Source organism: Streptomyces sp. NPDC060000 (assembly GCF_042737375.1).
Taxonomy (GTDB): Bacteria; Actinomycetota; Actinomycetes; order Streptomycetales; family Streptomycetaceae; genus Streptomyces.
This window is the reverse complement of sequence record NZ_JBHWUU010000024.1, coordinates 1-57,375: the sequence shown is the minus strand read 5'-3', so window position 1 is coordinate 57,375 and position 57,375 is coordinate 1. Positions and strand designations below refer to the sequence as shown.

Here is a 57,375-nt window from a genome sequence, read left to right as displayed (position 1 = left end):
GTCGGGGTCTTCTCGCCGTACAGCCAGTCCTTGAAGAACTGGTCCAGGTCGCGCCCGGAGAGCTCCTGGGCGAGGCGCTCGAAGTCGGCCGTGGTCGCCGTGGCGTCCCGGTGGTTGTGGACCCACGCCCGCTCCAGGTGCTCGAACGCGGCCCGGCCGATCTCCTGGCGCAGGGCGTAGAGGACGAGCGCAGCGCCGTCATAGACGTTGGGCCGGAAGATGCTGATCTTCTGGCCGGGTTTGGGGGCCTTGGGCAACGCCGGCGGGCCTCCCGTGGCGCGCCAGCGGTCCGAGGCGCCGTACGCCGCCTTCATGCGCGCCTCCAGGGTGTGCCCGTCGCCGGCCTTCTCCTCGGCGTACAGCGCCTCGTACCAGGTGGCATGTCCCTCGTTGAGCCACAGGTCGGACCAGGTGCGGGGGCTGACGCTGTCACCGAACCACTGGTGGGACAGCTCGTGCACCATGATCGACTCGACATACCACTTGGGGTAGGCGGGTTCGGTGAACAGATCCCGCTCGAAGAGGGAGAGTGTCTGCGTCTCCAGTTCGAACCCGGTGGAGGCCTCGGCCATCAGCAGGCCGTACGTCTCGAAGGGGTACGGGCCGACCTTGTCCTCCATCCAGGCGATCTGGTCGGGGGTCTTCTTCAGCCACGGTTCGAGGACTTCCCGGTCCTTGGTGGGCACGACGTCCCGTACGGGCAGGGCGTGCGGTCCCTCGCGGTGCACGACCGTGGACCGGCCGATGGACACCTGAGCGAGCTCGGTGGCCATGGGGTGCTGGGAGCGGTAGGTCCACGTGGTCGACCTGCCGGCCCGTTCGACCCCGGTCGGCAGCCCGCCCGCGACGGCCGTGTAGTCGTTGGGTGCGGTGATCCGGATGGTGAACATCGCCTTGTCGGACGGGTGGTCGTTACACGGGAAGACCAGGTGCGCGGCGTCCGCCTGGTTGGCCATGGCCAGGCCGTCGGCGGTCTTCACCCAGCCACCGTCCCGGCCGTCGGCGCTCACGGGATCGCTGGTGTGCCGCACGGTGATACGCACCCAGTCGCCCGCGGGCAGTGACTTCTCCGGGGTGATCACCAGGTCGTCGTCGGCGCTGGCGAAGGCGGCCGTCACGCCGTCGACCTCGACCGACTCGACCTTGCCGTGGGCGAAGTCGAGGTTGATCCGGTCCAGGGCGGTGGTGGTCCAGGCGTCGATGGTGGTGACCGCCTGGAGGGGCTTGGTGTTGGTGCCGGGATAGGTGAGGGCCAGGTCGTACGAGGCGACGTCGTAACCGGGGTTGCCCAGGTACGGGAAGAGGCGGTCGCCGACGCCGAGCGGGGCCGCCGGAGCGCTCGCGGCGACGAGGCAGACGGAGACGGCCGAGGCGAGGATCGCGGATTTCAGCCGGGTGCGAGGGGTGAGCAGCATGGACCACCGCTACCAGCGCGCACCTCTGCCGCGTCGGCGACGCGCGCCCGGCCCACCCGAACGGGTCACGCACGCGCGTGTGCGTGACGCCGGGGAGTACAGCGGCGCGACTCACGCGCGTGTGGGCAGCGGCTACGCCGGGTCCGCGGAGGCCGGAGCGTGATGCTGCGCGCGGCCCACGTCGTAGACCCCCGGCACGTTCCGCATGGCGCGCATGAGGGTGGGCAGGTGGCCGGCATCCGGGAGTTGAACGGTGTACGTGTGGCGTACCCGCTGCTGGGTCGGTGGCTCGACGGTCGCGGAGACGATCTCGGCGCCCTCCAGCGCCATGGCCTCGGTGAGGTCGGCCAGCAGATGGGGGCGGCCGAACGATTCGGCTACCAGGGTGACCCGGCATCCGGTGGTGTCGCCCCAGCGCACGTCGACCTCCTCGCGCCCGGCGTTCGCCATGCGCGCCACGGCGGCGCACTCGGCGCGGTGCACGGTCACCACTCCCCCGCGGACCGCGAAGCCGGTGATCTCGTCGAGGGGCACGGGCGTGCAGCACCCGGCGAGCCGGACGCTCGCGTCGGGCCGGCCGACGACGGTGATCGCGGCGCCGGGCCGCGAGGTGGGCGTGCCTCTCGCTGGCGCGTCGGCCGCGGACCGTGCGGTCGCCTCCGCGGCCTTGGCGACGCCGGCGTCCTCGGCCGCCCCGGGGCCCTCCTGCTCGGCCGGGGCCGGGTGCGTCGCCAGCCATCGCTGGATGGCGATGCGGGCGGCGGGCGTGTGGGCGTGCTCCAACCACTCCCTGGAGGGCTCGGAGGCCGGGTCCTGGCCCATGAGGAGCTGGACGGTGTCGCCGTCCCGCAGGACGGTGCTGAGGGTCGCCAGACGGCCGTTCACCCGGGCGCCGATGCAGGCGTGGGCGTCCTCGCCGTACTGCGCGTACGCGGCGTCGACGCAGGTGGCTCCCTCGGGCAGGCCGAGCGTGCCGCCGTCGGGGCGGAAGACGGTGATCTCGCGGTCCTGGGCGAGGTCCTCGCGCAGGGTGGACCAGAAGGTGTCGGGGTCGGGCGCGGCTTCCTGCCAGTCCAGGAGTCGGGAGAGCCAGCCGGGCCGGGTGGGGTCGACGCGCTCCTCGTCGGCCGGGGCCCCGCCTCGCGCCTGTTCCTCCGCGGGACCCGTGTAGGGATTGCCGAGGGCGATGACGCCGGCTTCGGCGACCTTGTGCATCTGGTGCGTGCGGATGAGGACTTCGGCGACCTGGCCGTCCTCGCGGGCGACGGCGGTGTGCAGCGACTGGTACAGGTTGAACTTGGGGACGGCGATGAAGTCCTTGAACTCCGACACGACCGGCGTCATGCAGGTGTGCAGTTCGCCCAGGACGGCGTAACAGTCCGCGTCCTCGTTCACCAGCACCAGCAGGCGGCCGAAGTCGGCGCCCCGCATGCGGCCCCGTTTGCGGGACGCGCGGTGCACGGAGACGAAGTGCCGTGGCCGGATGAGCACTTCGGCCTGGATGTCGGCGTCGCGCAGGACCGTGCGCATCGCCTCGGCGAACTCCTCGAGGGGATCGTCCGCGCGGGCGGCGTTGTCGACGATCAGTTCGCGGGTGTGCTTGTACTCCTCGGGGTGGAGGATCGCGAAGACGAGGTCTTCCAGCTCGGTCTTCAGTGCCTGGACACCGAGGCGTTCGGCGAGCGGGATGAGGACGTCGCGGGTGACCTTGGCGATGCGTTCCTGTTTCTCGGGGCGCATCACCCCGAGGGTGCGCATGTTGTGCAGCCGGTCGGCCAGTTTGATCGACATCACGCGGACGTCGTTGCCGGTGGCGACGAGCATCTTGCGGAAGGTCTCGGGCTCGGCGGCCGCGCCGTAGTCGACCTTCTCCAGCTTCGTGACGCCGTCGACGAGATAGCGCACCTCGGCGCCGAACTGCTCGCCGACCTGATCGAGCGTCACATCGGTGTCCTCGACGGTGTCGTGCAGCAGGGAGGCCGTCAAGGCGGTGGTCTCCGCGCCGAGTTCGGCGAGGATCAGGGTCACGGCGAGCGGGTGGGTGATGTAGGGCTCGCCGCTCTTGCGCATCTGACCGCGGTGCGAGGACTCGGCGAGCACATAGGCCCGGTGCAGCGGTTCCAGGTCGGCGTCGGGGTGGTGGGCGCGATGGGCCTCGACCACATGGCCGATCGCGTCGGGCAGCCGGCCGCGGGAGGCCGGGCCGAGCAGCGCGGCCCGGCCCAGGCGGCGCAGGTCGATCCGGGGGCGACTGCGCCTGCGGGGCGCTGAAGGCACTACCGGGCCTGGGGTCGCGGGGTTCGTGGCCTCCGCACTCATGGGCACCTCCGGCTGCGTGGACCGGCGGACGGGGTGTCCCAAGGCGGACACGGCTCAGGGGACTGGCGAACGGTTCCCCGTCCGGGCCGGTGCTTGATGCTACCGAGCCCATCACGCGCGACCGACCGCCTCTCGCCGAGCGTGAAACGGATCACCCATTCGAGCGACGAATCGGGGGTTTACGGTTTTGAGACGTCTGAACAGAGGTCGATCGTGATTCCGGACCCACGACGGGGCCCCGAGGCCCACTCCGTCGCGGTAGCGGGCCGCTCCCGCCTCCGATGCCAAGCCCCGGCGGAATCAGCGTGCGGCTGTTTCCAGCCACTCGGAATCGATCTCGCCTGTGGCGACGATCACTGCGGGCCCGGTCATCTCGATCTCGCCGTCGGGCCGCTCGGTGATCACCAGGCGTCCGCCGGGCACGTCGACGACGTAGGTCGCCGGCAGTCCGGTGGCCGCCGGATCGGCGCCGTCCCGGCGTGCGGCAGCCACGGCGACGGCACACGCGCCCGTGCCGCAGGAGCGCGTCTCACCGGACCCGCGCTCGTGCACGCGCAGGGCGACGTGCCGCGGGCCGCGGTCGACGACGAACTCGACGTTGACCCCGTCCGGGTAGGCCGAGGCGGGACTGACCGGCGGCGGCGTGAGCAGGTTGCCCGCGTGCGCGAGGTCCGCCACGAAGGCGACGGCGTGCGGGTTGCCCATGTTCACGTTCCGCGCGGGCCAGCTGCGCTCACCGACGCTCACCGTGACGTCCCCTGCGGGCAGGCGGGCGCTGCCCATGCCGACGGTGACGTCGCCCTCCTTGGCGAGGTGTACGCGCTTCAGCCCCCCTCGTGTGGCGACTGCGAGGTCGCCCTCGGTGACGAGGCCGGCGTGCTGGAGATAGCGCGCGAACACCCGGACTCCGTTGCCGCACATCTCCGCGACGGAGCCGTCCCCGTTGCGGTAGTCCATGAACCACTCCGCCTCGGCCGCCATGTCCTTCGCCTCGGGGTGCGCGGCGGACCGCACGACATGCAGCAGACCGTCACCGCCGATGCCCGCGCGACGGTCGCACAGGGCGGCGACGGCGGCCGGGGGAAGGTCGATGGCGTTCTCGGGGTCCGGGACGATCACGAAGTCGTTCTCGGTGCCGTGCCCCTTGAGGAAGGCGATCCGCGTGCTCATTCCTCGATCGTACGGGGTGGGTACGACACCTCGTCCCGGAGCCGGCGGCGCCGGCGAGCACGCGTGTGTGCCGCTCAGCGCAACCGGGCGACCCGGCCCACGGCCAGGGCCACCACCGCGGCGACCATCACGACGTACGCGAGGACGACCCGCCAGTCGGGACGGCGCCCGGAGCCGCGCTGGGGCAGGCCGGGCCACGTGTAACCGACGCGGCGCGCGGCCATCATGCCCCAGCCGGCCGCGCAGGAGCAGATCAGCAGCCCGAGCATGGCGATCATTGCGCCGCTGTCACCGAAGTCGAAGGCGAGCGGGAAGGCGAACATCAGGGAGCCGACCGCCGCCAGGGCCACGATGGGCGCGAGCTGCCAGATCCGCAGCCGACGCTGCGGGCGCAGCTCGACCTCGACCTCGGGCCCGCCGACGAACATCTCCTCGGGCTCGGGGCCGTCATCGCTCACGCCGTCCCGGGTGTCGTCGTCGTCCGGCCCGTCGGGGCTCAGACGGCCCTCCTCGGGCTCCGGTTCACCACGCACGGTGGTGAGGTGCTCGGGGCCTTCTGCGGTGTCGCGAGGGCCGGCCTCCATCGCCACGCGCCCTCCCAACTCGGACTCCACTTGGTCGATCGAAGCTCGATGATGGCACGGCGTCGGATGCCCGGATGACGGGCTGGGCGTCCCGATGCCATGACGTGATCAGGCTGTGACCGGTCGTTCCACCAACGCCAGCGCGAGTTCCGGAAGTTCTGTGAGATCGGCCGCAGCCCCACTCAACCAGTGCACCCGCGGATCGCGCCTGAACCACGAATCCTGACGGCGCGCGAAGCGCTTGGTGGCACGGACCGTCTCGGCACGCGCCTCGTCCTGCGTGCACTCGCCGGCCAGGGCCGCGAGGAGCTGCTGGTAGCCGAGCGCGCGTGCCGCCGTGCGCCCCTCACGCAGGCCCTGCGCCTCCAGCGCGCGGACCTCGTCCACGAGCCCGGCGTCCCACATCCGGTCGACGCGGCGGGCGATGCGCTCGTCGAGTTCGGGGCGCGCCACGTCGACCCCGATCTGGACGGTGTCGTAGACCGAGTCATGTCCGGGCAGGTTGGCGGTGAAGGGCTTGCCGGTGATCTCGATCACCTCGAGGGCCCGGACGATACGGCGGCCGTTGCCGGGCAGGATCGCCTGCGCCGCCTCGGGGTCGGCGGCGGCCAGCCGGGCATGCAGCGCACCCGAGCCGCGCAGCGTGAGTTCCTCCTCCAGCCGGGCACGGACCTCGGGGTCGGTGCCGGGAAACTCCAGGTTGTCGACGGCGCCACGGACGTACAGCCCGGAGCCACCGACGAGAACCGGCCAACGGCCCTCGGCTAGGAGGGCGTCGATCCTCTCGCGGGCCAGCCTCTGGTACTCGGCGACGGAGGCGGTCTCCGTGACGTCCCAGACGTCGAGGAGGTGGTGCGGGACGCCACCGCGCTCGTCGGGCGTCAGCTTGGCGGTGCCGATGTCCATCCCTCGGTAGAGCTGCATGGAGTCGGCGTTGACGACCTCGCCGCCGAGCCGCTGGGCCAGGAAGACGCCCAGATCGGACTTTCCGGCCGCGGTCGGTCCGACGACGGCGATGACGTGGGGGGCGGGGGGTGCGCTGCTCACGGCACCAGTCTCGCAAACCCCGGCCCCCGCCCTCGAACGAGTTACGTGACGACGCCGGTCCGACGTCGTTGCCCGTTGGAAGATTCCCGTCACCCTTCGCGGGGACGGCGACCCGGTGACGCGAACGGACGCACCGGCCGACGCGGGATTTCGCCCGCACGAGTACCGTATGGAGTGGATATGGGCGTTTTGGCGCGACTTTTCCGGAGGTCGAAGGCAACAGAGGAGACGGCGGAGGCGACGGAGGCGACGGGCGTCGACGAGGCACCGGTCGGCCCGGCGGCGGACGACGCCGAGGCGGAGCGGCCCGGCGAACCCACGTCGGCGCAGCGGCCGGGCGAAGCCCGGGACGCCGACGAGCCGGAGGCGGGGAACACGACGGAACCGGAACCGGTCGCCGTCGCCGCCACCGACGGGGTCGAGATTCCCCGGCAGCAGTCCGCCGAGGAGGCGGCCGACAGCGAAGCGGGCGAGGGCGCCCGCGCGTAGACACCCGCGAGGAAGGTGACCCATGGGTCTCTTGGACAGTTTGAAGGCCAGACTCGCCCCCGCCAAGGGCAAGGTCTCGGGCCTCGCGCAACAGCACGGGGACAAGGTGCAGCACGGTCTCGACAAGGCCGCGCAGGTCGTCGACGAGAAGACCAAGGGCAAGTACAGCGACACGATCCACTCGGGCACCGGTAAGGCCAAAGGCGCCATGGACCGGCTCGCGCACAAGGACGAACGCGCCGGGGGCGGCGACACCTTCACCCCGCCGAACACTCCCCCGCCCGCCTCCTGAGCAGTTCCTCGCGCCGGCCCGTCGATCGGCGGACGGCCGCGCAGCGGAAACGCTCGCGGCCGTCCGCCGTTTCACCGGCGGGGGCCGCTCCCGGGAGGCGGTACGAAGCCGCCCTTCAACCGCTACGACCAGGTCGCCACCACGTATCCCACCCCGTAGGGCGCGTCCTCGTACAGCAGCGTGCCGGTCAGCCCGGCGTCCTCGGCGGCGCCCGCGAGCACCTGCCAGGGCGCCCGGCCCGACGCCTTGAGTTCGTGGGCCAACCCGGCGTCCAGCGCCTTGAGGGCGGCGATGTCCGCCGTGCCGAGTGCCCGGGCGGCCTCCGCGTCGAACGGTGTCGCGCGCTCGTCCAGATAGCCCGGCGCCTTCAGCGTCCGGCAGGCGCTGGCGTCGCCCATCACCAGCAGGGCGACCCGCTCCGCCGCCGTGCCGATGCCCCGGCCGACCTCGACGCATCGCTCCGCCTCGAGCGGTTCCCCCACGCCGAGTCCCTCGACCGGGGCGGCCGACCACCCGGTCCGCTCCAGCAGCCAGGCGGCGACGGCGAGGGACGGCGGCAGTTCGCGTGCGGACGGCGTGTCCGCGCCGCCGCGGCCCAGCCGTACGGCGAGATCCACTCCGAAGCCGTGGAACGAACCGCGTCCGCCCTCCGGGTGCGGGCCGCGCCCGGACTGCTCGGCCGGCCCGACGACCACGAGCCGGTCCGGCCGGGCGGCCGCCAGCACGGCCAGCGCGTCCGAGCAGGCGGCACGCGCGCCGTCCAGTTCGGGAGCGGCGCCCGCGGCGACCTCGGGCACCAGGAGGGGCGGACAGGGGCATACTGCGGCGGCGACAAGCATGATCGGCAGGGTAGCCCCGTACGGGATCCCCCGGGCCGCCGACCGGGGTGTCGCGCCGGGCGTCAGTCGCAGCCGCAGCCGCTGCCGGTGGCCACCGGCAGCGGCGCGGGCGCGCCGATCCCGGGCAGACCGAGCAGGACGCCGGCCGGCTTCGCCGCCTTCTCCGCGGTGCGCTTCTCCCAGGCGTCCCCCGCGCGCGTGCGGCGCACTTCGAGTGCGGGGCCCTCGGCCAGGAGGTGGTGCGGGGCCGCGTACGTCACCTCGACGGTCACGACGTCACCGGGGCGCACCTCCTGCTCCGGCTTGGTGAAGTGGACCAGGCGGTTGTCGGCGGCGCGGCCGGAGAGACGGTGGGTGGCGCCGTCCTTGCGGCCCTCGCCCTCGGCCACCATCAGCTCCAGGGTGCGGCCGACCTGCTTCTTGTTCTCCTCCCAGGAGATCTCCTCCTGAAGCGCGACGAGACGCTCGTAGCGCGCCTGCACGACCTCCTTGGGGATCTGGTTCTCCATGGTCGCGGCCGGCGTGCCGGGGCGCTTGGAGTACTGGAACGTGAACGCCTGCGCGAAGCGGGCCTCGCGGACCGCGTGCAGGGTCTGCTCGAAGTCCTCCTCCGTCTCGCCCGGGAAGCCCACGATGATGTCGGTGGTGATCGCCGCGTGCGGGATCGCGGCACGGACCTTCTCGATGATCCCGAGGTAACGCTCCTGCCGGTAGGAGCGGCGCATCGCCTTAAGCACGGTGTCCGAGCCGGACTGGAGGGGCATGTGCAGCTGCGGCATCACGTTGGGCGTCTCGGCCATGGCGGCGATGACGTCGTCGGTGAAGTCACGCGGGTGCGGGGAGGTGAAACGGACGCGCTCCAGGCCCTCGATCGCGCCACACGCGCGGAGCAGCTTGCTGAAGGCCTCGCGGTCACCGATGTCGGAGCCGTAGGCGTTGACGTTCTGGCCGAGCAGGGTGATCTCGGAGACGCCCTCACCGACCAGTGCCTCGATCTCGGCGAGGATGTCGCCGGTACGGCGGTCCTTCTCCTTGCCGCGCAGGGCCGGGACGATGCAGAAGGTGCAGGTGTTGTTGCAGCCGACGGAGATCGACACCCACGCCGCGTAGGCGCTCTCGCGCCGCGTAGGCAGGGTGGAGGGGAAGGCCTCGAGCGACTCGGCGATCTCGACCTGGGCCTCCTCCTGCACGCGCGCGCGTTCCAGCAGGACCGGGAGCTTGCCGATGTTGTGCGTGCCGAAGACCACGTCCACCCAGGGAGCCTTCTTCACGATGGTGTCGCGGTCCTTCTGCGCGAGGCAGCCGCCGACCGCGATCTGCATCCCGGGCCGGCTCGCCTTCCGCGGCGCGAGCCGGCCGAGGTTGCCGTAGAGCCGGTTGTCGGCGTTCTCGCGCACCGCGCAGGTGTTGAAGACGACGACGTCGGCGTCGCCGTCCGACCCCTCGGGGGCGCGCACGTACCCGGCCTCCTCGAGCAGCCCGGACAACCGCTCGGAGTCATGAACGTTCATCTGGCACCCATAGGTGCGGATCTCGTAGCTCTTGGGTACCTGAACGTCCACTGCGAGGCTCCGGTCGCTGCTGCTGGTCATGGCTCAAGGGTAGGCGCTCCCAGCAGAACGCCCGTCTGCCCCGGGGACGGCCGCGCGATCGCGCTCCCCGCCGGGACCGGGCGTCAGACGTCGATGAGGCCGGCGCGGATCGCGTAGCGGGTGAGTTCCAGGCGGTCGCGGGGCTGCACACGACCCGGCGAGCATCCCGCCGGTCCAGCTGCCCTCGCGCGCCGGCTGTCGTCACCGCCGCGACGAAGATCGCCAGCGGCTACCGGGCGGCCCGGCGGGCCGGGATCTCGCTCAAGGGACGCTGGCGCGCGGGCGGTGCGCTCGCGGCGCGCGGAGAGTTCTCGATCGCCACCGCCGGACTGTCGGGCGCGTCCGCGTCCCGGCGGAGGCCCGGACGACACGCCCAAGCCCTCGCACCCCGGCCGGGACGAAGCTGGGTGTCGGCGTTGTTCGGCGCGAGGCAGCCGGGCCGTCGGCGGCCGGTGCCGTTCTCCCGGTGGCCCACGTCACACCGTGGGGTGTCCGGATCCTGGAGTGCCGACGGGACAGTCATGGCATGCTCATGGCTCGTTACCGGCCAGTAGGAAACAGCTGTCAGGCCGGTCCCCCCTTCTCTCACCCCCACCTCCAGGACTGACCTTGCGCAGACGCACGAGGCACCTCAATGCCCTCATGCCAGCCTTAGCCGCATCCGCCCTCCTCTTCGCCGCAGGCTGCTCCTCACCTTCCTCGCAGGCCGCCTCCTCCCCATCGGCGGCCGGCCCACAGGCCGACGCGGAAGCCGCCGCCTCGGTCGCCGACCGCTCGCTGGCGGTGGCCGCCGCACCCACGGGCAGCACCGCGACCGCGGCGGCCCACCCCGGCGGCTCCGACGGGCAGGCCCATCGCACGAAGCTCAGTGTCAGCTCGTACGACAGCAGGACCCGACGGGCCGTCATCGCCTCCGGCATCCCGTCCAACGGCTCCCACGGCTCCGATGACTCCAACGACGGCGCAGGCGGGACGAGTTCCCCCTCGGCACCCTCCTCCACGCCGACCACGCCCTCCGCGTCTGCGCCGAATTCGGGCTCATCCTCGCCTTCCTCCTCGCGCCCGCCGAGCGCGTCGCAGGCACCGCACCGCACCTCCGTCGGCGACGTCATCGCCAGCGCGCCGGCGCCCGGTGCGCCGGACGGGCTCCTCGCCGAGGTCACGAAAGTGATCGGCGAGACAGCCGAGGGAACCGAGGTGCAGACCGCACCGGCCCAGCTCAACGCCCTCCTCGGGGACGACACCGCGAAGGGCAGCGTGCCGGTCGACCCGGCCGCGTTCGACGTCGACAAGCTGCTGCCCGATGTCGACGTCTCCTGGTCGAAGACGGCCGACGTGCACATCGGTCCGGCGGGAGCGACGGTTCCGCTCGGCAGCCTGCGGCTCGACGTGCGGGCCGATCTGCCGACCGTGGGGAACACCTCCGCGTCGGCGGGCGCCTCCGTCTCCGGTTTTGTACAGGTCGCCCCGCAGGTGGACTTCCGCTACGGCGGCGAGGGCGCGGGCGCCGCGCCCGCCTCGGCGTATCTGGGCGTGTCCGGCGACTGGACCTCCGGCTGGTCGCTCAAGGGCCGCGCGGGCGGCTCCGTCACGCCGGTGCGCATCCCCTTCGCCACCCTGCACGCCGATCCGGTCCTCCAGGTCGGCCCTGTGCCCGTCGTGGTCAACCTGGACCTGACCTGCTACATCCAGATCAGCGGTGACGGAAGGATCACCGTCGACGTGGAGCAGAACCTGAAGGGCGAATTCAAGGCGGGCGGCACCTTCGGCCTGGGCCAGGGCTGGACCCCCGTCAGCTCCTCGGACATGCAGAGCACCCCGGTGCGCACCTCGGTGACCACCGCGGGGAGCGTGAAGGCGGCCCTCGGCGCCCAGGCCACGGTCGGCCTCTACGGCAGTGTGGGCGTCGTCGCCGATCTGGCGCCCTACGTCCGGGGTGAGGGAACCGGCACGGTCACCGGTACCGACTCGGTGTTCGACGCCGACGGTTCCTGGGCCGTGTACGGCGGTGTCGACCTGAGCGGCACCCTGCGGCTCCAGCTGACGATCTTCGGCACGCCCGTGTTCCAGCGGGACATTCCGCTGGGCGCGGTGCACCGCGAGTGGAAGCTGGCGGGCGGCGGCGCCTAGTAACCGGCCGCCCGGCCTTCAGGCCGCGCCGTCAGGGGCCCATCCCTGGCGGCGCAGCACCGCGGACACGTCCGGCGCCTCGTAGTGCTCACCCTTGAGTACCTTGCCGTCTGCACGGCGGGCGACCTGGCCGCCGGGACCCAGCTTGGTCATGTTCGACCGGTGGATCTCGGCGAGTACCGCGTCGAGGTCGATCCCGTGCACCAGGGCCGTGCCGTACGCGACGTAGACCACATCGGCCAGCTCGTGCGCGAGCCGGTCCAGCGGGCCGTTCACCGACACCTCGGCGACCTCCGCCGCCTCCTCGGCGAGGAGCTCACCGCGGTGCGCGGCGAGGCGGGGCGACACCTCCGTAGGCGCGCTGCGGGCGTCGAGCCCGAAGGCGCGGTGGAACTCACGGACCAGGCCGGCGGGCGAAGAACTCATGCACCGAACTGTAACGACGGCCACCGACACTCCCTCCGGAACCGCCTCTGTGGGCCCCGCCCTGGCCGGCACCGCGTACCGGCTGGCAGGATCGCGCCCATGTCCTCGTTGTTCTCCCGTATCGGCAGGCGCCGTGCCCTCCAGGGCACAGCCGCTGGTGTCGTCGTCCTCGGCCTGCTGCTGTGGTGGCTGCTGCCGCTGGGTGAGGACCCGCCGAGCGGGTCGATCACCTTCAGCACGGGCACGACGAGCGGCGTCTACTACGAGTACGGCAGCCGCCTGCGCACGGAACTCGCCAAGGACATGCCCGACCTGGACGTCAAGCTGTCGACCAGCAACGGCTCGCAGGAGAACGTCGCGCGCGTGGCGACCGGCACGGCCGACTTCACCATCGCCGCGGCCGACGCGGTGGAGACGTACGAGAAGCAGCATCCCGGCTCGGCCGCCCGGCTGCGCGGGGTGGCCCGCCTGTACGACGACTACGTCCAGCTCGTGGTGCCGCGTGGCTCGGACGTCCGGTCCGTCGCGGACCTGCGGGGCCGGACCGTGGCGACCGGGCTGCCCCGCTCGGGTGTGCGGCTGATCGCCGAGCGGGTGCTCAAGGCGGCGGGTCTGGACCCGGCGAAGGACATCACGGCGGTGGCGCGCGGCATCGACACCGGCCCCGCGCAGCTGAAGCAGGGCAAGATCGACGCGTTCTTCTGGTCCGGCGGGGTGCCGACGGCCGGGCTGGAGAAACTGGCCGACACCTACACCTTCCGGTTCGTGCCGATCGGCCCCGAGCTCGTCGCCAAGATGCACGACCAGGACGACTCCACCGGGTTCTACCGGGCCACGAACATGCCCGAGTCGGCCTACCCCACCATCCAGAACGGCTCGACCGTGGCGACCATCGCGGTCTCCAACCTGCTGATGACCCGTACGGACATTGCCCCCCGGCTCACCGAGTGGCTGACCCGGACCGTGCTCAAGAGCCGGGACCTCATCGGCGCGCACGTGCACTCCGCACAACTGGTCGACCTGCGCACGGCCATCTACACCGACCCGCTGAAACTGCACGACGGTGCCCGGCGCTACTACCGCTCCGTCAAGCCGTAGGACCCTTGTCCCGCCGAGTGCCTGACTCGTCGGCTCCCTGGCTCGCCGGCCAGGAGATCGGCGACCTCGGGACCGTCACCGTCGCCCTCAGTCCCCCGGGCTCGTGATGATCGTACGAGAGCGAGCCACCGCCCGCAGCGAGCAGGGCCCGGGAGATGGACAGGCCCAGGCCCGAGCCCTTGATGTTCTGGTGGCGGCCGCTGCGCCAGAAGCGGTCGCCCACGCGCGTGAGTTCCTCGTCGGTCAGCCCCGGCCCGTTGTCGGTGACGACGACGGTCGAGGTCTCGCCGTCGGCCGCGACCGTGACCGTGACGCTCTCCCCCTCCGGGGTGAACTTCACCGCGTTGTCGATCACGGCGTCCAGCGCGCTGGACAGCGTCACCGGGTCGGCCCACGCGGTGGTGGGCGGGCAGTCCCCCACCAGCAGGACGCCCTTTGCCCCGGCGGTGGGCGCCCAGGCGGCGACGCGCTCGGCGGCCAGCGCGCCGATGTCGGTGACCCGCAGGTCGGCCTCGGCGTGCTCGGCCAGAGCCAGGTCGAGCAGGTCGTCCAGGACCTGGGCCAGGCGCTTGCCCTCGTTCTGGACGGAAGCGATCTCCTCGTTGCCCTCCGGGAGTTCGTAGGCGAGCAGTTCGATGCGCAGGAGCAGTGCGGCGAGCGGATTGCGCAGTTGGTGCGAGGCGTCGGCGACGAAGGCGCGCTGCTGCTCCAGCACGTCCTCGACGTTGTCCGCCATCTCGTTGAACGCTCCGGCCAGCCGCCGGAGTTCCGGCGGCCCGCCGCCCACCGCGACCCGGGACTTCAGGCGGCCGCTCGCGATCTCGTGCGTGGTGGCGTCCAGGACGCGCACCGGCCGCAGCACCCAGCCGGTCAGTCGCAGGGCGGCGCCGATGGCCAGCAGCATCGCGGCGACCTCACCGGCGCCGACGACCAGCCAGCCGTGCAGGATCCGCGACCGCATCGGCCCGGTGGGCGAGTCGGTGACGACGACCGCGACGACGTCACCGTCCCGGATGACCGGCGATGCCACGACCAGCCGGTTGCGCTGCCACGGCCACACCTGCTGCGGGTCGTGGCTGCGACGGCTGAGCTTCGCTTCCTCGAAGGCCTCCCGCACCTCCCCCGTTTCGGGGAGGTACCAGTCCCTCGGAGCATGAGCCATGGGGGTGTCGGTGCCATAGAAGACACCGGCGCGAATGCCGTAGACGTCGTAGTAGCTGTCGAGCTCCCGGCTGAGCGTCTTGCGTCGCTCGTTCGTGGACGCCGACGCGGAGTCGCCCGTGTCCGAGGAGGCGGTGACGAACTGGGCGAGCGCCGCGAACCGCGCGGTGTCGTCGATGCGGTCGACGACCACGTTCTGCTGCTGGGCGCCCGCCACACTGACGGCCAGCGGCACCCCGAGGGCCAGCAGCACGGCCGCCATCAGGACGATGAGCAGCGGCAGGAGACGGGTACGCAAATCGCGGTCCCCGCTACGCGGCCGGGGCGACGAGCCGGTAACCCACGCCGCGTACGGTCTCGATCAGCGCGGGCATGCGCAGCTTGGCGCGCAGCGAGGCCACGTGCACCTCCAGGGTCCGGCCGGTCCCCTCCCAGCTGGTGCGCCACACCTCGCTGATGATCTGTTCCCGGCGGAAGACCACACCGGGGCGCTGGGCCAGCAGCGCCAGGAGGTCGAACTCCTTGCGGGTGAGTTGGACGACCGAACCGTCCACCGTGACCCGCCGGGTGGGCAGTTCGATGTGCACGGAGCCCAGGCTCAGCGCGTTCTCCCCGTCCGCGGCCGGGTCCTCGTGGACGGTGCGGCGGCTGACGGCGTGGATGCGGGCGAGCAGCTCCCCCGTGTCGTACGGCTTCACCACGTAGTCGTCGGCCCCCAGGTTGAGGCCGTGGATGCGGGAGCGCACGTCGGAACGGGCCGTCACCATGATCACCGGTGTCGCGGTGCGCTTGCGGATCTTGCCGCAGACCTCGTACCCGTCCTGGTCGGGAAGGCCCAGGTCGAGCAGCACGACGCCGAAGCCGGGGCCCTCCGGAACGAGCGCCTGGAGCGCCTCCTCGCCGCTGCGCGCGTGCGTGACGTCGAAACCGTGCCGCTTCAGCACCGCGGACAGGGCGGCGGCTACATGGTTGTCGTCCTCGACGAGCAGCAGTCTCATGCCGGCCTCCTCCGGTTCATCGTGCATACGGTCTGACTCACTACAACGGGCGTTCGGTTCTGCGTCGGCGAGAACGCGGCACACGCGTGTGTGCATCATGGCAGTCACGCTGATGGACGAGGACGCCGTCAAGCGGGTTCCGGTTGCTCCCGGCTTCCGTTATCCGCCCAATACGCCCGCAGGTCGCAAGTGCTACGACACGTGTCCGATTGCTATCGGATCGTGATGCTCAGATTCCCCTCAGATGTAATGACGCTGGTCGCGGCTGGTCACTACTGTCCTCCGAAACCGAGGAGGACGGAGCCCGAGAGCGATGACCGAAGTATCGGTGACCAAGGAAGACGCGGTCGCGAGCGGTGAACTGGTCGCCCTGAAGAGCGTCAACAAGCACTTTGGCGCATTGCACGTTCTCCAGGACATCGACCTCACGATCGACCGCGGCGAGGTCGTCGTGGTCATCGGACCCTCCGGGTCCGGTAAGTCGACGCTGTGCCGCACCATCAACCGCCTGGAGACGATCGACGAGGGCACGATCACGATCGACGGAAAGCCGCTGCCCCAGGAGGGCAAGGCGCTGGCCCGGCTGCGCGCCGACGTCGGCATGGTCTTCCAGTCGTTCAACCTGTTCGCCCACAAGACCGTGCTCGAGAACGTGGTGCTCGGCCAGGTCAAGGTCCGCAAGGCCGACAAGAAGAAGGCCGAGGAGAAGGCCCGCGCCCTCCTGGACCGGGTCGGGGTGGGAACCCAGGCCGACAAGTACCCCGCACAGCTCTCGGGCGGTCAGCAGCAGCGCGTGGCCATCGCGCGGGCGCTGGCGATGGACCCGAAGGTCATGCTCTTCGACGAGCCGACCTCGGCTCTGGACCCCGAGATGATCAACGAGGTCCTCGAAGTCATGCAGCAGCTGGCCCGGGACGGCATGACCATGATCGTCGTCACCCATGAGATGGGTTTCGCACGATCGGCTGCAAACCGCGTGGTGTTCATGGCGGACGGGCGAATCGTCGAAGAGGCTGCGCCCGACCAGTTCTTCAGCAATCCGCGCAGCGACCGTGCCAAGGACTTCCTGTCGAAGATCCTGCACCACTGACCTGCTTATCGGCCTGCAGCACTGACCTGCAGCACTGACGGAACCCGCACCGCACGCACTACTTCATCACTCTTCTAAGGAAGTTCCTCATGAAGCTTCGCAAGGTCACCGCCGCCTCCGCCGCAGTCCTCGTCCTCGCCCTGACCGCCACCGCCTGCGGTGGCGACGACAACAAGGACAGCACCGGCAGCAGCAGCGCCAGCGGCGGCAGCGGCGGAAAGATCAAGGTCGGCATCAAGTTCGACCAGCCCGGCCTCGGTCTGAAGAAGCCCGACGGGTCCTTCGCCGGCTTCGACGTGGACGTCGCCAAGTACGTCGCCAAGCAGCTCGGCTACGAGCCGGACCAGATCGAGTTCGTCGAGACCAAGAGCGCCGACCGCGAGAACGCCCTCTCGCGCGGAGACGTCAAGTTCATCACGGCCACTTATTCGATCAACGACGAGCGCAAGAAGAAGGTCGACTTCGCCGGCCCGTACCTGCTGGCCCACCAGGACCTGCTGATCAAGTCGGACTCGGACATCTCCAAGGGCACGGACCTCAACGGCAAGAAGCTGTGTTCCGTGGTCGGCTCGACCTCGGCGCAGAACGTCAAGAAGACGATCGCCCCGGACGCGCAGCTCAAGCAGGTGAGCTCCTACTCGGAGTGCATCGCCGGCCTCCAGAGCGGCGCCGTGGACGCGGTGACCACCGACGACTCGATCCTCGCCGGCTTCGCCTCCCAGGACCAGTACAAGGGCAAGTTCAAGCTCGCCGGCCTGAAGCTCAGCAACGAGAACTACGGCGTCGGCGTCAAGAAGGGCGACACCGCGACCGTCGACAAGATCAACAAGGCGCTGGAGCAGATGGTCAGCGACGGCTCGTGGGACAAGGCGGTCAAGGACAACTTCGGCCCGGCGAACTACAAGAACGAGCAGGCCCCGAAGATCGGCGTCATCGTCCCGAACGCCTCGTAACCACGGCTCAGCCACAGCGGGTTACTTGCGGTGCGCCGCCGTCCGTCGCGATCACGGCGGCGGCGCGCCCCGCCCTCCTCATACGCCACCCACCCGGAAGCGCGGGAGATCGTGTTCGACTTTCTTGATGGTTACGACGTCCTAGGGGCGTTCTGGATGACGGTGAAACTCACCGCCCTCTCCGCCGTGGGCTCCCTGATCTGGGGCACCCTGCTGGCCGGGATGCGAGTGAGCCCGGTTCCGCTGATGCGCGGGTTCGGCACCGTCTACGTCAACGTCGTCCGGAACATCCCCCTGACGGTCATCATCCTCTTCAGCTCGCTCGGTCTCGCCGACATCTTCGGTATGACCATGGGGAGCGACGACTTCGACGTCCAGGGCTTCCGGCTGGCCGTGCTCAGCCTGGTTGCCTACACCGCGGCCTTCGTGTGCGAGGCGATCCGCTCAGGTATCAACACGGTGCCCATGGGACAGGCGGAGGCGGCCCGGGCCATCGGGCTGAGTTTCACCCAGACCCTGACGCTCATCGTGCTGCCGCAGGCCTTCCGTTCGGTCATCGGGCCGCTGGCCAACGTCCTGATCGCACTGACCAAGAACACCACCGTGGCGGCCGCCATCGGCGTCGCCGAGGCCGCCTACCTGATGAAGACGATGATCGAGAACGAGGCGCAGACGCTGCTCATCGGCGCGGTCTTCGCGTTCGGGTTCGTGGTACTGACCCTGCCGACCGGCCTCATCCTGGGCTGGCTCAGCAAGCGACTGGCGGTGAAGCGATGAGCTCGGTCCTGTACGACACTCCCGGCCCCCGCGCGAAGCGGCGAAACGTTCTCTTCTCGGTGGTCTTCTTCGTCCTGCTCGCCCTGTTCGTGTGGTGGGTGTGGCAGAAGATGGACGAGAAGGACCAGCTGACGTCCGCCCTGTGGAAGCCGTTCACCGAGTCCGAGGCCTGGACGACGTACCTGCTCCCCGGCCTCGCCAACACGCTGAAGGCCGCGGCGCTCGCCATGGTGATCGCCCTCCCGCTCGGCGCGCTCTTCGGGATCTCACGGCTGTCCGACCACCGCTGGGTGCGGGGTGCGGCCGGCACCGTGGTCGAGTTCTTCCGCGCCATCCCGGTGCTCCTGCTGATGCTGTTCGCCAACGAGTTCTACGCCCGCTCGACGGACGTCACGAGCGAGGACCGGCCGCTCTACGCGGTCGTCACCGGCCTGGTGCTCTACAACGCGGCCGTGCTCGCCGAGGTCGTCCGGGCCGGCATCCTCTCCCTGCCCAAGGGACAGACGGAGGCCGCGTACGCCATCGGCCTGCGCAAGGGCCAGACGATGAGCAGCATCCTGCTTCCGCAGGCGGTCACGGCGATGCTCCCGGCGATCGTCAGCCAGCTCGTGGTCATCGTCAAGGACACCGCGCTCGGCGGTGTGATGATCGGCTTCACCGAGCTGCTCAACTCGCGCGGCACGCTCGCGGCCAACTACGCCAATGTGATCCCGAGCTTCATCGTCGTCGCGATCATGTTCATCGTGCTGAACTTCATCCTGACCAGCTTCGCCAGCTGGCTGGAGCGCCGACTGCGGCGCAGCAAGCGCAGCACGGGCGCGGTGCTCGGCGTGGACAAGGTCGACGATCTGAACGCGGCCGAGGTCGGCGGCGGCTTCGGGAGCGGCGCGTCGGCCTGACGCCCACTCAAGTGAGGTGACCTGTACGGAGGCAGTGGCCAGCGCGCCGCTGCCTCCGTCGCTTGACGCAATCAGCGTCAGTGGGTTGCATACGTTCTGTGATCGTGCACCCTGCTCCTACCTCTTGTTCACTTACGTCCCTGAGGACACCGTCGCGGGCAGGGGGCGGCACGCCATGGACCCGGTGATCATCGTCGGAGCCGGGCCCGTGGGGCTCACTCTCGCCCTTGCGCTGGCGCGCCAGCAGGTGCCGTGCGTGGTTCTCGACGAGGGCCCTGGCAAGGACGAACCACGGCTCGCGCGCACCGTCGTCCTGCGTGCGGACACCACCGCGCTCATCGAGCGGCTCACCGGGGCGTCCCTCGACGAGGCCGGGGTCCACTGGGCCGGATGGCGGTCGATGCGGCGCAAGCAGGTGACGCGCGAGGTCAGATTCGACGACGCGACAGACCCCGCTCCGCTGCACGTCGCCCAGCATGTGCTGACGGGGATCCTGCGCGCCGCCCTCGCGGGACAACGGCTGGTGAAGATCGCCGTGGACAGCCGCCTGGACACCATCGAGCAGGAACCCTCCGGCGTCACCGCCCACACGCGCGGCCCCCGGGGCACCTGGTGGCGCGGCAGCCACCTGGTCGGCTGCGACGGCCCCCGCTCCACGGTCCGCAAGCTCCTCGACATCCGCTTCCCCGGCCGTACGGCGGTGGAACGACACGCCGTGGCCGCACTGCGCACGGAACTTCCGTGGGCCGACGAGGCGTTGCTCCATCGGACGCCGCCGTGGCGGGCATCGGGTCCCTCCGCCGGGGAGGTCACCGGACGCCCACTGCCGGACGGTGTCTGGCGCCTCGACTGGCTGCTGCCCGGCAAGGACCTCGTCACGCCCGAACTGCTCGTGGGGCGCATCCGCGAGACCCTGGCGGGCTGGAGCGGCGGCTCCACGCCTCCGTACGAACTGCTCGACACCGGCGTCCACACCGTGCACCACCGGCTGGCCCGCCGCTGGCGCGTGGGGCGGGTCTTCGTCGCCGGGGACGCCGCCCACCTGCTCGGCGCGTTCGGCACCCAGGGTCTCGACGAGGGTCTGCGGGATGCCGACAACCTGGCCTGGAAGCTGGCCCTGGCCTGGCACCACGGGTCGCACGAAGGGCTGCTCGACAGCTACCAGGCGGAGCGGCGCGCGGCCGTGGCCGCCCGGCTGCGCGCCGCCGACCAGGCGCTGCCGGTGCTGCGCGGCGGCGCCGGCATAAGGGCGTACGTCCCCGGCACGGCTCGCGGCCACGACGTGCTGCTCACCGACGGCCACCTGGGCCGCGGCCCGCTGGGCGCGCCGGGCGCCTACGACGGTTCACCGCTCACGCCCCGGCACCTGGAGGCGGAGGTGCCGGTGGACACACCGCCCGGCGCGCCGGTCGAGGACGTGCGCGTGACGGCGGAGGACGGCTCGTTCGTACGGCTGCGGGACCGGCTGGGGCGCGGCGCCCTGCTCGTCCTGCTGATCGCGCCGGGCACGGGCGTGTGGGAGCGCAGGCACTGGGTGAGCGCCGGGATCATGCCCCGGCTCGCCGCCGCCGTGACGGCCCTGCCGAGCCCGGCCGAACTGCTGGTGGCCGAGAGCTACCCGGGCGCGGCCGCCCACACCGTTCTGCTGATCCGGCCCGACGGCCATCTGGTCACCGCACTCAACGGAGTACGCGCGGCCGACCTGTACGCGGCGGCCGAGGCGACGGTGGGCGGGCCGGCGGAGGCACGGGAGTCGTCCGGAGCGGAGGCCACGGCGGGCTCCGCGGCCAAGTGACGGTGCGGCACCCCACCCGGCCTCCGCCCGCACGACAACCTCAGGGCAACCTCACGGCGGCCGGAGGACAACCGGCTGATCAGCCGGTCGCCAGTCGGTCGACAGTCGGACGGCGACCGGACGGCGACGGGCCGGTCACCGGCCCGTGGACGGACAACCGCACTGGCTGTGACTGTGCGGTCCACATGGTGACAGTGAGTTGACCGGGGTGCACCGGCATGGTGTACTCCGGATCGTGACCGACACCGATGTGCGCCTGTGGCGGAGGGTCCATATGGACCTCGTCCGCTATGCGGGCTGCGTGTGTCGCCCGTCCTGCTGAATTCGCACCCCCCCTTTTTCCCACCGGCGCGCGCCGCCGACGCCACATCTGCCTCGTGCGCGGCCGCGCTCTCCCCGCGAATGTTCTCAGGACGGTTTCCGTGTCTGTCTCCCCCTCCGCGCCCACCGCCGTCGCCGCGCCCACGCAGGCGGAGCTCCTCGACTTCGTCCGGCGTACGGCCGCCGACGCCGAGCTGATCGCTTCTCTCCCCCTCGACCCGGAGGGCCGCACCTGGGTGCGCCTGGAGGGCCCCGGCGGCAGCGAGGCCTGGCTGATCGGCTGGCCCCCCGGCACCGGGACCGGCTGGCACGACCACGCCGACTCGGTCGGCGCCTTCCTGACCGCGCAGGGCGAGCTGAAGGAGTACTCGCTCGCCGCGCGGCTGCCCACCGACGGCTGGAAGACCCTCGAGCTGACGGACGGCGTGGACCGGGAGCGCACGCTGCAGGCCGGCCGGGGTCGCTCCTTCGGACGCCACCACGTCCACGAGGTCCTCAACGAGTCCACCGAGGAGCACGCCGTGTCCGTGCACGCCTACTACCCCCCGCTGCCGCGCATCCGGCGCTACAGCCGCACGGGACACGTCCTGCGGCTGGAGCAGGTCGAGCGTCCGGCGGACTGGCAGTGAGCGGTCCGAGCGCCCCTCACGAGGGCCTGCCGAACGGTGATCGGCCGACGGGCGTGGACGACCTGCTCGAGCGGGTGCGTACGGGGTACACGCGCGTGGAGCCACGAGAGGCGTACGAGGCCGCACGCGCGGGTGAGGCGCTGCTGGTCGACATCCGGTACGCGGCCCTGCGGGAGCGGGACGGTCTGATCCCCGGTGCCCTGGTCGTCGAGCGCAATGAGCTGGAGTGGCGCCTCGACCCCCAGGGCAGTCACCGCCTCCCCGAAGCCACGAGCCATGACGTGCGGGTGGTCGTGATCTGCAACGAGGGCTATGCGTCGAGCCTGGCCGCCGCGTCCCTGCACCAGCTGGGGCTGCACCGGAGCACCGACCTCGTCGGCGGTTTCCAGGCCTGGAAGGCGGCGGGGCTCCCGGTGACGTCGTAGCCGGACTGTCTGCCCGCCCGGCTCAGCCCACTGGCGATCCAGTTCCTTGGTGATCCAGTCCGTCAGCGGTCCGGTCCCTCGGCGGTCCAGGCCCCCGGCGGGAGGTACAGCGGGGCTGTGTCCGCGTTGGCCCTGGTGACCAGGGGCCGCCCGACCGGCCATACCGATGCTGAACGCGGTCAGGACCGACAGGGCGACAGCACTGCCGAGGGCGACGGTGAGCCGAGCGCGACGGTGAAAAGCAGGACCGGCAAGGCATCGGTACGCGGTGCACAGCCGCCTGTGCACAGATGCTTGTGCACTGCGGTGATCCGGCGTCCTCAGCGGGGGGTTGTCCCCACCCGAGATGGATGCGAGGAGGGCGGAGAAACCTCGTTCAGAACTCCTGGTCCTCCAGGAACTCCGTGTTCTCGCCCTCCTCCTCCAGCGCCTGCCGGACCACTCGCAGGGCCATGCCCTCGGGGTAGCCCTTGCGCGCGAGCATGCCGGCGAGGCGGCGCAGCCGTTTGTCGCGGTCGAGGCCGCGGGTCGCGCGCAGCTTGCGGGCGACGAGTTCTCGCGCCGTCTCCTCTTCCTGCTCGGAGTCGAGCTGGGAGACGGCCTCGCCGATCAGCGCCGGGTCGACCCCCTTGGTCCGCAGTTCCTGGGCGAGCGCGCGCCGGGCGAGTCCCCGGCCGTGGTGGCGGGACTCCACCCAGGCGTCCGCGAAGGCACCGTCGTTGATCAGCCCGACCTCCTCGAACCGCGAGAGCACCTCCTCCGCCACGTCGTCCGGGATCTCTCTCTTACGCAGGGCGTCGGCGAGTTGCTTCCGGGTCCGCGGGGTCCCGGTGAGCAGGCGCAGGCAGATCGCCCGTGCCCGCTCAGCCGGGTCCCCTGAAGGCTCCCCCTGCTCGGCCCTGGACGAGGAAGGGGTGCCTCCGTCCTCGGCGGACGGTTCTCCGAAGCCGCGCCGACGGCGCCCACGCCCGCCACGTGAACCTCCTTCGGTGCCGCGCCGAGCACGGCCGCCACGGGGCCGGCCGTCGCCGTCCGTCCCCTCACTCCGGTACGAGCCGCTCTCCGCCCGGTCGTCACCGACCTGGGCGGGGCCGCCGTCGGCCCCGCCCCCCGCCTCTCGGGGGGTCTCGGGGGAGACGTACTCGGCCCAGTCCGTTCGTCGCGTCACGGTCAGCTCTTGGCAGCCGCGGCCTTGGTCTTGGCGGTCTTGGCTGCGGGAGCCGGAACCGCCTTGGTGGCGTCGTCCGCGGGCGTGCCGGCGGCCACCGCGGCGACCGTGCTCGGCTCGGCGGCGGGCTCCTCCGGACGCACGCCGACGCCCAGCTTCTCCTTGATCTTCCTCTCGATCTCGTTGGCGAGGTCGGGGTTGTCCTTCAGGAAGTTACGGGCGTTCTCCTTGCCCTGTCCCAGCTGGTCGCCCTCGTACGTGTACCAGGCACCGGCCTTGCGGACGAAGCCGTTCTCCACGCCCATGTCGATCAGACCGCCCTCGCGGCTGATGCCCTGCCCGTAGAGGATGTCGAACTCGGCCTGCTTGAAGGGCGGCGCGACCTTGTTCTTGACGACCTTGACGCGGGTGCGGTTGCCGACTGCGTCCGTGCCGTCCTTCAGGGTCTCGATGCGACGGATGTCGAGTCGCACCGAGGCGTAGAACTTCAGCGCCCGGCCACCGGTCGTGGTCTCCGGAGAGCCGAACATCACACCGATCTTCTCGCGGAGCTGGTTGATGAAGATCGCGGTGGTCTTGGACTGGTTGAGCGCGCTGGTGATCTTCCGCAGCGCCTGGCTCATCAGCCGGGCCTGAAGACCGACGTGGCTGTCGCCCATCTCGCCCTCGATCTCCGCGCGCGGGACGAGCGCGGCGACGGAGTCGATGACGATGAGGTCGAGGGCTCCGGAGCGGACCAGCATGTCCACGATCTCGAGGGCCTGCTCGCCGTTGTCGGGCTGCGAGAGGATCAGGTTGTCGATGTCGACGCCGAGCTTCTTCGCGTACTCGGGGTCGAGGGCGTGCTCCGCGTCCACGAAGGCGACCTGGCCGCCGGCCTTCTGCGCGTTCGCCACGGCGTGCAGCGTCAGCGTGGTCTTACCGGAGGACTCCGGGCCGTACACCTCCACCACGCGGCCACGCGGCAGACCGCCGACCCCGAGGGCGACGTCGAGTGCGGTCGACCCGGTGGGGATGACCTCGATGGGCTCGTTCGGCCGCTCGCCGAGACGCATCACGGCGCCCTTGCCGAACTGCCGTTCAATCTGTGCGAGTGCGGCATCCAATGCCTTCTCGCGGTCGGTTCCTGCCATGGGTTCCACCCGGTTTGCTTGAGTCGATCGCTTCACGTCAAAGACGCTAACGCCTGCCACTGACAATGCGCCCCGACGCCGGTCCGGCCTGTGGATAACTAGGGCGCTTCTCCGTCCAAACCGGGACGGAACGCCCGACCAGAGTCTTACCGGTGCCTCCATAAGAATAGATGTTCGATTTTCGTGTCAAGCGCACCACGCGGCACTTCCGAGGCTACGTTCACGTGCCGGCAACGCCCCGGATGCAACCCTCGGGCGGGCCCTCCCGCCCGTGCTCCCGACTGCTCCCGCGGGCGTACGGCGGGTGTCTCCGGCGGGACGACGACGGCCTGCGGCGCAGCCGGGACGCTCGGCTCATGAACGAGCAGACGACCGGACCGGCCCGCGGCGAAGCGGTGCCGAGGCATCCGACACCGCTCCGGCAACCCCTGCGCATCCTCGACAGCCAGTACCGCCCGCCCCGTCTTTTCCGTCTTCCCCGCCTGCCCCGTCCATACCGCCTCTACGAGGCGACGGCGCTCCTGCTGATCCTCTCCGGTCTCGTCCACCTGGCGGTGTTCGCCGTCGGCGGCGGTCCGTGGAACGGGCCCGTCTCCTGGCGCAAGCCGGTGACCTTCGGGCTCTCCTTCGGGGTGACGCTCCTCGCGGTCGTCCAGGTCACTTCGTATGCGCGGGTCCGACCACGGCTGCGCACCGCGCTGCTCGGGGTGTTCGCCGCCGACTGCGTCGTGGAGGTCGGGGGCATCACCCTTCAGGCGTGGCGGGGAGTGCCCTCGCACCTGAACATGGAGACCTCCTTCGACACGGCCGTGTCCATGACACTCACGGTCGGCGGCGTGGTCCTCATGGTGCTGCTCACCGTGTTCGCCATGGCGTCCTTCCGGCACCCGCCGACGGGCCCGGCCGGGATGGCCCTCGCGGTCCGCTCCGGTTTCGCGATCCTGCTCGTCGGGCTCGCCTCGGGTGCGGCGATGATCGCGCGCGGTGTCGTGCTCACCCGCACCGGGCACCAGGACGCGGCCTACCACTCCACTGCCTCGCTCAAGCCCCTGCACGGGGTGAGCCTGCACGCCGTCCTGGTACTGCCTGCCCTGGCCTGGCTGCTGTCCCGCACCCGCTGGAGCGAGACCGTGCGGTGGCGGATCGTGGCCGCGGCCGTGGGTTGTTACGCGGCCTCGGTCGCCACCACCGCGGTATGGGCGGTCCTCAGGTACTGACTCCCGCTCGCCGTCAGTCGGACCCCTCCCGCGACCCGCTCCGCCGGTCCCGAACCCGCCCCCACAGACGCCTCGCGCTCGCGAGCGGTCCCGGCCCGTCGCCCCGCCCCCGGTGTCCGTGGACACGGGGGTCGTCCGTGACGTCGTAACGCTTCACGTAGGCGCCCAGGAACGCCTGCAGCGTCGCGACCGCCGGGATGGAGATCAGTGCGCCGACGGCGCCGAGCAGGGCAGTGCCCGCGATGACGGAGCCGAAGGCGACGGCGGGGTGGATGTCGACGGTCTTCGAGGTCAGCTTGGGCTGAATCATGTAGTTCTCGAACTGCTGGTAGACCACGACGAAGATGAGCACCCACAGTGCGTACAGGGGCGAGACCGTGAAGGCGATCAGCATGGGCAGGGCGCCCGCGAGATAGGTACCGATGGTGGGGATGAACTGGGAGACCACCCCCACCCAGACGGCGAGCACGGGCGCGTACGGGATGCCGAGAGCCTGGAGCAGTACGTAGTGGGCGACGCCGGAGATCAACGCCATCAGTCCGCGCGAGTAAAGGTAGCCGCCGGTCTTGTCGACGGCGATCTCCCACGCCCGCAGTACCTCGGTCTGCCTGGCGGGCGGCAGGACGGAGCACAGCGCGCGGCGCAGGCGCGGTCCGTCGGCGGCGAAGTAGAACGAGAACAGGGCGATGGTGAGCAGTTGGAAGAGGCCGCCGAGGACCTGCGTGGAGACGTCCAGAACTCCCGCGGCGCTGTTCTGGGCGTACTTCTTCAGCCAGGCGGAGTGGAGCAGGCCCTCCTGGATGTCCACACGCCTGAGGTTGGTGTGGAAGGTCGTGTTGACCCAGTTGATCACGGAGTCGAGGTACTCCGGGAAGCCCTCGATCATCTTGATGATCTGACCCGCGAGCATCGAGCCGAGCAGCGTGAAGAAGCCGGCGACCACGATCAGCAGGCCGAAGAAGACCAGGAAGGTGGCGAGCCCCCTGCGCATCCCACGGGCGGCCATCCGGCTGACCGCCGGCTCTGCGGCGAGGGCCAGGAAGAACGCGATCAGGATGTTGATCAGCAGGTTGATGAGCTGGTGGAAGGCCCAGGTGCCCAGTTGGAACGCACCGATGAGAGCGAGCGCGAGCACCATGGCGCGCGGAAGCCAGCGCGGCATCCGTGCGCCCTGCTCGGCGCCGCCGTCGGCCGGAGGCGGCCCGGTGGGCGGCTTCGCGCCGGGCGGGGGTGTGTGCCGGACGGCCTGCCCGGTCTCGTCAGTGGGTTCCACGAGCCAAGTCTCGCCTACGGCACCGACAGCCGGACAACCGCCTGCGATCTTCGTGACGGATCAGCGCATCTCCTGGGGAACGTTCATCACCGCGCACACCACGCGCCACACGTCCTTGGCCTCCCAGCCGTCCGCCAGCGCCTCGTGCACCGTGCGTCCGCCGAGTTCCGCCATCACGTGATCGCGCGCGAATGTCTCGGCATGCCCCGTGCCGAAGTGCTCGTCCATTCGCTGCCAGAAGACCGTCAACCGCATGACACCAGTATCCCGCGCGCGGGGGTGCCCCTCGCCGGGACCGCCTGCCGAGACCGCTTTCCGCCCTACGGTCTGACGCATGGCCGAAACCGGAGCATCCCCACTCCCCCCGACGCCCCCGGCGCACTCCCCGCTCTTCCGCGCCGAGCACTTCGTCTGGCTCACCGCGCGCGTGCTGGAGCAGCGCATCTTCGCGCACGACTTCCTGCACGGCGCCGCCGACCCCGTCGAGACCGCCCTCGACGCCTACCTCAACGAGGACGGTGGATACGGCCATGCGCTGGAACCCGATCTGCGCGGGCCCGTGAGCCAGCCCCTGCACACCGTGCGCGCACTGCGTGTCCTGGACTCGATCGGGCGGCTCGGCGGGCGGCGCGTGGAGCGGGTGTGCCGCTACCTGACCTCGGTCTCCACCGGCGACGGCGCGCTGCCCGCGATCCATCCCAGCCAGCGCGGGTACCCGGCGGCCCCCTTCATCCCGATCGTGGACGACCCGCCCAGCGAACTGCTGTCCACCGGGCCGGTGGTGGGCCTTCTGCACCGCAACGACGTGTGGCACGCCTGGCTGTTCAGGGCCACGGACTTCTGCTGGCAGGCGGTGGACTCCCTCGAGCGGTCCCATCCGTACGAGATCGAGGCGGCCGTGGACTTCCTGGACTCCGCCGCCGACCGCCCGCGAGCGGAGGCGGCCGCCGACCGGCTGGGCCGCCTGGTGCGCGCGCACCGGCTCGCCGCGCTGGATCCGGACGACCTGGACGCGTACTCGGTCGCACCCGGCTACGCCCCCGGTGAGCACCACTTCCCGTACGACTTCGCGCGTACACCGCACTCCCTCGCGCGGGCATGGTTCACCGACGACGAGATGGCCAGTTCCCTGGATCACCTCGCCGACGATCAGCAACAGGACGGCGGCTGGCCCGTCCGATGGCGTCGCTGGGCGCCCGGCACCGCCCTGGAGGCACGCCCCATGGTGACGATCGAGGCCCTGCGCACCCTCAGGGCCTACGGCCGCGCCATCGGCTGATCGGCCACCGGCGCCGCAACCCGCGCCCGCCCTCCTGCACCGTCACCCACCCATGGCCCGCACCCCCGCCGTGACCATCACGGCGGCGGCGACGACCAGCAGGAAGGGCGCGCGCATCAGGAGGGCGACGAGGGCCGCGGCGAGTCCCGCGGCCCTCGCGTCCAGCACGAGCGCCCGGCCGTCCGCGAAGGTCTGCTGAGCGGTGAGGGCGGCGAGCAGGGCGACGGGGAGCAGGGCCGCGAACCGCCTGACCAGTGGCCGCTCGAGAAGACCGGCGGGTACGAGCAGTCCCGCGAGCTTGACGAGATAGCAGCCGGCAGCGGTCGCGCCGATCGCGATCCAGGTGTTCAACGCTGCTCCTCCTCCATGTCGACCCGACCGGCGCGTCCGGTCTGCCCGGCCCGGCGCCGGCCCTCGAGGTACAGGACGACCGGCGCGGCGAGCGCGGCGGTCAGCACGGGCACCCCGGCGGGCAGCACGGGCAGCAGACCGAGCCCCAGGAGCACCGCGAGCCCGGCGACGGCCCGCTCGGCGGTGGTCCTCAGCATGGGCGCGAGCAGCGCCAGGAAGACGGCGGGCCCGGCCGCGTCGAGCCCCCACGCGTCCGTGTCCCCGATCGCCTCGGCACCCAGGGCGCCCACCAGCGTGGTGAGGTTCCACAACACGTACAGAGTCAGCCCGGTGACGGCGAAGCCGATGCGCGCGGCGCGCCGCCCGGGCTGGGCGAGCGAGACCGCCGCCGTCTCGTCGATCACCCACTGGGCGGCGAACGGGCGCACCGCGCGCGGGAGCGCCAGCGACTGTGACAGACGCAGACCGTAGAAGGCGTTGCGCACGCCGAGGAAGAAGGCGCCCGCGGCGGCCGTCAGCGGATTACCACCCGCCGCCAGCGCCCCGACCAGCGCGAACTGGGACGCGCCGGTGAAGACGAGGAGACTGAGCGCGCAGGTCTGCCACACCGAGAGTCCACCGCCCGCCGAGGTCACCCCGAAGGCGAACCCGGAGAGCCCTACGGCGATCCCGACCCCGAGGGCGTCCCGTACGACGGCGGCGTCCGGCCGTCCCCCGCCGCCGGGCCGGATGTCTGTGAGAGCTTTCTGTTCTGCCACGCCCACGACGGTAGGAGCAGCCCCCCGGGCGAGTCTTGTACGTTCTTGCGCTCCCGCTGGTACGCGCCCGGAGGGACCCCGACGATCCTGGCGAAGTGGCGGTTGAGGTGTGGCTGGTCGGTGAACCCCACCGCGACGGCCGCCTCCGCGGGGGCAATCCCCGCGTCCAGCAGGCGCCGTGCCCGCCGCACCCGGGCATCCGTCAGCCAGGCGTGGGGCGGCAGCCCGTACACATCCCGGAAGGCCCGCAGCAGGGCGAACGAACTCGTCCCCAGATCCCCGGCCAGTTGTTCCAGCGTCGGCGGATCGGCCAGCCGTTCCTCCAGCACAGCACGCGCGCGTGCCGCGACCCGTTGCCCGGCCGACCGCACCTCCCGCTGCGGCAGCGGTCCACCGTTGAGCCGCAGCAGCCGCGTCACGGCCACCCGCAGCAGCGTGTCGGCGGCCAGCGCGTTGCCCTCCTCGGCGGCTCGGAGCACCTGATGCACCAGTGCGACGGCGTACGGATCGTCCAGCACGGGATCGGCGAACCCCGGGGTACCGCGAAGGGTCGTCGTCTCGGCCGCGATCCCGGCCACGACGTCGGGCGACGGATACACGGCTCCGTAGCGCCACCCCTGCGGCACCCCGGCCCGCCCGGTGTGCGGGGTGTCCGGGTTGATCAGCGCGAGCGTTCCCGCGCCCGCGTACTGATCGGCCCCCCGATGGTGGAAGACCTCCACGCCCTCGGCGATGCCGGCGATCACGAAATGTTCGTGGGTGTGCCGTACGAAGGTCTTGCGGACATACCGGGCTCGCAGCAGATCGACGCCGGGCAGCTCGGCATACCGCCAGTGCCGCGCCAGTTCGCCCGAGACCGAATTCACCACCTCTCCATTCTCCGCGACGCGCCGCCGCGCCCCGCCCCAGGCCCGCTTCCCACGCCGTTACCGTCGCCCCCCAACCCCCCACGCCACCGCACGACCGACGCCGACGGTGCCGACAGCACCGAGCGGGGGGGTGCCACATCACCGCAGGTCAGAGCAATTGTCAGTGGCCGGGTGCAGGATGGACGCATGGTCAGCTCCGCACACCGAGCCCTCGACGGCTTCTCCCCCGCGACCCGCGGCTGGTTCACGGGGGCCTTCTCCGCGCCCACCGCGGCCCAGGCGGGCGCGTGGCAGGCCATCGGGGAGGGCTCGGACGTGCTGGTGGTGGCCCCGACCGGATCAGGGAAGACGCTGGCCGCCTTCCTCGCCGCCCTGGACCAGCTCGCCTCGACACCCCCACCCGCCGACCCGAAGAAGCGCTGCCGAGTCCTCTACGTCTCGCCCCTCAAGGCCCTCGCGGTCGACGTGGAGCGCAACCTGCGCAGCCCCCTGACCGGCATCCGCCAGGAGTCCGTGCGTCTCGGCCGGCCCGAGCCGGAGGTCAAGGTCGGCATCCGCTCCGGCGACACCCCGCCCGCCGAGCGCCGCGCGCTGTCCACGCGCCCCCCGGACATCCTGATCACGACGCCCGAGTCCCTGTTCCTGATGCTGACGTCAGCCACGCGCGACGCGCTGACGGGCATCGAGACGGTGATCCTGGACGAGGTGCACGCGGTGGCGGGCACCAAGCGCGGCGCGCACCTGGCGCTCTCCCTGGAGCGGCTGGACGAGCTACTGCCGAAACCGGCCCGCCGTATCGGCCTCTCGGCCACGGTCCGCCCGGTCGACGAGGTGGCGCGTTACCTCTCCCCCCACCGCAAGGTGGAGATCGTCCAGCCGAAGTCCGGCAAGGAGTTCGACCTCTCGGTCGTCGTCCCCGTCGAGGATCTGGGCGAGCTGGGCGGCTCCCCGGTCGCCGAGGGCTCCGCGGGTGCGGAGCGTCCGTCGATCTGGCCGCATGTCGAGGAGCGGATCGCCGACCTCGTCCAGGCCCACCGCTCCACCATCGTGTTCGCCAACTCCCGCCGACTCGCCGAACGCCTGTGCAACCGGCTCAACGAGATCGCCTACGAGCGGGCCACCGGCGAGACTCTGGACGAGCACCACTCACCCGCTGAGCTCATGGGCGGCTCGGGCGCGGCCCAGGGCGCCCCGCACGTCATCGCGCGCGCCCACCACGGCTCGGTCTCGAAGGAACAGCGCGCGCTCGTGGAGGAGGACCTCAAGGCCGGCCGGCTACCCGCCGTCGTGGCGACCTCAAGCCTCGAGCTCGGCATCGACATGGGCGCGGTCGATCTCGTCATCCAGGTCGAGTCCCCGCCCTCGGTGGCCTCGGGCCTCCAGCGCGTCGGCCGCGCGGGGCACCAGGTGGGCGCTGTGTCCACCGGCGTGGTCTTCCCGAAGTACCGCGGTGACCTCGTCCAGGCCGCGGTGGTCACCGAGCGGATGCGCACGGGCTCGATCGAGTCCCTGAAGGTCCCCGCCAACCCCTTGGACGTCCTGGCGCAGCAGCTCGTCGCCATGACCGCGCTCGACACCTGGCAGGTCGACGACCTGCTGACCACGGTCCGCCGTGCCGCCCCGTTCGCGTCACTCCCGGAGTCGGCGTTCACCGCGGTACTGGACATGCTGGCCGGCCGCTACCCGTCCGACGCGTTCGCCGAGCTGCGCCCGCGCGTGGTGTGGGACCGCGTCGCCGGCACGGTCACCGGCCGTCCCGGCGCCCAGCGCCTGGCCGTCACCTCCGGGGGCACGATCCCCGACCGGGGCCTGTTCGGCGTCTTCCTGGCGGGTGCCGACCCCAAGAAGGGCGGCGGCCGCGTCGGCGAGCTCGACGAGGAGATGGTCTACGAGTCCCGCGTGGGCGACGTCTTCACGCTCGGCACCAGCTCCTGGCGCATCGAGGACATCACACGCGACCGCGTCCTGGTCTCCCCCGCTCCGGGCGTCCCGGGCCGCCTGCCCTTCTGGAAGGGGGACCAGCTGGGCCGTCCGCTGGAACTCGGGCGGGCGGTGGGGGCGTTCCTGCGCGAGGTCGGCTCCCTGCCCAAGGACGACGCCCGGCTCCGGCTGCTCACCGCGGGACTGGACGCCTGGGCGGCCGACAACGTGCTCTCCTACCTGGACGAACAGCGCCAGGCCTGCGGACACATCCCCGACGACCGGACGATCGTCGTGGAGCGTTTCCGGGACGAGCTGGGCGACTGGCGGGTCGTCGTGCACTCTCCCTTCGGAGCCCAGGTCCACGCCCCCTGGGCCCTCGCCCTGGGCGCGAAACTCTCCGAGCGCTACGGCATGGACGCCCAGGTCATGCACGCCGACGACGGCATCGTCCTGCGTCTGCCGGACGCCGATCTCATGAGCCTGGACCTGCTCGACCGTGAGCCGGCGAAGGCCGGCACGGAATACGACGCCGAACAGGCGCCGGTCGGCGCGGCGGACGTCGTCTTCGACAAGGGCGAGGTCGACCAGATCGTCACCGATCAGGTCGGCGGCTCGGCCCTGTTCGCGGCCCGCTTCCGCGAGTGCGCCGCCCGCGCGCTGCTGCTGCCGCGCCGCAGCCCCGGCAAGCGCACCCCGCTGTGGCAGCAGCGCCAGCGCGCCGCCCAACTGCTCCAGGTGGCGAGTGAGTTCGGCTCGTTCCCGATCGTCCTGGAAGCGGTCCGCGAGTGCCTCCAGGACGTTTTCGACGTTCCCGGTCTCGTGGAGCTGATGGGCGACCTGGAGGCCCGCAAGGTGCGCTTGGTCGAGGTGACGACCCCGGAGCCGTCCCCCTTCGCACGCTCCCTCCTCTTCGGCTACGTCGCCCAGTTCCTCTACGAGGGCGACTCCCCGCTCGCCGAGCGCCGCGCCGCCGCCCTCTCGCTCGACTCCCGCCTGCTGGCCGAGCTGCTCGGCCAGGCGGAACTGCGCGAACTGCTCGACGCCGAGGTCCTCACGGAACTGGAACAGGAACTCCAGTGGCTCACCGAGGACCGCCGGGTGAAGGACCCCGAAGGTGTGGCCGACCTCCTGCGCCTCCTCGGTCCGCTCAGCGACACCGAGCTGGCCGAACGCGGCGCCGAACCGCAGTGGGCGCGGGAGCTGGGCGCCGCACGCCGTGCCATCCGGGTCCGCATCGCCGGCGCCGAGCACTGGTCGGCGGTCGAGGACGCGGGCCGCCTGCGCGACGCGCTGGGCACCGCGCTGCCGGTAGGAGTACCGGAAGCCTTCACGGAGCCGGTCAAGGATCCGCTCGGCGACCTCCTCGCGCGCTACGCCCGCACCCACGGGCCGTTCACCTCCGCCGGCGCGGCCGCCCGCTTCGGCCTCGGCGTGGCGGTGACGGAGGGCGCCCTCCAGCGGCTCGCGGCCGGCGGGCGCGTCGTCCAGGGCGAGTTCCACCCGGCAGGCATCGGCCAGGAGTGGTGCGACGCGACGGTTCTTCGCAGGCTGCGCCGCCGCTCCCTGGCCGCCCTGCGGCACGAACTGGAACCGGTGCCGCCGCCCGCGCTCGCCCAGTTCCTGCCCCAGTGGCAGCACATCGGCAAGGCGCACTCCCTGCGCGGCACCGACGGACTGGTGCGCGCCCTCGAGCAGCTCCAGGGCGCGTCGGTGCCCGCCTCGGCACTGGAGAGGCTCGTCCTGCCGTCCCGCGTACGGGACTACGCCCCAGCCATGCTCGACGAACTCACCGCGGCCGGAGATGTGGTCTGGGCCGGAGCGGGCGCCCTCCCCGGCAAGGACGGCTGGATCTCCCTGTACCTCGCGGACGCGGCGCCGCTGCTCCTGCCGCCGCCCCACCCGCTGGAGCTGACGACACTTCACCAGTCGGTCCTGGACGCCCTGTCCGGGGGCTACGGCCTGTTCTTCCGCCAGATCGCCGATCAGGTCCGCGCCACCACGCACCCCGACGCCACGGACCCGCAACTCGCCGACACCGTCTGGGATCTGGCCTGGTCCGGCCGGCTCACCAACGACACGCTCGCCCCCCTGCGCGCCCTGCTGGGCTCGGGCCGCACGGCCGGCTCCACGGCCCATCGTGCCAAGCGCACGGTCCCGCGCGGCCGCTACGGCTCGCTCACAGCCGCGGCCCGGCCCGCCTCCCGCAGCGGCCCACCGACCGTCGCCGGACGCTGGTCCCTCCTGCCCGCCCACGAACCCGATCCGACGGTCCGCGCCCACGCCCTGGCCCGCACCCTGCTCGACCGGCACGGCGTGGTGACCCGGGGCGCGGTCGCCGCCGAGGGCGTCGAAGGCGGCTTCTCGGCGACGTACCGCATTCTGTCCGTCTTCGAGGAGAGCGGTCAGGCCCGTCGCGGATATGTCGTCGAAGGTCTCGGTGCGGCCCAGTTCGCCATGGACGGTGCCGTGGACCGGCTGCGCGCCGTGGCCAACGCCCGCGACCGCGGTGAGTCGCTGCCGGGCCCGCGGCAGGCGGCGGGCCCCACGGACGACTACGGCTTCTCCGACGGCTTCCCGGCCGACGACGCATGGGACGCACCGGGCCTCGACGCCCGCTCGCCCTCCCCGTTCGGCGCCCCGGCGACCCCCGCCTCGGGGGACACGTACGTGTCCCCCCTGGACTTCGCCTCCCCGGGCGCCGGCGGCCCCCGAGGGGGCAGCGGATTCCCGAACGTCTCGGGCGTCACGAAGGGCGCAGGCTTCCCGAACGGCTCGGGCTCCCCCGGCCACCGCACCACCCGAAGCGCCCCGAACCGCGACCGCTACGGGACCCCGTCCCCCACCTCCCGCGCCGTCGTCCTCGCCGCCGCCGATCCGGCGAACGCGTACGGCGCCGCGCTGGGCTGGCCCGAACCACCGACCGGCGCCGGGCACAAACCGGGCCGCAAGGCCGGTTCCCTGGTGGTGCTCGTGGACGGCGAACTCACGCTCTACATGGAACGCGGCGGCAAGACTCTGCTGGCCTGGCCCTCCACCCCCAACGGCGAGGACGCCCCCACCGACGATCCGCGCCTGCACACCGCCGCGGAGGCTCTCGCGGAGGCCGCGCGCGCGGGCTCCCTCGGCACCGTCACCGTGGAGCGCGTCAACGGCGTCTCGGCTCTCACCTCCCCCATCGGCACCCTCCTGGAAGGAGCGGGCTTCATCGCGACCCCACGCGGCCTGCGACTGCGCGCATGACCGCCACACCCCGCCCGGAGCGACTCGCATGTCACCCTTGACCCATGCCCGAAGGTGACACGGTCTGGCAGGCCGCGAGGCGTCTGCACGACGCCCTCGCCGGCAAGGTGCTGACCCGTTCGGATCTCCGGGTGCCCAAATACGCCACCGCAGACCTCACCGGCCGCACCGTCCTGGACGTCGCTTCGCGCGGCAAACACCTCCTCACCCGCGTCGAAGGCGGCCTGACGCTCCACTCCCACCTGCGCATGGACGGCTCCTGGAAGGTGTTCGCGAACGACCAGCGCTGGACCGGCGGCCCGGCACACCAGATCCGGGTGATCCTCGGCACCCATGACCGCACCGCCGTCGGTTACCGCCTCCCCGTCCTCGAGCTGTTGCGCACCGCCGACGAACAACAAGCCGTCGGCCACCTCGGTCCCGACCTGCTGGGACCCGACTGGAACCCCGAGCAGGCACTCGCCAATCTCCTCACGGACCCCACCCGCTCACTCGGCGAGGCCCTTCTCGACCAGCGCAACCTCGCCGGCATCGGCAATGTCTACAAGTGCGAGCTCTGCTTCCTTCTGGGCGCCACCCCGTGGCTCCCCGTCGGCGCGCTCCCCGCCGACCGCGCCGCCAAGCTGCCCGCCCTCGCGAAGAAGCTGCTGGAGGCCAACCGCGACCGCCCGGTCCGCAGCACGACGGGCCGCCGCGGCCAGGACCTCTTCGTCTACGGCCGCGCGCCCCGCCCCTGTCTGCGCTGCGGAACTCGGGTCCGGCTGGCCGACCAGGGCGACGGCTCGCGCGAGCGCCCGACCTACTGGTGCCCCGCCTGCCAGACCGGCCCCGCCCCGGCACCCGGCTCCCCGCCAACGCGCCGACTCCGCTCACGCACCACCCGTTGAGCGCCCGCACCACCCCACACCCGCGACCCCGTTGCGGTTCCTCCGCCCGGCATCCGCACCGGTCACCACAATTGACGGACCGTCAGGAACCCTCGTACCGTCCCTTCATGGTTGTGAAGGCGTACGACCTCACCGGACGCACCGCATTCGTCACCGGCGCCGCGAGCGGAATCGGCCGCGCCTGCGCCGTACTGCTCGCCCAGGCGGGCGCCACCGTGCACGGGGCGGACCGCGACGCGCAGGGCCTGCACGAAACGGCGACGCTGATCAAGGACCTGGGCGGCACAGCCCGCACCCACCACCTCGACGTCACGGACCGGGTCCAGGTCCGGCAGGCCGTCGAATCCTGCGAGCGGCTGGACATCATGGCCGCCGTCGCCGGGATCATGCACAGCAGCCCGGTCCTGGAGACCAGGGACGAGGATTTCGACCGGATCCTGGCCGTCAACTTCAAGGGCGTCCTCTACGCCTGCCAGGAAGCCGCCCGCCTGATGCTGGCGCGCGACACCCGCGGGAGCATCATCACCATGGCCTCGGGCGCCGTGGACACCGGTGGCCCCGGCCTGCTCTGCTACGGCGTCGCCAAGGCGGCCGTGGTGCAGTTGACGAAAACCCTCGCGACGGAGGTCGGCAGGCACGGCATCCGCGTCAACGCCGTCGCCCCGGGCTGGATCCGCACACCCATGACCGACCGCCACGACGCCGACGCGCAGGCGCACACCGAGACGCGCATGGCCCGCATGTCGCCGCTCGGTCGGGTCGGCCAGCCCGAGGACATCGCCCACGCCGTACTCCACCTGGCCTCGGACGCGTCGGCATTCACAACGGGCCAGATCCTCCGCCCGAACGGTGGCGTGGCAATGCCCTGGTGATCGACACACCCCAGCGCCACCTACGCGGACCCCACCCCACGCCCTCCCAAAACGCACTGCCGCCACCCGACCCGCTCCACCCCACGCCGACCACGCCGACCCCTGGTCGCCCTCGGCCCCGCCTCGCCCGAGCACGCCCCCGGCCGCCCCGGCCTCCACCCACGCTCCGCCCCATGCCGACTCCGACCCGACTCCCCCGGCAGCTCCGCCCGCCTCACCCACCGCCCGGCCTCCGTACCCAGCCCCCGACCCGACACCACCCCGCCCGTCCACACGCCTCACCCCTGAGCCAGAACCGCCGTCCGCACCGGGCAGCCCCTCGCAAGACCCCTCCCCATCCAGGCGCCCAGCCCCAATCGCGGTCTCACCGCTGCCCCACGCCCCAGCCGGCCCTTCAGCCCGCCGACGCCCCAGCCGCCCGCCTGCCGGAGTCAGCGGCTCCAGCACCGCCAAGTACCACCACCACCGCCGCCGCGCCGACCACCCTGAGCCCACCCTCGGACACCGACGGCCCGGCCACCGCCCACGCCCCTCGCCCACCCCGTCCACGCCCCACGGCCCTCGTCGCCCCCTCTCGCCCCTCGCCCCCTTCCCACGCCCCCAGACACTTCAGCCCGCCACGCCGCCGCCCGCAGCCCGGCCGCCCGCAGCCCCTCCGTCCCCGCCTCCGGCTCTCCCGCTCCTTCCAGCGCCCCGCCAGGCAGCCTTCCATCGCCCGTCCGCGACCGCCCCCGCCGCACGCGCCTTGGCCACGCAGTGCACCGGCAGCAGGCTCAGCCCCCACCCTCCGGCGGCTACCGCTCCCTCCAGCGCCCCGGCGTCGGGCACCACGACGAGCCTCACCACGGCCCACCACCACACGGCGCCCAGCCCCATACCGAGCCCCGCGAGCCCCAGCGCGGCCCCCTGCGCAGCTATTCGCCCCGCCATGGCCGTCACCTCCAGCCCAAGCCTCACCACGACACCCGAGTAACCCCACCCGCCTCCGGGGAGGCCGTCGCGGGACGCCCGCCCTCACCCGCCGGGCGGGGCGACGTACGGGCGGCACAGCGACGCATCACCCGCGCCGCTCCGCCGTTTCTCACGTTCTCCGCCGTTTCTCACGTTCTCCGCCGTCTCACACGTTCTCCGCCTGGAACATCCAGTGATGCTTCTCGAGATCGGCGGTGATGCCGATGAAGATGTCCTGGCTCACGGGATCCGCGTCCCCGGTGGCCGCCACCCGTTCCCGCATCCGGGTGATCACCGCGCTCAGAGCGGTGACGAGGGTCCCCACCGCGTCGGAGTCCTTGATCCAGCCCGCCGGCACCGCCCCGATGCCGCTGCCTACCGAGACCGTCGCCGCACGTCCGTCCGGCGAGACGCCCAGTGCCGAAGCACGCTCCGCCACGGTGTCCGAGTGGGCACGGGCGACGTCCACGACCTCGTCGAGCTGGAGGTGGACGGACCGGAAGCGGGGCCCGACGACATTCCAGTGGACCTGTTTGGCAACGAGCGAGAGGTCGATCAGATCGACGAGGGCGCCCTGCAACGCCTCCGAGACGGTCTTCAGATCGGCGTCGGACAGGGGACTCTTCACGACGTACATCCGTACCTCCGTTTGTTGGCCCCCGTCGTGCCCCTCCACGATGACCTCAGCACCCGGCACCGGCAAACGGACGCCAGACACGAAAAACCCCGACCGCACCCTCTCCGGGTCTTCCCGGAGAGGCCCCGGCCGGGGCCTCACACTTGCCTGTCCACGTGCCTGCGTAGCGTCACTCACACGCCCGGACGTCACACGCCCGAGCGCCGGACGCTCACGCCCGCGAACGTTACGCGGCGACCACGTCCACCGCCTCGGCGGGCGCTTTGATGGTCACCCGCTCCGGTGGCACACCGGTCACCGACACGGAACCCAGCATCGGACGAACCGACGCGGGTACAGGTCCGCCGGGGGTGGCCGCTGCAGACTGGGCCAGCTCGGCGAGAGCGAGCTCGTCGCTCACTTCCCGCATGAGCTCGGACATCCGTACGTCCAGCGCGTCGCAGATGGCGGAGAGCAGCTCGGAGGAAGCCTCCTTCTGCCCCCGCTCCACCTCGGAGAGATAGCCGAGTGAGACTCGGGCGGACGAGGAGACTTCGCGCAGAGTACGGCCCTGGCGCTGGCGCTGCCGACGCAGCACGTCACCCAGCAGGCGACGGAGCAGAATCATCGGTGGCTCCCTCCTCGGACCGCGTAGCCGCATCCTTCACGCCCCACCGTACCGCCTCGCGACGCGGCCGTGCGGGGAGCGATGTCGTGTTCACTCAGGGCTGTAAACATCAAAACCCCCCGTTCTGTTCCGTATCCTGTGCCCGCTCATTCCCGGTGTGTTCGCCCACAAGCTCTGTCAGGAGCAGCGCGAGTACGCTCCGTACACTCTCTCTACGAATTTCCGCCCGGTCGCCGTTCAACCGCAGGGCCTCCACTTTTCCGCCAGCGGCAGAACGGGAATCCGCTCCGGACGGCCCCTCCACCGCCACGAAGACCGTCCCCACCGGCTGCCCGTCCTGCGGGTCGGGGCCGGCGACTCCGGTGGTCGCGATGCCCCAGTCGGCACCCAGCGCCCTGCGGACTCCGGCGGCCATCCGGGCCGCGACCTGCGCGTCCACGGCACCGCGTGCGGCCAGCAGATCCGCGTCCACTCCGAGCAGCTCGTGCTTGAGTTCCGTGGCGTAGGCGGTGACGGAACCGCGGAAGACCTTGGACGCGCCGGGGACCGCTGTGATCTCTGCCGCGACCAGGCCACCGGTCAGCGACTCGGCCACGGCGAGCGTCTCCGCCCTCACGGTGAGTAGTCGCACCACGTCGGTGGCCGGGGACTTCACTCTTGCGTCTCCTCCAACGCGGCCTTGCGCTCCGCGATTCCCTGCCTGCGCAGCACAATGGCCTGTCTTATGTAGTCGAGCCCGGTCACCACGGTCAGGACGACCGCCACGGCCATCACCCAGAACCGCAGGGTGGCCAGCCACCCTGTCAGCGCCAGGACGTACATCCCGACGGCCACGCCCTGGACGAGCGTCTTCAGCTTGCCGCCCCGGCTCGCCGGGATGACGCCGTACCGGATGACCACAAAACGCAGCAGTGTGATCCCGAGTTCCCGGCCGAGGATCACGATCGTCACCCACCACGGCAGGTCGCCGAGCGAGGAGAGACAGATCAGCGCCGCTCCCATGATCGCCTTGTCGGCGATGGGGTCGGCGATCTTCCCGAAGTCGGTGACGAGGTCGTACGTCCGCGCCAGGTGCCCGTCGAACAGGTCGGTGATCATGGCGATCGCGAAGGCCGCCCAGGCGAACGCACGCCAGGCCGGGTCATAGCCGCCGTCGGCCAGCATCAGCGCGACGAAGCCCGGTACCAGGATCAGCCGGAGCATCGTCAGCAGATTCGCGATGTTCCATACGCTCGCCTGGTTGACGGCGGCAGCCGCCAGCTTCGCGCCGCGCGGCGGCCTGGCGGCACCCTCAGGGTCGGTGCCCGAGGCCGGTTCGGCGGCGGCGGACGTTCCCGGAAGCGGTACCGCGGCTCTCGCCTGCACACTCTGCGGAGCTTGTGCGCTCTGCGAGGCCTGGGAATCCGGTGAGGTCTGCGAGACCGGTGAGGCCGGCGAGGAGCCGCCCGCAGCCGATGTCGGAACACCCGTCATCTGCCCGCCTCCTCACTACACCCGAACGAGCCCGGCAGGGGCTCGGCCACCAGGTCGACACCTTCCGTACCGACCACCTTCGCCTCGACCATACGACCGACGCTCAAGTTTTCGCCCGATGTGAGCAGCACCTGGCCGTCCGTCTCCGGAGCCTGGTGCGCCCCGCGGCCGTGGACGCCCTCCTCGTCCACGGACTCCACGAGTACGTGCACGGTCTCGCCCACGCGCTCCTCGGCCCGCTGCGAGACGAGCTCCTCGGCGAGCCGCGAGACCCGGGCGAGCCGCTCGGCCACGACGTCCACGTCGAGCTTGTCCTCGTAGGTCGCGGCCTCGGTGCCGTCCTCGTCGGAGTAGCCGAAGACGCCGATCGCGTCCAGCCGCGCGCCGTTCAGGAAGCGCTCCAGCTCGGCCAGGTCGGCCTCGGACTCGCCGGGGAAGCCCACGATGAAGTTGGAGCGCACGCCCGCCTGGGGCGCCTTGCTCCGGATGGTGTCGAGCAGCTCCAGGAAGCGGTCGGTGTCACCGAAGCGGCGCATCGCGCGCAGCACACCGGGCGCGGAGTGCTGGAAGGACAGGTCGAAGTAGGGCGCGATCTTCGGCGTCGAGGTCAGCACGTCGATCAGACCGGGCCGCATCTCGGCCGGCTGGAGGTAGCTGACCCGCACCCGCTCGAGGCCGTCGATGTCCGCCAGCTCGGGCAGCAGCGACTCCAGCAGCCGGATGTCGCCGAGGTCCTTGCCGTAGGAGGTGTTGTTCTCGGAGACCAGCATGATCTCCTTGACGCCCTGCTCGGCCAGCCATCGCGTCTCGTTCAGCACGTCGCTGGGCCGGCGCGAGATGAAGGAGCCGCGGAAGGACGGGATGGCGCAGAAGGAGCAGCGCCGGTCGCAGCCGGAGGCGAGCTTGACCGAGGCGACCGGGGCGCCGTCGAGGCGTCGGCGCAGGGGTGCGCGGGGGCCGGACTGCGGGGCGAGCCCCTCCGGCAGGTCCGTCGGCGCGCCGTGCCCCGGCAGCGCCACGTCCGACGCCGACTGCCGCTCCGCCGGGCTGATCGGCAGCAGCTTGCGCCGGTCGCGGGGGGTGTGGGAGGCGTGGATGCCCCCGTTCAGGATGGTCTGGAGGCGGTCGGAGATGTCGGCGTAGTCGTCGAAGCCGAGCACGCCGTCGGCCTCGGGCAGGGCGTCGGCGAGTTCCTTGCCGTACCGCTCGGCCATGCAGCCGACCGCCACGACGGCCTGGGTTCTGCCATGCCCCTTGAGGTCGTTGGCCTCCAGCAGGGCGTCGACGGAGTCCTTCTTGGCGGCGTCGACGAAGCCGCAGGTGTTGACGACAGCGACGTCCGCGTCCTCGGCGTCCTCCACGAGGTGCCAGCCGTCCGCCTCCAAACGGCCTGCGAGCTCCTCCGAGTCCACCTCGTTGCGGGCGCAGCCAAGAGTGACGAGTGCGACGGTACGGCGTTCAGGCATGGGCTCAAGACTACTTTGTCCCACCGACACCAGACGTCGACGGGGTTGGCGATCTTCGTCAACCCCGTGCCGGCCCCCTACACCCGAGAGCCCGCCTGGCTCATCCGACCTGCGGGTCGCCCTTCGTGTACGTCAGCCGCTCCACGGCGCCTGACTGGAAGTCGTCGTCGAGCTTCTTGCCGTTGACGTACAGATCGATCGCGCCGGCGTCCCCGAGGACCAGGTTGATCTTCTCGCTGTCCTGGAAGGTCTTGGAGTCGCCCTGTTTGAGCAGACCGTCGAAGAGCAGGCGGCCGTTGTGGTCCTTCGCTGCGACCCAGCTGCGGCCGTCCGTGGCGCTGACCTGGACGGTCACCTTGTCCTGGGGTGCCGCGGCGATGGCGCTGTCGGAAGGTTCCGGCTTCTCGCCGACGGGCTTGTCGGTCTTCGTCGTGGGTGAGGCGGTCTTGCCGGTCGTGGGGGTGGCGCCGTCCGCGACCTGCTCCTTCGACCCGTCGTCGTCGCCGCCCGTGAACGCGGTGAAGCCGACGAAGCCGACCACGGCGACGATGGCGGCGACCATGGCCGCGGTCCAGTTCGGCCCGCGCCGCTCGGGGCGGATACGTTCCGCCTCGAAGAGCGGCGCTGCCGGGGTCGGTGCGGGACGGCCGCCGTGGGTGTCGTCGTACCGCTCGATCAGCGGGGCGGGGTCGAGGTGGACGGCCCTGGCCAGGGTCCGGATGTGCCCGCGGGCGTAGACGTCTCCGCCGCAGGGCGTGAAGTCGTCCGACTCGATGGCGTGGACGATGGCGATACGGACCCGGGTGGCGCTACTGACGTCATCGACGGTCAGCCCGGCCGTGATGCGCGCCTGCCGCAGGGCGCGGCCGATGGAGATGGGGGCTTCCTCGGACGGGTCTTCGAACGGACGCTCGTCTTCAGGGGAGTTGCCGATGGACACGGGGGCGCCTTTCGAGCGTGTAGCCACCTGTGCTGGAGGTTCAGTCTAGGGGGGGTGCCAAAGGGAGGGGCAACCGGGCGGTGGGACCTTTACGCCATCGGTATGGCCGGACACACCGATGGCGGGCCGGTTACGGCCCCGGCGAGGAGCCGCACCTGTCCTCTCGCTCAACTTGACGCCTGCCAAAGGGAAACGGTTGCCCACCGCTCTCTAACGGGTGAGTCACGGCCGACCGCCGCTTCCCCGACTGACGTCTACCCCTCAGAATCCCCCCGGATCACCGCGAGCACGCCGTCCAACTCGTCCGGCTTCACGAGAACGTCACGCGCCTTGGATCCCTCGCTGGGCCCGACGATGTTCCGCGACTCCATGAGGTCCATCAGCCGTCCGGCCTTGGCGAAGCCGACCCGCAGCTTGCGCTGGAGCATGGACGTCGATCCGAACTGGGTGGAGACGACCAGTTCGGCCGCCTGGCACAGCAGGTCGAGGTCGTCGCCGATGTCCTCGTCGATCTCCTTCTTCTGCTTGGTGCCGACCGTGACGTCCTCGCGGAAGACGGGCGCCATCTGGTCCTTGCAGTGCTGGACCACGGCCGCGACCTCGGCCTCGGTCACGAAGGCGCCCTGCATACGGGTCGGCTTGTTCGCGCCCATCGGAAGGAACAGGCCGTCGCCCTTGCCGATCAGTTTCTCGGCACCCGGCTGGTCGAGGATGACGCGCGAGTCGGCGAGCGAGGAGGTGGCGAAGGCGAGCCGTGAGGGCACGTTCGCCTTGATCAGGCCGGTGACGACGTCGACCGACGGGCGCTGGGTGGCGAGCACCAGGTGGATGCCGGCCGCGCGCGCGAGCTGTGTGATGCGCACGATCGAGTCCTCGACGTCACGCGGCGCGACCATCATCAGGTCGGCGAGCTCGTCGACGATCACCAGCAGGTACGGGTACGCCTGGAGCTCGCGCTCACTGCCCTCGGGCGGCTTCACGGTGCCCTCGCGCACCGCGCGGTTGAAGTCGTCGATGTGCCGGTAGCCGTACGCGGCGAGGTCGTCGTAGCGCAGGTCCATCTCGCGTACGACCCACTGGAGCGCCTCGGCGGCCCGCTTGGGGTTGGTGATGATCGGCGTGATGAGGTGGGGGATGCCCTCGTAAGCGGTGAGCTCGACCCGCTTGGGGTCGACCAGGATCATCCGGACGTCCTCCGGGGTCGCCCGGATCATGACCGAGGTGATCAGGCAGTTGATGCAGGACGACTTGCCGGAGCCGGTGGCACCGGCGACCAGCATGTGCGGCATCTTCGCCAGCGAGTGCATGACGTAGCCGCCCTCGACGTCCTTGCCGAAGGCGACCAGCATCGGGTCGTCGTCCTCGGCGGACTCGGCGAGCCGCAGCACGTCACCGAGGTTGACCATCTCCCGGTCGGTGTTCGGGATCTCGATGCCGACCGCGGACTTGCCGGGGATCGGGCTGATGATCCGCACGTCGGGGCTGGCGACGGCGTACGCGATGTTCTTCGCGAGCGCGGTGATCCGTTCGACCTTCACGGCGGGGCCGAGCTCGACCTCGTAGCGCGTGACCGTCGGCCCACGCGTGAAGCCGGTGACGGCGGCGTCGACCTTGAACTCGGTGAACACGTTCGTCAGCGAGGCTACGACGGCGTCGTTGGCCGCGCTGCGCACCTTGCCGGGGCCACCGCGCTCCAGGAGGTCGAGCGAGGGCAGCGAGTAGGTGATGTCGCCGGACAGCTGGAGCTGCTCCGCGCGCGGCGGCAGCTCGCGCGTCTCCTGGGGAGCCGACTTGGTGAGGTCGGGGACCGCTCCCCCACCGGTCTTCGGCTTCTCCTGCCTGGGCCGGGAGGCCGGCGCCGGAACGGGCGTCGGCGTGGTGGGCTCCCCGTCGCCCCCGCTCACCCCCTGGGTGAGGTCGGCGACGATCCGCGAGGGCGGCATGCCGTGCAGGACGGCGCCGTCGAGGTCGGCCGCGGCGGCCGCGGCGATGTCCACGGCGTCCAGCCGCCGGTCCATGGCCGGCTGCGGCACCGCGGAGCGCCGGGGGCGGCCGCGCCGCTGGGAGAGCGCCTCCTGCTCGGCGTTCTCGGCGTCGTGGGCCCGAGGGGCGCCCGAGCGCCGACGGGGGCGCCCGGGCAGCGCCTCGCGCCACTGCTCGTCGTAGCGCGCGTCGTCGTCGAAATCGTCGTACTCGTCCGCCGCCGGGTCGTGCAGCACGCCCAGTCGCACCCCGAGCTGCCGCAGCCGCTGCGGGATGGCGTTGACCGGCGTGGCCGTGACGACCAGCAGCCCGAAGACCGTGAGGAGCACCAGCAGCGGTACGGCGAGAACCTCGCCCATGGTGTAGGTCAGCGGGGTCGCCGCACCCCAGCCGATGAGGCCGCCCGCGTCCCTTATGGCCTGCAAGCCGTCGCTGCGGGCGGGCGCGCCGCAGGCGATGTGGACCTGGCCGAGCACGCCGATGACGAGCGCGGACAGGCCGATGACGATACGTCCGTTGGCCTCGGGCTTCTCGGGGTGCCGGACGAAGCGCACGGCGATGACCGCCAGCAGTATCGGCACCAGCAGGTCGAGCCGCCCGAAGGCGCCGGTCACCAGGATCTCGACGAGGTCGCCGACCGGACCGCGCAGGTCGGCCCAGGTACCCGCGGCGACGATCAGCGCGATGCCGAAGAGCAGCAGAGCGACGCCGTCCTTGCGATGCGCGGGGTCGAGGTTCTTCGCGCCGTTCCCTATCCCGCGGAACACGGCGCCGACGGCGTGCGCCAGTCCGAGCCAGATGGCGCGCACCAGTCTGTAGACGCCCCCCGTGGGACTGGGGGCCGGTGCGGGCGCGGGCTTTCGGGCCGCGGCCTTCCTGGCGGGCGCCCTCTTCGCCGGGACCTTTTTGGCGGCGGCCTTCTTCGCCGAAGCCTTCACGGGAGCGGCCGCCTTCTTGGCGGGCTGCTTCTTCGCTGCGGAAGGACGTGGGGCCATGGGTGTGAGGTTACCGGTGGAGACCACAACCGACACGTGTGCCTACCGCTTCACCCGTTCGTGTCGCCCTCGCGAAGGCGCGGAGCTGACACGCCCGCCTTGGGTGGAGGTGGAACTGACGCGCCCTCATGCACAACTCGATGCGTCGCACGCGTCAGTTCCGTTCAGTTCGGCGACGGCACCGAGGCGGGACCACCGCCGGTACCCGGCTCCAGGGCGTCCAGCGCCCGGCGCAGACCCGTGAGTTTGCGCTCCAGGTGCGCCGCCGTCGCCACCGCCGCCGCGTCCGCCGACTCGTCGTCGAGCTGCTTGGACAGGGCCTCCGCCTGCTCCTCGACGGCCGCGAGCCGCGCGGAGAGCTCGGCGAGCAGCCCCGCCGACTCCTTGGCGCCACCGCCCGTGGCGGCCTTGGCGCCACCGCCCTCCAACTGCAACCGCAGCAGCGCCGCCTGCTCACGCAGCTGGCAGTTCTTCATGTAGAGCTCGACGAACACCGAGACCTTCGCACGCAGCACCCACGGGTCGAACGGCTTGGAGATGTAGTCCACCGCGCCCGCCGCGTATCCGCGGAAGGTGTGGTGGGGCCCGTGGTTGATCGCGGTGAGGAAGATGATCGGGATGTCCCGGGTCCGCTCCCGCCGCTTGATGTGCGCGGCCGTCTCGAAGCCGTCCATTCCCGGCATCTGGACGTCCAGCAGAATGACCGCGAAGTCGTCCGTCAGCAGTGCCTTGAGCGCCTCTTCCCCGGACGATGCCCGCACCAGCGTCTGATCGAGCGCAGAGAGGATCGCCTCCAGCGCCAGCAGATTCTCCGGCCGGTCATCGACCAGGAGGATCTTGGCCTTCTGCACCATGGCCCGCCCTCCTCGCCCCGGCAGTGCACCGGGCGCCGCCCCTGGGGACGACTCCTTTGCGCCGCCCTTCCTTGTGCCGGTCATGGTAGCCGTACCCCGACCGTCGCCACACCCTGTCACCGTGATGTCACTGTGCACGTAGCAGGAACGCAGCAGGAGACCAGAAGGTTCCCCGAATTCCGCCCCACTACACGGCAGCGGACACCCTGAGTCAGCAACTCCGGGCGCACACCGAAGGTTCCCCTCACGCCGCAGGTCCCCTCACCGGTCCCGCATCCACTGCCGCATCACGGTCAGCAGGTGATCGGGATCGACCGGTTTCGTCACGTAGTCGGAGGCGCCCGACTCGATCGCCTTCTCCCGGTCGCCCTTCATCGCCTTCGCGGTCAGCGCGATGATCGGAAGCCCGGAGAACTGAGGCATCCGGCGGATGGCCGTGGTCGTCGCGTAGCCGTCCATCTCGGGCATCATGATGTCCATCAGGACGACCGCCACGTCGTCGTGCTGTTCCAGGACCTCGATGCCCTCACGGCCGTTCTCCGCGTACAGCACGGACAGGCCGTGCTGTTCCAGGACGCTGGTCAGCGCGAAGACGTTGCGGATGTCGTCGTCGACGATCAGCACCTTCTCGCCGCCGAAGCGGATGCCCCCACGCGCGTGCGTCCCCGTCTCCTGCCCGCGGGCCGGCCACTGCTCCGGCGGCCCCACCTGCTCGCCGCCGCTCACCAGCCGGCGCCGGCGCCGGAACAGAGCCGCGGGCCCGTTCTGCGCGTCCTGGTACGACCGCACCTCGGCCGGCATCTCGATCTCCGCCTCGGACAGCTCCGACAGCTCGCGCGCCCCGTTCTCCGAGGCCACCAGGTCACCGGCCTCCAGGGCGGGCACGACCTGCTGGTAGCCCTGGGGCGGCAGCTCGCTCGGGTGCAGCGGCAGGTACAGCGTGAACGTCGAACCACGGCCCGTCTCGCTCTGCGCGTGGATCTCACCGCCGAGCAACTGCGCGATCTCCCGCGAGATCGACAGCCCGAGGCCCGTACCGCCGTACTTACGGCTCGTGGTGCCGTCCGCCTGCTTGAACGCCTCGAAGATCACCCGCATCTTGCTCGCGGCGATCCCGATGCCGGTGTCGGTCACCGAGAACGCGATCAACGGCGCGTCCGCGGCGGTCAGTGAACCGGCCTCCAGCAACTGCTCCCGGATCGCCACCGGCACCTCCGCCCCGGCCGGCCGGATGACCAGCTCGACGGACCCGGAGTCGGTGAACTTCACCGCGTTGGACAGCAGGTTGCGCAGTACCTGAAGCAGCCGCTGCTCGTCGGTGTGCAGCGTGGCCGGCAGCTCCGGCGACACCCGCACCGACAGGTCGAGGCCCTTCTCCGCGGTCAGCGGACGGAAGGTGGCCTCCACGTAGTCGACCAGCTGCACGAGCGCGATACGCGTCGGCGAGACGTCCATCTTGCCCGCCTCGACCTTCGACAGGTCGAGGATGTCGTTGATCAGCTGGAGCAGGTCGGAGCCGGCGCCGTGGATCGTCTCCGCGAACTCGACCTGCTTCGGCGTCAGGTTGGTGTCCGCGTTGTCCGCGAGCAGCTTGGCCAGGATCAGCAGCGAGTTGAGCGGCGTGCGCAGCTCGTGCGACATGTTGGCGAGGAACTCGCTCTTGTACCGCATCGACACCGCGAGTTGCTCGGCGCGCTCCTCCAGGACCTGCCGCGCCTCCTCGATCTCGGTGTTCTTCACCTCGATGTCACGGTTCTGCCGGGCCAGCAGCTCGGCCTTCTCCTCCAGTTCGGCGTTGGACGCCTGAAGGGCCTTCTGCCGCTGCTCCAACTCGGCCGACCGCTCCCGCAGTTGCTCGGTCAGCTCCTGCGAGTTCTTCAGCAGCTGCTCCGTCTTGGTGTTGACGGAAATCGTGTTGACGCTGGTCGCGATCATCTCGGCGAGCTGGTTGAGGAAGTCCTTCTGGATCTGCGTGAACCGCGTGAACGACGCCAGCTCGATCACGCCGAGCACGAGGCCCTCGAACAGCACCGGCAACACGATCACCTGCGCGGGCGGCGCCTCTCCGAGCCCGGAGGAGATCTTCAGATAGCCGCTCGGCGCGTTCTCCACGAGGATCGTGCGCTTCTCCTCGGCAGCCGTCCCGACGAGCGCCTCACCCGGCCGGAACGACGTCGGCATGGAGCCCATCGAGTAGCCGTACGAGCCCAGCATCCGCAGCTCGTACAGGTCCGCGTCACCGTCGGCCGGCGGCATCGCCAGGAAGAACGCGCCGTGCTGCGCGGCCACCAGCGGCGGCAGCTCGCTCATGATCAGCGAGGCCACGTCCTGAAGGTCGCGCCGGCCCTGCATCAGGGCGGACACGCGCGCGAGGTTGCCCTTGAGCCAGTCCTGCTCCTTGTTCGCGATCGTGGTGTCGCGCAGGTTGGCGATCATCTTGTTGATGTAGTCCTGGAGTTCCTGGATCTCCCCGGACGCGTCCACGTCGATCTTCAGGTTCAGGTCGCCGCGGGTCACCGCGGTCGCCACGCGCGCGATGGCGCGCACCTGCCGGGTCAGGTTCCCGGCCATCTCGTTCACGGACTCCGTCAGGTCGCGCCAGGTGCCGTCGACGTCACGCACGCGTGCCTGACCGCCCAGCTGCCCCTCCGTACCCACCTCGCGGGCGACTCGGGTGACCTCCTCGGCGAACGACGACAGCTGGTCCACCATCGTGTTGATGGTCGTCTTCAGCTCGAGGATCTCCCCGCGCGCGTCGATGTCGATCTTCTTCGTCAGATCACCCTTGGCGATGGCCGTCGTGACCATGGCGATGTTGCGCACCTGACCGGTCAGGTTGGACGCCATGCCGTTCACCGAGTCGGTGAGGTCCTTCCACGTGCCCGCCACACCCGGCACATGCGCCTGACCTCCCAGGATGCCGTCCGTGCCCACCTCACGGGCCACCTTGGTGACCTGCTCGGCGAACGAGCTCAGCGTCTTCACCATGGTGTTGAAGGTGTCGGCGAGCTGCTGGACCTCACCGCGCGCCTCGATCGTCACCTGCCGCGTCAGGTCGCCGTTGGCGACGGCCGCCGCGACCTGGGAGATGTTGCGCACCTGCATGGTCAGGTTCTTGGCCATCAGGTTGACGTTGCCGCTGAGGTCCTTCCAGATGCCCGTGACGCCCGGCACGTGCGCCTGGCCGCCCAGGATGCCCTCGGTGCCCACCTCGCGGGCCACCCGGGTCACCTGCTCGGCGAACGACGACAGCTGGTCGACCATCGTGTTGACGGTCGTCACGAGCTCCAGGATCTCGCCCTTGGCGTCAACCGTGATCTTCTTCGACAGGTCGCCCTTGGCGACCGCGGTCGTGACCTCCGCGATCTGGCGCACCTGAATGGTCAGGTTGTTGGCCATGAAGTTCACGGACTGCGTGAGGTCCTTCCAGGTACCGGAGACACCCTGCACCTCGGCCTGTCCGCCGAGCTGCCCCTCCGTACCCACCTCACGGGCCACCCGCGTGACCTCCTGGGCGAACGACGACAGCTGGTCGACCATCGTGTTCAGGGTGTTCTTCAGCTCCAGGATCTCCCCGCGCGCGTCCACGGTGATCTTCTGGGACAGGTCACCACGGGCCACGGCGGTGGCGACCTGGGCGATGTTGCGCACCTGGGCGGTGAGGTTGCCCGCCATGCCGTTCACCGAGTCCGTCAGGTCCCGCCACACACCCGCCACGCCGGGCACCTGCGCCTGCCCGCCCAGCCGGCCCTCGGTGCCCACGTCCCGCGCGACCCGGGTCACCTGGTCGGCGAAGGCGGAGAGCTGGTCGACCATCGTGTTGATGGTGTTCTTCAGCTCGAGGATCTCCCCGCGCGCGTCGACGTCGATCTTCTGCGACAGGTCACCCCGGGCCACGGCCGTCGTCACCTGCGCGATGTTGCGCACCTGCGAGGTCAGGTTGCCCGCCATGGAGTTGACGGAGTCGGTGAGCTCCTTCCACGTGCCCGAGACCCCGTCCACGCGGGCCTGCCCGCCCAGCCGGCCCTCGGTGCCCACGTCCCGGGCCATCCGGGTCACCTGATCGGCGAACGACGACAGCTGGTCCACCATCGTGTTCACGGTGTTCTTCAGCTGGGCCATCTCACCGGAGACGTCCACCGTGACCTTCTGCGACAGATCACCGTTGGCCACGGCCGTGGTGACCTGCGCGATGTTCCTCACCTGTCCGGTGAGATTCCTGAACGCCGTGTTGACGGAGTCCGTCAGGTCCTTCCACGTACCCGCCGCGCCCGACACCTGCGCCTGCCCGCCCAGCTCACCCTCGACCCCGATCTCGCGCGCCACGCGCGTCACCTCGGCGCCGAAGGCCGACAGCTGGTCGACCATCCCGTTGACGGTGTTCTTCAGCTCCAGCATCTCGCCGGCCACGTCCACCGTGACCTTCTGCGACAGATCTCCGCTGGCCACGGCCGTCGTCACGGCGGCGATGTCCCGCACCTGCGTGGTGAGGTTGCGGAACACTGTGTTGACGGAGTCCGTCAGGTCCTTCCACGTGCCCGCCGCCCCCGGCACGTTCGCCTGGCCACCCAGCTGGCCCGCGGCCCCCACCTCGTTGGCCACGCGCGTGACCTCGTCGGCGAAGGTCCGCAGCGTCTCGGTCATCTGGTTGATCGTGTCCGCGAGCTGCGCGACCTCGCCGCGCGCCGACACCGTCACCTTCTGCGACAGGTCACCGTTGGCGACCGCCGTCGTGACCTCCGCGATCCCGCGCACCTGGGCCGTCAGGTTCCCGGCCATGGTGTTCACCGAATCGGTGAGCTCCTTCCACACGCCGTCCACGCCGGACACCTGCGCCTGGCCGCCGAGGATGCCCTCCGTGCCCACCTCGCGGGCGACCCGCGTCACCTCGACCGAGAACCCGGAGAGCTGGTCCACCATCGTGTTGACGGTGTTCTTCAGCTCGAGCATCTCGCCCTCGACGTGAACCGTCACCTTCCGGGACAGATCACCCTTGGCCACCGCCGTCGTCACCAGCGCGATGTCCCGCACCTGCGCCGTCAGCCGGTACGCCATGGTGTTGACGGACTCCGTGAGGTCCTTCCACGAACCGGACATACCGCGCACCTGGGCCTGGCCGCCCAGCTTGCCCTCGGTACCCACCTCGCTGGCCACTCGCGTGACCTCGTCGGTGAACGTGGAGAGCTGGTCGACCAGGTTGTTGACCGTCCGCCCGACCTTCAGGAACTCGCCGCGCAGCGGATGCCCGGTCCCCTCCGGGGTCTGCGTCCTGAGCTCCATCCGCGGCGACAGATCACCCTCGGCGACCGCAGACAGCACCCGTCCGACCTCGGAGACCGGACGGACCAGGTCGTCGACCAGCGCGTTCGAGTTGTCGATGGCCGTGGCCCAGGACCCCTCGCAGGCGCCCGTCTCGAGCCGCTCGGTGAGCTTTCCCTCACGTCCCACCATGCGCCGGACCCGCGACAGCTCACCCGTGAGGTGCAGATTCCGGTCCGCCACCTCGTTGAACACGGCCGCGATCTCCGACATCACGCCGTCGCCGGACACCGTGAGCCGCTTGCGGAAATTACCCTCCCGCATGGAGCCGAGGGCCCCCAGCAGCCGGTGCAGGGCCGCCGTGTCCACGACGGTCGTCCCGCCCCGTGGTGTGCGCGGCCTGCTCAGAGACTGTCCGCCTTTCGCGCGCGCCTTAGTGCCCCGCGTCGCTGCGCCAGACTCCACTTGTCCCTCCCGCAGGACTCGACCGTTACCGCTGTGCCTGGGTGCTACTGCTCGCCATACCTGATGCCACTCGGGTATCCGCCCGATGAAACCAGGCGGGCCCGTGGGGCTGCTGCCCCCTGTGCTCAGAAGACACCCAGTCTGCCCGGACCTTCACAAGAAGCCTGCCCAGTGTTTCACCCTTGCCTAACCAGGCCATAACAGTTCGGCAGCTTCGCACACGGTCCGCACACCCTTGGACGGAAACACTGGTGACCGGCATCCGTAGGGGCCCGGAAGGTAAGTAACCTTGCATGCGGCTGTCCAGCCACGCCGGTCCGACCGGCCTGGGCGGTGGCACGAGCACGAGCGGGCATCGGAGGGGCGGCCGCACACATGACCACCGGACTGATCCCGGGGGGACAGACCCCGGACCCCCGGCCTTCAAGCACGCGCCCGCCCCACCAGCGGGGCGACCTGACCGGCCAGGGAGCCCCGCACGTCGACGACCGGCCGAGGAGTTCAGTGATCACCGCGCGCGCGGCTGCCAGCTTCGAGCCCGTCGGACGATCGGTGGCGACCGCCCGCTCCTTCGTCCGCGACACCCTCCAGGGCTGGGGCTTCGCCGACATCATCGACGACGCCGTCGTCCTCACCAGTGAACTGGTGACCAACGCGGTCGTCCACGCGGGCACCCACGCCGACGTCCTGTGTCTGCGCAGCGCCGAGGGCGTACGCATCGAGGTGTCCGACCGGTATCCCGAACGTGAGATCCCCCTCCAGGGCTCCCTCGCCACCATGGGCAGCCCGGACCGCGAAGGCGGCCGCGGCCTCCAGCTGTGCGCGGCCATCGCCGGCCGCTGGGGCGTCGAGTACACCCCCACCCACAAACAGGTCTGGTTCCAGCTCGACCTCCCCGACCGCCCGGTGGGCACCCGCACGGCCGGCCCGTCCCTCCCGGCCGACCTCCTCCCGCTCGCCGACAGCCGCGTGCGCGTGGCCGTCGTCCAGATCGACCGTACGGGCGCCATCTCGGCCTGGAACGAGGACGCCGAGGAACTCTTCGGCTACGCGGCCGACCAGGTCACCGGCAAGCCCCTCACCGATCTCGCCGCCTGGCCGCACACCCCCGGCACGAGCACCGGCATCGTCGAAGCCCTCCAGCTCTCCCGCTGGGAAGGCAGCTACGGCATCCGCGGCGCCAACGGCCGCGTGACGCCCGTGTACGCCTCCCACCTCCGCGTCCGCGACACCGACGGCGAGCCCTCCACCGTCTGCCTTCTCGTCCGCGACCACGAACGCGCGGTCCTTCAGACCCCCTCACGCGTCCCTGCGTCCGACCAGGGCACCACCTCCGACGGCCAGAACACCGACCCCTTCGAGGTGTTCATCGGCTCCCCGGCCCCGGACGACCTCGACGGCCTCCTCCAGCGCACGGTCGAACGCGCCCGCGACATGCTCGACGGCGACTCCGCCTTCCTCCTCCTGGCGACCGACGACGAGACGGAGTTGGAGGTCCGCGCCTCCACCGGCCTGCCCTCCGCCCGCCAGCGCTTCGCGCGCGTGCCCGTCGAGGCGGGCCCCGGCCGCTACGGCTCGGCCCGCATGCCGGCCGTCCACGAGGACCTCCTGGCCGTCCCCGGAGCCGTGCCCCTGCTGAACGGCACGGGCATGCGCTCCGTCGTCACGGTCCCGCTCAAGGTGGAGGGCCGCCTCACGGGCTCCCTCGGCGTGGCGGCGGAAGCCTCGGGCCGCTACTCCAACGAGGAGGCCCTGCGCCTCCAGTTCGCTGCCGACCGCATCGCGCTGGCCGTGGAGTCGGCCCGCCTGGGTGAGCTGGAGCGCCTGCGCCGCGGCTCCCTCAGCTTCCTCGTCGAGGCCTCCGACCTCCTCGCCGGGACCCTGGACCGCGACCAGACCCTGGCTCTGATGGCCCAGATGACCGTGCCGACCCTGGCCACCTGGTGCGCGGTCTACACGATCGCCGACCAGGCCTCCGATCCCTACCTCTCCTACGTCCTGCACGAGGACGAGGAATTCATCGACGGCATCAAGTCGTTGCTCTCGAAGATCGCACCGCCGGACCCGGTCCCCACCCCCGGCGCCCGGGTCTGGGGGGCCCCGGCGGCCGCCGCGCACGACGCGGCCCTGCGCAGCTCCATGCGCAGCCTCGGCCTGACCGGCGGCCCGAACCACCAGATGTCGTCCGGCATCGGCCCCACCCTCGCCACCGCCTCGGCGGTGGGCGGCGAGACGGTCGTCCTTCCGCTGGTCGCCCGCAACCGCGTCATCGGCATGCTGACCCTCGGCAAGCCCACCGACGAACACTTCCGCCAGGAGATTCTGGAACTGGCCGAGGACCTGAGCCGCCGAGCGGCCCTCGCCCTCGACAACGCCCGCCTCTACTCGGAGCGCACGGCCATCAGCCAGGCCCTCCAACGCAGCCTCCTGCCCCCGGAACTGCCCGCGATCGACGGTGTCGAGGTCGAGGTCATCTACCGCGCGGCCGGCGAGGGCAACGAGGTCGGCGGTGACTTCTACGACCTCTTCCCCATCAGCGACGGCGCGTACGGCTTCGCCATCGGCGACGTCTGCGGCACGGGCCCGAACGCCGCGGCGGTGACGGGCCTGGCCCGTCACGCCCTGCGCCTCCTGGCACGCGAGGGCCTCAGCGGCCCGGCCGTCCTGGAGCGCCTCAACTCCGCCATCCTCGACGAGGGCGCCCGCAGCCGCTTCCTGACCCTCCTCTACGGCGAGATGCGCCCGCAGGAGGACGGCAGCGCCGAGCTGAAGGTGGTCTGCGCCGGCCACCCGCTCCCCCTGCGTCTGCGCCAGGACGGCACCGTCGAGGCAGCTGCCGAACCCCAGCCGCTCCTGGGTGTCATGGAGGACCTGGAGCTCTACGAGCAGACGGTCACGCTCGACCCGGGCGACGTCCTGCTCTGCGTCACGGACGGCGTCACCGAGCGCCGCGAGGGCACCCGCATGCTGGGCGACGACGGCCTCGCCGACGTCCTCACCACCTGCACGGGTCTCACGGCCGGCGCGGTCGCGGCCCGCATCATGCGCGCGGTGGAACGCTTCGCGTCGGACGCCCCTTCCGACGACATGGCGATCCTGGCGATGCGGGTGGCGTGAAAGGAAAAAGGGCATGAGAAAGGCCCCCGCCCGAGAGGGTGGGGGCCTTTTTCGTGGAGCCCTCTAACGGAATCGAACCGTTGACCTTCTCCTTACCATGGAGACGCTCTACCGACTGAGCTAAGAGGGCCGGTCGCTTTTCGAGGTTTCCCTCGCGGCAACAGAACAGATCGTACCCCGAACTGGCCGGTGTTCCCAAACTCGTTCAGAAGGCGGGTTGAAGCAGTCCGCCGAGCGCGTTGCAGGCAGCCACAATCCGCTGCATGTCCCGCTTCGTCAACGAGGCGTCCACCGGCAACGCGAGAGTCTCGTCCGCGGCCAGCTCGGTCTCCGGCAGCGACACACACCGCCGGAACTCGGGCAGCCGGTGCAACGGGGTCTTCACCGGCACCCGGCACCCGACTCCCTTCGCCCGCAAGGCCCGTGCGAAAGCATCCCGGTCGGGCCGTCCGTTCCCCGGAACCCGCACGACGTACTGCTGATACGTGTGCCCGTCCCCACCGTCGGGCATCCGCACCCCACGCAACCGCCCGTCCAGGTAGGCCGCCCGCTCCCGACGCTGCGCGATCTCGTCGTACGGCGCCTCGGACTCCCCTTGCTCCAACACCAGCAACCCGTGCCGTCGACCCACCTCGTGCAACCGCCGGACGTCCGCCGGCCGGCCGAAGCGGTGCACGACAACGACGGCCGCGGTACGCGGAGTTACGACCGCCTCGACGGCCTCCGGGTTCAGGCAGTACGTCACGGGATCGATATCGGCGAACACCGGCAGCGCGCCCGCCAGGGCGACTGCGCCGGAGACTTCCTCATTTCCGAAGGCCGGCACGACGATCTCGTCACCGACCCCGACGCCCGCGGTCCTGAGCATTGCAGCAGTACCCATGCGTGGATGCTGGGGGCGGAACATGAACTTCAAGTGGCCGAAAACAAAAAAGGGTTGGTCCCTGAACCGAAGTTCAGAGACCAACCCTTTGAATGATTGTTCGGCGGTGTCCTACTCTCCCACAGGGTCCCCCCTGCAGTACCATCGGCGCTGTAAGGCTTAGCTTCCGGGTTCGGAATGTAACCGGGCGTTTCCCTTACGCTATGACCACCGAAACACTATGAAACTGTCCAGCCGCACCACACCGTGACCATGGCATGGGGCTGTTCGTGGTTTCAGAACCAACACAGTGGACGCGAGCAACTGAGGACAAGCCCTCGGCCTAT

Annotated in this window: 46 protein-coding genes, 1 tRNA gene, 1 rRNA gene and 1 pseudogene (1 of these 49 only partly in view); 19 read left to right on the top strand and 30 right to left on the bottom strand. The window is 71.0% G+C overall.

All coding sequences use genetic code 11. The annotated features are described in order from the left end of the window. From ACFWBB_RS15260 to miaA, 5 genes are all read right to left on the bottom strand, one after another. A protein-coding gene (locus ACFWBB_RS15260) for a M1 family metallopeptidase (RefSeq protein WP_385271252.1) crosses the window boundary here: on the bottom strand, positions 1-1,415 show its 5' portion. It extends 103 nt beyond the left edge of the window; 1,415 of the gene's 1,518 nt are visible here — the first part of the coding sequence; its start codon is at positions 1,413-1,415; its stop codon lies off the left edge, out of view. A 132-nt stretch (positions 1,416-1,547) separates the two neighbouring features. Continuing rightward, a complete protein-coding gene (locus ACFWBB_RS15255) occupies positions 1,548-3,734 on the bottom strand; it encodes a RelA/SpoT family protein (RefSeq protein WP_385271249.1) in 2,187 nt (728 codons plus the stop codon). A gap of 300 nt (positions 3,735-4,034) precedes the next feature. After that, positions 4,035-4,904 carry a diaminopimelate epimerase gene (dapF, locus tag ACFWBB_RS15250; protein ID WP_385271246.1) on the bottom strand — a complete coding sequence of 290 codons (870 nt, stop codon included), beginning with the start codon at positions 4,902-4,904 and terminating at the stop codon, positions 4,035-4,037. Positions 4,905-4,978: 74 nt separating this feature from the next. After that, positions 4,979-5,488 carry a hypothetical protein gene (locus ACFWBB_RS15245; protein WP_385271331.1) on the bottom strand — a complete coding sequence of 170 codons (510 nt, stop codon included), beginning with the start codon at positions 5,486-5,488 and terminating at the stop codon, positions 4,979-4,981. Positions 5,489-5,596: 108 nt separating this feature from the next. Then, the gene (miaA, locus tag ACFWBB_RS15240; protein WP_385271243.1) at positions 5,597-6,535 is read right to left on the bottom strand and encodes a tRNA (adenosine(37)-N6)-dimethylallyltransferase MiaA; all 939 of its coding nucleotides are present in this window, start codon (positions 6,533-6,535) and stop codon (positions 5,597-5,599) included. Positions 6,536-6,715: 180 nt separating this feature from the next. Between miaA and ACFWBB_RS15235 the strand changes: the two genes are divergently transcribed. Together ACFWBB_RS15235 and ACFWBB_RS15230 are read left to right on the top strand one after the other, a co-directional pair. Further along, positions 6,716-7,024, top strand: a complete 309-nt coding sequence (locus ACFWBB_RS15235; protein ID WP_385271240.1) for a hypothetical protein — start codon at positions 6,716-6,718, stop codon at positions 7,022-7,024. Positions 7,025-7,046: 22 nt separating this feature from the next. Further along, positions 7,047-7,316: an antitoxin gene (locus ACFWBB_RS15230; RefSeq protein WP_385271238.1), complete on the top strand. Its 270-nt coding sequence runs from the start codon at positions 7,047-7,049 to the stop codon at positions 7,314-7,316. A 122-nt stretch (positions 7,317-7,438) separates the two neighbouring features. Here the strand turns inward: ACFWBB_RS15230 and ACFWBB_RS15225 are convergent, their stop codons facing one another. Further along, positions 7,439-8,155: a class III extradiol dioxygenase subunit B-like domain-containing protein gene (locus tag ACFWBB_RS15225; protein ID WP_385271235.1), complete on the bottom strand. Its 717-nt coding sequence runs from the start codon at positions 8,153-8,155 to the stop codon at positions 7,439-7,441. Positions 8,156-8,217: 62 nt separating this feature from the next. Further along, positions 8,218-9,747, bottom strand: a complete 1,530-nt coding sequence (gene miaB / locus ACFWBB_RS15220) for a tRNA (N6-isopentenyl adenosine(37)-C2)-methylthiotransferase MiaB (RefSeq protein WP_385271232.1) — start codon at positions 9,745-9,747, stop codon at positions 8,218-8,220. 139 nt (positions 9,748-9,886) lie between these two features. Here miaB and ACFWBB_RS15215 point away from each other — a divergent pair. Together ACFWBB_RS15215 and ACFWBB_RS15210 are read left to right on the top strand one after the other, a co-directional pair. Beyond that, a pseudogene (locus ACFWBB_RS15215) lies at positions 9,887-10,083 on the top strand (cation:proton antiporter); the annotation flags it as partial. A gap of 306 nt (positions 10,084-10,389) precedes the next feature. Further along, positions 10,390-11,877, top strand: a complete 1,488-nt coding sequence (locus ACFWBB_RS15210; protein WP_385271229.1) for a hypothetical protein — start codon at positions 10,390-10,392, stop codon at positions 11,875-11,877. Between the two features lie 18 nt (positions 11,878-11,895). Here the strand turns inward: ACFWBB_RS15210 and ACFWBB_RS15205 are convergent, their stop codons facing one another. Beyond that, a complete protein-coding gene (locus tag ACFWBB_RS15205; RefSeq protein WP_385271226.1) occupies positions 11,896-12,303 on the bottom strand; it encodes a MazG nucleotide pyrophosphohydrolase domain-containing protein in 408 nt (135 codons plus the stop codon). A gap of 99 nt (positions 12,304-12,402) precedes the next feature. Here ACFWBB_RS15205 and ACFWBB_RS15200 point away from each other — a divergent pair, with 99 nt between their 5' ends. Beyond that, complete coding sequence (locus ACFWBB_RS15200; protein WP_385271223.1) at positions 12,403-13,401, top strand: TAXI family TRAP transporter solute-binding subunit; 999 nt, start codon at positions 12,403-12,405, stop codon at positions 13,399-13,401. Here ACFWBB_RS15200 and ACFWBB_RS15195 read toward each other — a convergent pair. Continuing rightward, complete coding sequence (locus tag ACFWBB_RS15195; protein ID WP_385271220.1) at positions 13,391-14,860, bottom strand: ATP-binding protein; 1,470 nt, start codon at positions 14,858-14,860, stop codon at positions 13,391-13,393. The two genes, ACFWBB_RS15200 and ACFWBB_RS15195, sit on opposite strands and share 11 nt — an antisense overlap. A gap of 13 nt (positions 14,861-14,873) precedes the next feature. Next, a complete protein-coding gene (locus tag ACFWBB_RS15190) occupies positions 14,874-15,560 on the bottom strand; it encodes a response regulator transcription factor (protein WP_385271217.1) in 687 nt (228 codons plus the stop codon). A gap of 313 nt (positions 15,561-15,873) precedes the next feature. Between ACFWBB_RS15190 and ACFWBB_RS15185 the strand changes: the two genes are divergently transcribed. From ACFWBB_RS15185 to ACFWBB_RS15150, 8 genes are all read left to right on the top strand, one after another. Next, on the top strand, positions 15,874-16,650 hold the full coding sequence (locus ACFWBB_RS15185; RefSeq protein WP_385271214.1) for an amino acid ABC transporter ATP-binding protein: 777 nt from the start codon (positions 15,874-15,876) through the stop codon (positions 16,648-16,650). 89 nt (positions 16,651-16,739) lie between these two features. Further along, positions 16,740-17,603, top strand: coding sequence for a glutamate ABC transporter substrate-binding protein (locus ACFWBB_RS15180; protein ID WP_385271211.1), 864 nt, complete (start codon positions 16,740-16,742; stop codon positions 17,601-17,603). Between the two features lie 111 nt (positions 17,604-17,714). Beyond that, complete coding sequence (locus tag ACFWBB_RS15175; protein WP_385271208.1) at positions 17,715-18,380, top strand: amino acid ABC transporter permease; 666 nt, start codon at positions 17,715-17,717, stop codon at positions 18,378-18,380. Beyond that, positions 18,377-19,279, top strand: a complete 903-nt coding sequence (locus tag ACFWBB_RS15170) for an amino acid ABC transporter permease (RefSeq protein ID WP_385271205.1) — start codon at positions 18,377-18,379, stop codon at positions 19,277-19,279. The genes ACFWBB_RS15175 and ACFWBB_RS15170 overlap by 4 nt, the downstream gene beginning before the upstream one ends. A gap of 175 nt (positions 19,280-19,454) precedes the next feature. Further along, complete coding sequence (locus ACFWBB_RS15165) at positions 19,455-21,074, top strand: FAD-dependent monooxygenase (RefSeq protein ID WP_385271328.1); 1,620 nt, start codon at positions 19,455-19,457, stop codon at positions 21,072-21,074. A gap of 208 nt (positions 21,075-21,282) precedes the next feature. Next, positions 21,283-21,396 (top strand): putative leader peptide, encoded by a 114-nt coding sequence (locus ACFWBB_RS15160; protein WP_373428926.1) that lies wholly within the window; start codon positions 21,283-21,285, stop codon positions 21,394-21,396. A 100-nt stretch (positions 21,397-21,496) separates the two neighbouring features. Next, positions 21,497-22,024, top strand: a complete 528-nt coding sequence (locus ACFWBB_RS15155; RefSeq protein WP_385271201.1) for a cysteine dioxygenase — start codon at positions 21,497-21,499, stop codon at positions 22,022-22,024. Further along, positions 22,021-22,449: a rhodanese-like domain-containing protein gene (locus ACFWBB_RS15150; protein ID WP_385271198.1), complete on the top strand. Its 429-nt coding sequence runs from the start codon at positions 22,021-22,023 to the stop codon at positions 22,447-22,449. The genes ACFWBB_RS15155 and ACFWBB_RS15150 overlap by 4 nt, the downstream gene beginning before the upstream one ends. Before the next feature lie 376 nt (positions 22,450-22,825). Here the strand turns inward: ACFWBB_RS15150 and recX are convergent, their stop codons facing one another. Both recX and recA read right to left on the bottom strand, forming a co-directional pair. Continuing rightward, positions 22,826-23,617: a recombination regulator RecX gene (recX, locus tag ACFWBB_RS15145; protein WP_385271195.1), complete on the bottom strand. Its 792-nt coding sequence runs from the start codon at positions 23,615-23,617 to the stop codon at positions 22,826-22,828. Positions 23,618-23,619: 2 nt separating this feature from the next. Beyond that, complete coding sequence (gene recA, locus ACFWBB_RS15140; RefSeq protein ID WP_385271192.1) at positions 23,620-24,750, bottom strand: recombinase RecA; 1,131 nt, start codon at positions 24,748-24,750, stop codon at positions 23,620-23,622. 356 nt (positions 24,751-25,106) lie between these two features. Here recA and ACFWBB_RS15135 point away from each other — a divergent pair, with 356 nt between their 5' ends. Further along, positions 25,107-25,967 (top strand): hypothetical protein, encoded by an 861-nt coding sequence (locus ACFWBB_RS15135; RefSeq protein WP_385271189.1) that lies wholly within the window; start codon positions 25,107-25,109, stop codon positions 25,965-25,967. Between the two features lie 13 nt (positions 25,968-25,980). On the opposite strand, the gene ACFWBB_RS15130 is transcribed toward ACFWBB_RS15135, so the two are convergent. Further along, on the bottom strand, positions 25,981-27,240 hold the full coding sequence (locus ACFWBB_RS15130) for an AI-2E family transporter (protein WP_385271187.1): 1,260 nt from the start codon (positions 27,238-27,240) through the stop codon (positions 25,981-25,983). Between the two features lie 60 nt (positions 27,241-27,300). Beyond that, positions 27,301-27,495 carry a DUF3046 domain-containing protein gene (locus ACFWBB_RS15125; protein ID WP_385271184.1) on the bottom strand — a complete coding sequence of 65 codons (195 nt, stop codon included), beginning with the start codon at positions 27,493-27,495 and terminating at the stop codon, positions 27,301-27,303. Between the two features lie 79 nt (positions 27,496-27,574). On the opposite strand from ACFWBB_RS15125, the gene ACFWBB_RS15120 reads away from it, so the two are divergent. Beyond that, positions 27,575-28,519, top strand: a complete 945-nt coding sequence (locus tag ACFWBB_RS15120) for a hypothetical protein (RefSeq protein ID WP_385271181.1) — start codon at positions 27,575-27,577, stop codon at positions 28,517-28,519. Between the two features lie 42 nt (positions 28,520-28,561). On the opposite strand, the gene ACFWBB_RS15115 is transcribed toward ACFWBB_RS15120, so the two are convergent. From ACFWBB_RS15115 to ACFWBB_RS15105, 3 genes are read right to left on the bottom strand one after another with little or no spacing between them, the layout of a single operon-like run. After that, complete coding sequence (locus tag ACFWBB_RS15115; RefSeq protein ID WP_385271178.1) at positions 28,562-28,870, bottom strand: AzlD domain-containing protein; 309 nt, start codon at positions 28,868-28,870, stop codon at positions 28,562-28,564. Beyond that, positions 28,867-29,628 (bottom strand): AzlC family ABC transporter permease, encoded by a 762-nt coding sequence (locus ACFWBB_RS15110; RefSeq protein WP_385271175.1) that lies wholly within the window; start codon positions 29,626-29,628, stop codon positions 28,867-28,869. Before ACFWBB_RS15110 ends, ACFWBB_RS15115 begins: the two co-directional genes overlap by 4 nt. Further along, positions 29,529-30,494: an AraC family transcriptional regulator gene (locus ACFWBB_RS15105; RefSeq protein WP_385271172.1), complete on the bottom strand. Its 966-nt coding sequence runs from the start codon at positions 30,492-30,494 to the stop codon at positions 29,529-29,531. The genes ACFWBB_RS15110 and ACFWBB_RS15105 overlap by 100 nt, the downstream gene beginning before the upstream one ends. 189 nt (positions 30,495-30,683) lie before the next feature. Between ACFWBB_RS15105 and ACFWBB_RS15100 the strand changes: the two genes are divergently transcribed. The 3 genes from ACFWBB_RS15100 to ACFWBB_RS15090 all read left to right on the top strand — a co-directional run bounded on the left by ACFWBB_RS15100 (position 30,684) and on the right by ACFWBB_RS15090 (position 37,419). Beyond that, positions 30,684-35,660, top strand: a complete 4,977-nt coding sequence (locus ACFWBB_RS15100) for an ATP-dependent helicase (RefSeq protein WP_385271169.1) — start codon at positions 30,684-30,686, stop codon at positions 35,658-35,660. 44 nt (positions 35,661-35,704) lie between these two features. After that, the gene (locus ACFWBB_RS15095) at positions 35,705-36,547 is read left to right on the top strand and encodes an Fpg/Nei family DNA glycosylase (RefSeq protein WP_385271166.1); all 843 of its coding nucleotides are present in this window, start codon (positions 35,705-35,707) and stop codon (positions 36,545-36,547) included. 107 nt (positions 36,548-36,654) lie between these two features. Continuing rightward, complete coding sequence (locus tag ACFWBB_RS15090; protein WP_385271163.1) at positions 36,655-37,419, top strand: SDR family NAD(P)-dependent oxidoreductase; 765 nt, start codon at positions 36,655-36,657, stop codon at positions 37,417-37,419. Between the two features lie 609 nt (positions 37,420-38,028). On the opposite strand, the gene ACFWBB_RS15085 is transcribed toward ACFWBB_RS15090, so the two are convergent. The 10 genes from ACFWBB_RS15085 to ACFWBB_RS15040 all read right to left on the bottom strand — a co-directional run bounded on the left by ACFWBB_RS15085 (position 38,029) and on the right by ACFWBB_RS15040 (position 53,049). Next, positions 38,029-38,349: a hypothetical protein gene (locus ACFWBB_RS15085; RefSeq protein WP_385271160.1), complete on the bottom strand. Its 321-nt coding sequence runs from the start codon at positions 38,347-38,349 to the stop codon at positions 38,029-38,031. A gap of 187 nt (positions 38,350-38,536) precedes the next feature. After that, a complete protein-coding gene (locus ACFWBB_RS15080; RefSeq protein WP_385271157.1) occupies positions 38,537-39,007 on the bottom strand; it encodes a Dps family protein in 471 nt (156 codons plus the stop codon). 226 nt (positions 39,008-39,233) lie between these two features. Continuing rightward, positions 39,234-39,614: a helix-turn-helix domain-containing protein gene (locus ACFWBB_RS15075; protein WP_385271154.1), complete on the bottom strand. Its 381-nt coding sequence runs from the start codon at positions 39,612-39,614 to the stop codon at positions 39,234-39,236. 109 nt (positions 39,615-39,723) lie between these two features. After that, positions 39,724-40,269 carry a CinA family protein gene (locus ACFWBB_RS15070; protein WP_385271151.1) on the bottom strand — a complete coding sequence of 182 codons (546 nt, stop codon included), beginning with the start codon at positions 40,267-40,269 and terminating at the stop codon, positions 39,724-39,726. Further along, the gene (gene pgsA, locus ACFWBB_RS15065; protein ID WP_385271148.1) at positions 40,266-41,087 is read right to left on the bottom strand and encodes a CDP-diacylglycerol--glycerol-3-phosphate 3-phosphatidyltransferase; all 822 of its coding nucleotides are present in this window, start codon (positions 41,085-41,087) and stop codon (positions 40,266-40,268) included. Before pgsA ends, ACFWBB_RS15070 begins: the two co-directional genes overlap by 4 nt. Continuing rightward, entirely contained in the window at positions 41,084-42,553 is a 1,470-nt protein-coding gene (gene rimO, locus ACFWBB_RS15060) for a 30S ribosomal protein S12 methylthiotransferase RimO (protein ID WP_385271145.1), read from the bottom strand. Before rimO ends, pgsA begins: the two co-directional genes overlap by 4 nt. 100 nt (positions 42,554-42,653) lie before the next feature. Continuing rightward, positions 42,654-43,493, bottom strand: a complete 840-nt coding sequence (locus ACFWBB_RS15055; protein ID WP_385271142.1) for a helix-turn-helix domain-containing protein — start codon at positions 43,491-43,493, stop codon at positions 42,654-42,656. Positions 43,494-43,747: 254 nt separating this feature from the next. Then, on the bottom strand, positions 43,748-46,471 hold the full coding sequence (locus ACFWBB_RS15050) for a DNA translocase FtsK (protein ID WP_385271139.1): 2,724 nt from the start codon (positions 46,469-46,471) through the stop codon (positions 43,748-43,750). Between the two features lie 164 nt (positions 46,472-46,635). Further along, positions 46,636-47,325 (bottom strand): two-component system response regulator, encoded by a 690-nt coding sequence (locus ACFWBB_RS15045; protein WP_385271136.1) that lies wholly within the window; start codon positions 47,323-47,325, stop codon positions 46,636-46,638. A gap of 261 nt (positions 47,326-47,586) precedes the next feature. Then, positions 47,587-53,049 (bottom strand): HAMP domain-containing protein, encoded by a 5,463-nt coding sequence (locus tag ACFWBB_RS15040; protein ID WP_385271133.1) that lies wholly within the window; start codon positions 53,047-53,049, stop codon positions 47,587-47,589. Between the two features lie 375 nt (positions 53,050-53,424). On the opposite strand from ACFWBB_RS15040, the gene ACFWBB_RS15035 reads away from it, so the two are divergent. Further along, positions 53,425-56,166, top strand: coding sequence for a SpoIIE family protein phosphatase (locus tag ACFWBB_RS15035; protein WP_385271130.1), 2,742 nt, complete (start codon positions 53,425-53,427; stop codon positions 56,164-56,166). A gap of 54 nt (positions 56,167-56,220) precedes the next feature. Here the strand turns inward: ACFWBB_RS15035 and ACFWBB_RS15030 are convergent. From ACFWBB_RS15030 to rrf, 3 genes are all read right to left on the bottom strand, one after another. Then, positions 56,221-56,296 (bottom strand) — tRNA-Thr (locus ACFWBB_RS15030). Between the two features lie 75 nt (positions 56,297-56,371). Next, the gene (locus tag ACFWBB_RS15025; RefSeq protein WP_385271325.1) at positions 56,372-57,034 is read right to left on the bottom strand and encodes a DegT/DnrJ/EryC1/StrS family aminotransferase; all 663 of its coding nucleotides are present in this window, start codon (positions 57,032-57,034) and stop codon (positions 56,372-56,374) included. 113 nt (positions 57,035-57,147) lie between these two features. Then, positions 57,148-57,264 (bottom strand): 5S ribosomal RNA (gene rrf, locus ACFWBB_RS15020). Positions 57,265-57,375 lie beyond the last annotated feature (111 nt).

Bases quoted from the DNA above. Each gene is read 5' to 3' on its own strand.
- ACFWBB_RS15120 (WP_385271181.1), top strand. From the start codon at position 27,575: ATGGCCGAAACCGGAGCATCCCCACTCCCCCCGACGCCCCCGGCGCAC.
- ACFWBB_RS15135 (WP_385271189.1), top strand. From the start codon at position 25,107: ATGAACGAGCAGACGACCGGACCGGCCCGCGGCGAAGCGGTGCCGAGG.
- ACFWBB_RS15100 (WP_385271169.1), top strand. From the start codon at position 30,684: ATGGTCAGCTCCGCACACCGAGCCCTCGACGGCTTCTCCCCCGCGACC.
- ACFWBB_RS15180 (WP_385271211.1), top strand. From the start codon at position 16,740: ATGAAGCTTCGCAAGGTCACCGCCGCCTCCGCCGCAGTCCTCGTCCTC.
- rimO (WP_385271145.1), bottom strand. From the start codon at position 42,553: ATGCCTGAACGCCGTACCGTCGCACTCGTCACTCTTGGCTGCGCCCGC.
- ACFWBB_RS15200 (WP_385271223.1), top strand. From the start codon at position 12,403: ATGTCCTCGTTGTTCTCCCGTATCGGCAGGCGCCGTGCCCTCCAGGGC.
- ACFWBB_RS15125 (WP_385271184.1), bottom strand. From the start codon at position 27,495: ATGCGGTTGACGGTCTTCTGGCAGCGAATGGACGAGCACTTCGGCACG.
- ACFWBB_RS15230 (WP_385271238.1), top strand. From the start codon at position 7,047: ATGGGTCTCTTGGACAGTTTGAAGGCCAGACTCGCCCCCGCCAAGGGC.
- pgsA (WP_385271148.1), bottom strand. From the start codon at position 41,087: ATGACGGGTGTTCCGACATCGGCTGCGGGCGGCTCCTCGCCGGCCTCA.
- ACFWBB_RS15080 (WP_385271157.1), bottom strand. From the start codon at position 39,007: ATGTACGTCGTGAAGAGTCCCCTGTCCGACGCCGATCTGAAGACCGTC.
- ACFWBB_RS15050 (WP_385271139.1), bottom strand. From the start codon at position 46,471: ATGGCCCCACGTCCTTCCGCAGCGAAGAAGCAGCCCGCCAAGAAGGCG.
- ACFWBB_RS15205 (WP_385271226.1), bottom strand. From the start codon at position 12,303: ATGAGTTCTTCGCCCGCCGGCCTGGTCCGTGAGTTCCACCGCGCCTTC.
- ACFWBB_RS15075 (WP_385271154.1), bottom strand. From the start codon at position 39,614: ATGATTCTGCTCCGTCGCCTGCTGGGTGACGTGCTGCGTCGGCAGCGC.
- ACFWBB_RS15025 (WP_385271325.1), bottom strand. From the start codon at position 57,034: ATGCTCAGGACCGCGGGCGTCGGGGTCGGTGACGAGATCGTCGTGCCG.
- ACFWBB_RS15045 (WP_385271136.1), bottom strand. From the start codon at position 47,325: ATGGTGCAGAAGGCCAAGATCCTCCTGGTCGATGACCGGCCGGAGAAT.
- ACFWBB_RS15170 (WP_385271205.1), top strand. From the start codon at position 18,377: ATGAGCTCGGTCCTGTACGACACTCCCGGCCCCCGCGCGAAGCGGCGA.
- ACFWBB_RS15255 (WP_385271249.1), bottom strand. From the start codon at position 3,734: ATGAGTGCGGAGGCCACGAACCCCGCGACCCCAGGCCCGGTAGTGCCT.
- ACFWBB_RS15165 (WP_385271328.1), top strand. From the start codon at position 19,455: ATGGACCCGGTGATCATCGTCGGAGCCGGGCCCGTGGGGCTCACTCTC.
- ACFWBB_RS15090 (WP_385271163.1), top strand. From the start codon at position 36,655: ATGGTTGTGAAGGCGTACGACCTCACCGGACGCACCGCATTCGTCACC.
- ACFWBB_RS15235 (WP_385271240.1), top strand. From the start codon at position 6,716: ATGGGCGTTTTGGCGCGACTTTTCCGGAGGTCGAAGGCAACAGAGGAG.
- ACFWBB_RS15185 (WP_385271214.1), top strand. From the start codon at position 15,874: ATGACCGAAGTATCGGTGACCAAGGAAGACGCGGTCGCGAGCGGTGAA.
- ACFWBB_RS15210 (WP_385271229.1), top strand. From the start codon at position 10,390: ATGCCAGCCTTAGCCGCATCCGCCCTCCTCTTCGCCGCAGGCTGCTCC.
- recA (WP_385271192.1), bottom strand. From the start codon at position 24,750: ATGGCAGGAACCGACCGCGAGAAGGCATTGGATGCCGCACTCGCACAG.
- miaB (WP_385271232.1), bottom strand. From the start codon at position 9,747: ATGACCAGCAGCAGCGACCGGAGCCTCGCAGTGGACGTTCAGGTACCC.
- dapF (WP_385271246.1), bottom strand. From the start codon at position 4,904: ATGAGCACGCGGATCGCCTTCCTCAAGGGGCACGGCACCGAGAACGAC.
- ACFWBB_RS15190 (WP_385271217.1), bottom strand. From the start codon at position 15,560: ATGAGACTGCTGCTCGTCGAGGACGACAACCATGTAGCCGCCGCCCTG.
- ACFWBB_RS15085 (WP_385271160.1), bottom strand. From the start codon at position 38,349: ATGGCGGGGCGAATAGCTGCGCAGGGGGCCGCGCTGGGGCTCGCGGGG.
- ACFWBB_RS15245 (WP_385271331.1), bottom strand. From the start codon at position 5,488: ATGGAGGCCGGCCCTCGCGACACCGCAGAAGGCCCCGAGCACCTCACC.
- ACFWBB_RS15035 (WP_385271130.1), top strand. From the start codon at position 53,425: ATGACCACCGGACTGATCCCGGGGGGACAGACCCCGGACCCCCGGCCT.
- ACFWBB_RS15225 (WP_385271235.1), bottom strand. From the start codon at position 8,155: ATGCTTGTCGCCGCCGCAGTATGCCCCTGTCCGCCCCTCCTGGTGCCC.
- ACFWBB_RS15095 (WP_385271166.1), top strand. From the start codon at position 35,705: ATGCCCGAAGGTGACACGGTCTGGCAGGCCGCGAGGCGTCTGCACGAC.